We start from the raw sequence: 55,929 nt of genomic DNA on the forward strand, positions 1-55,929 counted from the left end.
GGCAGCCACGGTCGGTCGCCGATCACTCGCCCCTTCCTCGGCCGCGTGAGCGAGACCGTCGTCCGCCGAGCGTCGGTCTCGACGACGGTCGTCCCCGAGACGGCCGCGGCGATCCGAGAGCGGGATCTCCCGGGAGAGATCCTGGTCCCGCTCGACGGCTCCGAACAGGCCGAGGCCGCGCTCGCGTACGCCCTCGAGACGTTCCCCGACGCCTCCCACACCGCCTTCCACGCGCTGGATCTCCCGTTCGATCGGCCGCGATCGCAGGTCGAGGGGACGTACCTGGAAGCGGTCCTCGAGGACCGCGAGACTCGAGCCGAGGAAATCCTCGAGTCGGCGGCGACGCTGGCCGACGAACGCGGGGCGACGCTCGAGACCGAAACCGCGCCCGGAGCGCCCGCAGCGGCGATCACCGAGCGCGTCGAGTCGGGCGGCTACGATCAGCTCGTCATGGGGAGCCACGGCCGCTCGCTCGCGGCCCGACTGTTCACGGGGTCGGTCGCCGAGCGGGTCGCCCGCCGCTCACCGCGAACGGTCACGCTGGTTCGCGGGGCGCCCGCCTGATCCGCGCTCTCGCGGCCGACAGAGAACGATTTCGAGTCGCGCGTCTCGCTAGTCACTCGTTGGCCGTCTCGATCAGCTCGAACAGCGGATCGAAGTCCTCGGGGAGCCCGTTGCGAACCTTCTCGATGTTGCCAGGTGGGACGTCCTCGGCGACGATCGCGAGCAGCTGCTGAGCGTGGTAGTTCGCATCCGCCCGATCGACGCCCTCGCGTTCGGCGACCCGATCGAGGAACTCGTGATAGTCGAAGCGCTGGCCGTGTTCGGCCTCGTTCAGGTAGCGGTCGATCTCCATCGGGAGCGGACTGGCGAGATCGGTCGCTTCCCCTTCCGGGAGCCGTTCGCCGAGCGTCGTCAGCACCGCCCGGGTCGCCCGGACGGCCTGACCGAACTGTGCGTACTCGAGTCTGTGCTGGACCTGGCCGATGAATTCCTTGTAGTTCATGGGTTGGCGTGCTGGGCCACCTCGAACCGGTGGGCTCCAGGCGACGAGTCGACGGCCGTACACCGCGGAGCGGAATAAAGCTACTCGGCTCCGCAGGATCGATCGTCGCTCCCGTCGCCAGTCGGAACGACCACGACGGGGATCGGCGCCTGGCGCACCAGTCGATCGGCCGTGCTGCCCAGGAGCGCGTCGGCGACGCCGCCCCGGCCCGTTCGGCCGACGACGAGCAGATCGATCCCGTGCTCCTCGGCGTACTCGAGGATCGTCGCCGTCGGACGGCCGCGACGGACCGCACCTCGAACCTCGAGCCCCGACGTTCGGCCGCCGCAGGCGTCGACGATACCGTCGACGAGCTCCGTCCGCGCCCGGTCGAGGTCGGCGACCTCCGCGACGCCGAAGCGCATCGGGTTCGCCGTCGTATCGACCACCGAGAGGACGTGAACGGTCGCCCCCTCGAGTTCGGCGAACCGGAGTGCTCGCTCGAGGACGGCCTCGGCGGCGTCGCTGCCGTCGGTCGGGGCGAGGATCGATCGGATCGGCGCGTCGGAACCGTCGTTCTGGCTCATTCGACCGACGATTGGATCGCCGGACGCCTAACGGTTCGCGTCCGGGTCAGGCCGTCAGCACCGGTCGGTCGACGCTCCTGACGAGCCGTTCGGCGCTGCTCCCGATCTCGCTGCCGGCGCCCAGTCCGCGGTTACCGAGCACGACCAGATCCGCGTCGATCGCCGCGGCGTAGTCGCCGATCTCCGCGTGGGGTCGCCCCCGCCGGAGTTCGGTCGTCACCTCGCGGTCGGTACGGTCCTCGAGGTCCTCGAGCACGCTTTCGGCGCGATCCCGCAGCTCGTCGACCATCGTCCGATCGCCCGACAGCATCGAGTCGCCGTACCGGTACGTGTCGACGACGGAGATCCCGTGGAGGTCGGCGTCGAACGTCGACGCGAGGTCGGTCGCGTAGTCGACCGCGCGGCTCGCCGGATCGCTGCCGTCCGTCGCGACGAGGATCGTCTCGTACATGGCGTGGGGTCTCACCACCAGTCGGGACAAATAGGTTCCACCCTCGAGGAAGTCGCCCTCGCGGTCGAGCGTGGAACACATCAAGAGTTATCGGGGTCGGCAACACCGGTGTAGCTATGACGGAGTTTGCAGCCCGGGTCGAGCAGGTGTCGATCAGCGGCATTCGGGAAGTGTTCGAGGCCGCCGGCGAGGACGCGATCAACCTCGGCATCGGCCAGCCGGACTTCCCGACGCCCGAACACGCCCGACGGGGGGCGATCGAGGCGATCGAGGCCGAGCGGACCGACGCCTACACGTCGAACAAGGGAACCCGATCGCTCCGGGAGGCGATCGCCGCGAACTACGACCGGGAGTTCGGACTCGAGGTCGATCCCGGCGATATCATCGCGACCTCCGGCGGCAGCGAGGCGCTGCACCTCGCGCTCGAGGCCCACGTCGACCCCGGCGAGGAGGTCATCTTCCCCGACCCCGGGTTCGTCTCCTACGACGCGCTGACCCACATCGCGGGCGGGACGCCGAAGCCCGTCGGCCTGCGCGACGACCTCACCCTTGACCCGGCGACAGTCGAGGACGCGATCACCGACGAGACCGCGGCCTTCGTCGTCAACAGCCCCGCGAACCCGACGGGTGCGGTCCAGAGCGAGGCAGACATGCGCGAGTTCGCCCGCATCGCGGACGAACACGACGTGCTCTGTCTCTCCGACGAGGTGTACGAACGGATCGTCTTCGAGGGCGAACACCGCTCGCCCCTCGAGTTCGCCAAGACCGACAACGTCGTCGTCGTCAGCGCTTGCTCGAAGACGTACTCGATGACCGGCTGGCGGCTGGGCTGGGTCCTCGGCTCCAACCGTCGGATCGAGCGGATGCTTCGGGTCCACCAGTACGCCCAGGCCTGCGCCTCCGCGCCCGCCCAGTACGCCGCCGAGGCCGCCCTGACGGGACCACAGGATCCCGTCGAGGAGATGGTCGCGGCGTTCGAGGAGCGCCGGGATCTGGTCGTCGACGGCCTCGAGGACGCCGGCCTCGAGGTGCCCACCCCCTCGGGGGCGTTCTACGTCATGCCGAAGGTCCCCGAGGGCTGGTGCGACGAGGTGCTCGAGCGGGACGTGATCGTCGTCCCCGGCGGCGCCTTCGGCGCCAATGGCGAGGGGTACGCCCGCCTCTCCTACGCCACGAGCACAGCGGAGCTGAAGGAGGCCCTCGAGATCATCGACGACGCGACGCGAGCGGTTCGGTAGCGACACGGGTTCCCCCTCCGAGCGTCGCCCCGACGAGGGGCCATCAGCACCTTTCCTCTCGACTCCACTCGCTCGTTGAAGTGAGTCGCTCGAGAAGTTGACCGAGAGGAGAGACGAACGGTCGGACCCGTAAGCCACCTGCTGGAGGCTCCTCAGAGTGTCAGTCCGACCACCAGCACGACCGCGACCGCCACGAACACGAGCGCGACGGTCGTCTTCAGCCCCGACTCGTCCGACGTCCGCCGATCCCAGTCCCGGTAGCGGTCCTCCAGCGGGTCCGGCAGAGCGGTCAGAACCGTCCGCTCCGGATTCCGAACCGCGACGACGATGTCCTCCGCGGCGCGAGCGACCCGTTTGTCGACCCATCGGTAACTCCGTGCGAGGACGTCGGTGATGGCGTCGGTGCCGTAGAAGACGAACGGATCCCGGAGTTCGTCGACGTCCCAACCCCCGGCAACGCGGCCGAATAGCGGTTTCGCGACGACGAACGCGACGAGGCTGCCGCCCGCGAGGACGGCGGCCTTGTAGAGGTGGGCCGCCGAGTAGGGATCGGTGCTCCAGGCGTCGGTCGCCGGCAGGAGCGCGAACAGCGCCGGGTAGAACACGCCCAGCAGGACGCAGGCGACCGCGATCGGCGCCGAAACCGCGAGATCAGCCGGCGACAGGTCGGGGATCGAGACGCGCTCGCCCTCGAGGAAGGCGTAGTAGCCGAACTTCATGAACGAGACGAACGTGCCGACGGCTCCCGCCAGCAGCAGGGCCTCGAGGAGGGTCGCGTCGGCCTGGGCGGCCGCGTCGAGGACCATCCCCTTCGTGACGAACCCGTTGAAGCCGGGGACGCCGGTGATCGAGAGCGCGGCGACGAGGAAGGTCGCGAACAGCAGGGGCGTCGCCCGCCCGAGCGCGCCGACATCGTCGAGTTTGTTCGTTCCCGTGCGGACGACGACGAACCCCGCGACCATGAACAGCAGCCCCTTGTAGAGGACGTTGTTGAACAGGTGGCCGAAGCCACCCGCGACCCCCAGCGCCGAGCCCAGCCCGATCCCGGCGAGCATGTAGCCGACCTGAGCCTGGATGTGGTAGGCGAGCAGTTTCCGCATATCCTTCTGGGCGAGCGCGTAGGCCGCGCCGTAGACGGTCATCGCGGCGCCGACGGACGCGAGGACGAGGTTCCCCTCGGGGAACGCCCGGTAGGCCGCGTACACCGCAACCTTGGTCGTGTACGCCGAGAGGATCACCGACGTCGCGACGTGAGGCGCCGCGTAGGTTCGGGGCAGCCAGACGTGGACCCCGATCAGGGCGGCGTTGACGCCGACCGCGAGGCCGACCGCGATTGCGGACAGTCCCGGGCTGATCCCCGTTCCATCGTACTGCAGCGCGGTCGCCGAGGGACCGGCGGTGACCCAGTGGAGGGCGATGCCGACCAGCAATAGGCCGCCGCCGACGGCGTGGACCAGCGCGTAGCGATACCCCGCCCGAACCGCCTCGCCGCCGTGGTACCACACCAGCAGCGTGCTCGCGACGGCCATCAGCTCCCAGCCGAGCGCGAGCGCGAGCCAGTCGCCGACGAAGACGGTCCACAGCGAGACTCCGGCGTACGCCAGCGCGAGCAGGAGGTGACGGGTGTCGGTACCGACGACGAACGCGTATCCGACCGCCAGCGCGCCGAACGCAGAGAGTGCTAGCCCGACGAGCCGTGAGGCGTCGTCGACGCTTACGAGCACGAGTTCGAGCCCGAGGAACGGCACCGTCGGCCCGGTTCCGTCGGGGACGAGCAGCGTCCACGCGGCGACGAGGCCGAGCCCGACGACTCCGAGGGCGTGTGCGAGCCGTCGCGAGCAGAACGGCACCAGCGCTGCGACGAGGACGACGATCGCCAGCGGCTGGACCGAAAGCAGGGCGTCGGGACCGCTCCCGATCACGGGGGGCTCACCCCCGCGCTCTCGGCGGCCATGCGGGCGGCCTCGAGGACGAACAGCCAGTCGGCGGCGATCCCGACCGCGACGACGAGCCCGCCCACCGCGAGGATCGGACCCAACAGGAGCCACGTCGTCTCGGCGCCCGTCGGGGTGCGGCGCTCCCACTCGGTCCCGACGGCGAGGCCACCGTCACCCTGCGCCCGGCCGGTGGCCGTCGATGCGTCCGTCGGCTCGGATTCGGCCCCGCCGTCGGCTCGAGCGCCACCCATCGGTTCCTCGACGATCGGTTTCGGGTCGGGGTCCGCGTCCTCGAAGAACGCGGCGTAGACGATCGGCCAGAAGTAGGCGACGTTGAGCCCGCCCGAGACGACGAACAGCGCGAGCACGAGCCCGTTGTCCGCCTCGGCGCTGCCCAGCAGGAGGTGCCACTTGCTGACGAAGCCGGCGAACAGCGGGATGCTCGCCAGGCTGGCGGCCCCGACGGCGAAGGCGACCATCGTCAGGGGCATCCGGCGACCGATGCCGGCCATCTCGCTTACCTTTTTCGTCCCGCACTCGACGGCCAGCGCGCCGGCACAGAAGAAGAGGGTGAGCTTCCCGACGGCGTGGACCGGCAGGTGGACCAGCCCGCCGACGACCGCCGACGGGACCGTCGGGGGGAGCCCGATCATCGCGATCCCCAGCAGCGCGAACGTCGCCCCCAGCAGCGGCGCCTCGTTCGCGAGGCCCGCGTACTCCTCGAGCGAGCGGGCCTCGAAGCGGAGCGCGAAGATGCCGGCGACGAGACAGAGCGCTCCCTTGACGATCCCGTGGCCGAACAGCTGCAGGATCGAACCGAAGATCGCGTCCTCGTTGGCGATCACAAAGCCCGCGACGACGAGGCCGGCCTGGGAAATCGTCGAGTACGCGAGGACGTCCTTGATCCCTCGGTGGACCGCTGCCAGCAGGTTGCCGAGCAGCATCGTCCCAAGCGAGACCGCCAGGATCCCGTCGACGAGGATCGGGTTGGCCGCGAGGAAGTCGGTCGTGTAGACGGTAAAGAGGATCCGCGAGAAGGCGTAGACGGCTGCGGCGGGGATCACGCCCGAGATCAGCGCGCTCAGGGCGTCGGGGGCGACGCCGTGGGCGTCGACGAGCCAGGTGTGAAACGGGAAGAGGCCGATGCTGATCCCGAGCCCGACGGCCATCAGGAGAAACGAGGCGACCACCAGCGGGTCGGCGTAGCCGACTGCGGGGAGCCGCTCGGCCAGCAGCGCCATGTTCGCCGTTCCCGTCGCGACGACCGCGACGGCGACCCCCGCCAGGTAGACGCCGACGCCGAGGGACCACAGCACGACGTACCGACGGGTCACGTCGCTGTCCCACCCGGTTCCCGTCGCGTCGACGAGGGCGACCGTCGAGAGCCCGAGCAACAGCAAGAAAAGGGACAGCACGAACAGATCGCCCGTCAACGTGACGCCGATCACGCCCGCGACGATCGCCAGATATCCCCCGTAGAAGATATTTCCACGAGGCCCCGCCGTCCGTGTATACGCGAGCGCGCCGAGTGCGACCAGCGAGTCCAGCAGGACGATCACGCCCGAGAAGCCGTCGGCCTGTAGCTCCGTGGCGTAGCCGAGGCGAGCCGACGAGAGCCGGTACTGGATCGGTTCGCCGGTGACGAGCGTGACCGCCAGCACGACCGAGAGGACGAACGTCACCGATAGCGACGCCGCGGCGATCGGCCACCCGACCTCGTCGAGCCGGCCGTTTGCGAGCACGGAGAACACCGCGGCTCCGAGCGGGACGCCGACCACGGCACCGACGAGCCACTGGAGTTCGATCATCGGGTACACCGGACGGGATGCCGACGCGGGTCGTCCTCGGCCGAACGGGCCCGCCAGAATCGAGTGCGGGTAAGGGGCTCGATGGTTTCAAAATGGTGATTCTCTCACCGGCAACCGCCGCGGCCGATCTCCACGTTTATAACGGCACGCTGCGTGTCCCCGTACGTCATGCGCGCTGTACGACTCTCGGAACACGGCGGACCGGACGTACTGGAGGTCGAGGAGATCGACCGACCCGAACCAGCGGCCGACGAACTCCTGCTCGAGATCGAGGCTGCCGGGGTCAACCCCGTCGACACCTACTTCCGCGAGGGATCCTACGAGCCCCTCGGACCTCCGTTCACGCCGGGCGTGGACTTCGCGGGCGTCGTCGCCGAAACCGGATCGGGCGTCGAGGGCTTCGAAGAGGGGGATCGTGTCTACGGCACCGGGATCGGCAACGGCTCCTTCCAGGGCGGCTACGCGGAGTACGCGACGGTGCCGACCGACCGCGTCGTTCACCTGCCCGACGGCGTCGACGCCCGCGAGGCGGGGGCGGCGGGCGTCGTCGGCGTCACCGCCTGGCGCGCGCTGATCGACCACGCCGACCTCGAGCCGGCCGAGAGCTGCCTCGTCCACGGCGGTTCCGGCGGCGTCGGTCACGTCGCCGTCCAGATCGGCGACGCCGTCAGCGCCCGGGTCGTGACGACCGCCTCCGAGCAACACCACGACACGCTCGAGGGGCTGGGCGCCGACACCGCCCTCGACTACTCGCGCGACGACCTCGCCGATGCCGTCCTCGAGGCGAGCGACGGCGGCGTCGACGCGATCCTCGACCACCGGCTCGACGACTACCTCCAGTTCGACGCCGAGGTCGCGGCGACGGGCTGTCGGGTCGTCGGCATCGGCGAGAACGACCCCGATCCGGGCTTTACCAGCGTCGGTGCAGCCCGCTCGGCGGACGTCAGCTACCAGTTCATGACGATGTTCAACACGCCGGATCTCCGGGTTCCGCTGCGGGGGGTCGCCGACCTCATGGAGCGCGGTCGCCTCTCGGTCGAGATCGACCGCACGTACGACCTCGAGGAGGCCGCCCAGGCCCAGCGCGACGTGATGGCGGACAGCTTCTTCGGGAAGCTCGTTCTCGAACCGTAGTCCGATCGATTTCGGTGGGGATCCGACCCTACTACTATTACTACTGCATGCGTACGAGTGACATGGACCCGAACCCCAGCGAGCGCGGCGACCGCGAGACGGAGGCGGGGGTGAGTGTGCACCCGGACGCGATCGACGACGTGGCGTATCTCACGCGATCGCACCATCGAACGACCGCGCTCGTCGCGCTGGCGGAGCGGCCGCGAACGCGGGCCGATCTCCGCGAGCTGTCCGGTGTCTCGCGGTCGACGATCGGTCGCACCCTGCGGGCGCTCGAGGATCGCGGCTGGATCGCCCGAACCGATCACTGCTACGAGACGACGCCGCTCGGCACGTTCGTCGCGGCGGGGATGCGGGAGCTGCTCGATCGCGTCGAAACCGAGCGGAAACTCCGGGGGATCTGGGTCTGGTTTCCGGACGAGGTCCGACGACTTCCCCTCGAGTCGTTCTCGGAGGCAGTCGTCACGATCCCCACCGTCGACGACCCGTACCGCCCGGTCAACCGATTCGTCTCCCTGCTCCGGGAGACCGACCGATTCCGGTTCGTCGGCTTCGAGCTGGCGCTGCTCGAGCCCTGTCGGGACGAGCTCTGTGGGCAGGTCGTCGACGGGATGACGGCGGAGGTCATCGACCCGCCGTCGGTCGTCAGCTACATCCGAACGACCTACCCCGAGCAGTCGGAGCGAACCCTGGCGAGTGGCAACCTCACCGTGTTGCTCCACGAGGAGCTGCCCGAGTACGGACTCAGCCTCTTCGACGATCGGGTCGGGATCTGTGGCTACCACCCCGACAGCGGGACCGTCCGGGCGTTCGTCGACACCGACGACCCGGCGATCCGCGAGTGGGCCGTCTCGACCTACGAGGGGTACCGTCGGGAGGCGCGTCCGCTCGCGGTCGAAACGCCCGCCGAGTAGCGACGACCGCGCGTTCGCGGTCCGTACGAACCGGGGCCAGTGAATCAGGTAAGGACCGGACCGGTCCCGTTCGCAACGGTCGACAACCGGTCACCGGCTGCAACGGAGCCGGCCGACGATCGATCGCCACTAGTTACGTACATGACACGTGCGAGCGTATCCGAACGGGATGAGCGATCGATCGTCAGTCACGACCGCCGTCGATCGCGTGTCCGTTCTCGAGTGGCAACGCGCTCGAGTCCGGGCCGATCGGCGACGGTCGCGAACCGACCGTTCAACCGTCGCGACCGACGAGCGGGAGCTGCGACGCGAGGTCGCGGCCGTCTACCGGATCGTCGCCAACACACCCGACGAGGGTGCCGGTCTGCAGTTCCCGACGGGCCGCGAGCTGGCGTCCCGGCTCGGCTATCCGCCGGCGGAGATCGGTCGGCTCCCGGCCGCAGCCCTCGACTCCTTTACCGGCGTCGGCTACCACCTCGATCTGGCCGACCTCGACGTCGGTGACGTCGTCCTCGAGTTCGGCTGTGGCTCCGGAACGGACGCGCTCGTCGCCGCCGTGCGGGTCGGCGACAGCGGCCGCGTGATCGGCGTCGATCCCGTCCCCGAGCAGCTGGCGAACGCGCGCCGGTGTCGCGAGGACGTCGGCGCCGCGAACGTCTCGCTCTGGCGGGCGACGGCCGAGGCGATCCCACTCGAGGACGGGACGGTCGACGTCGTCCTGTCGAACGGTGCGCTCTCGCTCTCGCCGAGGCCGGAGCGAGCCCTCGCGGAGGCGGGCCGCGTCCTCCGTCCGGGGGGTCGGCTGGCGGTCTCCGAACTCGTCGGCGAGCGTCGACTCCCCGAGCGAATCAGGACCGATCCCGCGCTGTGGGCCGCGGGCATCGGCGGCGCGATCCGGAGCGACGACTACGCCGGCCTGCTCGAGACCGCCGGGTTCGACGACGTGACGGTCAGGGAGAACCCCTGGTACGAGTTCGTCTCGGATCGGGCTCGAGGCGTCTGCCAGCAGTACGGCGTCGGGAGCGTCTCCGTTCGCGCCCGCCGCCGACGGTGAGGCCCCTCAGACCAGTTCCGAGACAGCCTCCATCGTCGTCTCCTTGTCCGCCTCGCTCATCCCGTCGACGAACCCGATCCGGACGGCGTCGACGCCGTCGATCTCGGCGTAGTCGGCGACCCACTCGCGGACCTCTGCGGGGGTGCCGGCGGGCGCCAGCTCGTCGAGCACCTCGTCGGGGAGCCGCGCGGCCATCGCCTCCGTATCCCGGTCCTGCCAGGCCTCGCGGATATCCGCGACGACGTCGGGGTAACCCTGTTCGGCCACGGAGTCGCCGTAGTAGGGGCCGTACGCGCCGAGCATGAACGCGATCGTTTTGCGCGCTCGCGACCTCGCGCGCTCGCGATCCTCGGCGGCGATCCCGCGGACGATCGGACTCACGCGCAGCTCGTCGGGATCCCTGTCGGCGAGTTCCGTGCCCCGGTGGAGGTCCTCGAGCCGATCCTCGAGGCCGGACTTCGTGAACAGCTGTGGCGCCCAGCCGTCGCCGAACCGCCCGGCCATCTCGGTCGCCGTCGAACCGAGGGTGGCGAGGTCGATCGGCGGCGGGTTCTCGGGGACGTCTCGCTCGTAGTTGAGTCCGGCGATATCGAATATTTCGCCCTCGTAAGCGGGGGTTCCCTCGTCGTACACCGCCCGAACGATCTCGATCGCCTCCCGCGTGCGCCGCAGCGGTCGCTCGAAGGACTCGCCGTGCCAGCGCTCGGTGATCGCGGGCGAACTCGGGCCGAGCCCGAGCCGGTATCGCCCGTCCGAGGCGTCATGCAGGGCCAGCGCGGTCTGGGCGAGCATCGCCGGCGACCGTCCGAACGGCGAGATGACGTCGTTCGAGATTCCGAGTTCGTCGGTTCGGTCGGCGATCAGCGTCAGCGCCGGGACGATGTTCCAGCCCGTCGTCTCGCCCGTCGTGATCCGGTCGAAGCCCAGCTCCTCGGCCCGAACGGCCCGGTCGGCGACGTCCTGGGGTCGGTCGTAGTCGCCGAGTCGAACCAGCAGATCCAGCTGTTCGTTCACGCCGCTCGCCTCCGTTGTCGTCTCATACGTGTCACCGTCGACCGCGGTACGGATTGGCTTAACGGATCCCGCGAGGCGTTCGGTTTGCAGGGAGCCGCGGTGGGTGTAGCCCTCGAGTACTTATCCCCGATGTCGTGGTAGCGCGGCCCCTATGGGAGCCAGACCGAACGTCCTCCTGATCCACTGTCACGACCTCGGCCGGTACCTGGGCTGTTACGGTGTCGACGTCGAGACGCCGGCGATCGACCGGCTCGCGGCCGACGGCGCGCTGTTCGAGAACCACTTCGTGACGGCGCCGCAGTGTACGCCAAGCCGGGGTAGTCTCATGACCGGGCGCTACCCGCACGTCAACGGACTCATGGGGCTGGCCCACACCCACTGGGAGCTCGACGAGGGCGAGCAGATTATCTCCCACTACCTCGGCGACGCGGGCTACGAGACCCACCTGTTCGGCCTCCAGCACGTCTCCCAGGACACCGACACGCTCGGCTACGACCACATCCACTCGGAGGGGAACCTCTACCCCGGCGTCTCGCCGTCGGTCCACCAGGCAAACCGGGCGCGCAACGTCTCCGCGGTCGTCGCCTCCTTCCTCGAGCGAGGGGGGTTCGATGACCCCTTCTTCGCGTCGGTCGGCTTCTTCGAGTGCCACCGCGTCGAGGAGAAGACGGGTCGGTTCGGCTTCGACGCCGACCACTACGACGCCGACGATCCCGACGACGTGCGACCGCTGCCGTACCTGCCCGACCGGCGGGGCATTCGCCAGGATCTCGCCGAGATGCGGGGGATGGTGGCTGCCATCGACGACGGCGTCGGGACGATTCTGACGGCCCTCGAGGAGGTGGAACTGATCGACGAGACGCTCGTGATCTTCACGACCGAACACGGCCTGGCATTCCCACGGGCGAAAGGGAGCTGTTACGACGCCGGCCTCGAGGCCGCGCTGGTGCTGTCCTATCCGGGCGTGATCGACGGCGGAGAGCGATACGGGGAACTGCTCAGTAATGTCGACGTGTTGCCGACGATCCTCGAGCTGATCGACCTGGAGGTCCCGGACGACCTGAACGGGCGGAGCGTCCTCCCGCTCGTGACCGACGGCGAGTACGAGCCCCACGAACGGCTCTTCGCGGAGATGACCTGGCACGACGAGTATAACCCGGTTCGGGCAGTCCGGACGGAGCGGTACAAGTACGTCCGGAACTTCTGGCAGCTCCCCCAGGTGTACCTCGCCCGGGACGTCTTCGCCAGCGAGGCCGGCCGCGAGGTCCGCGAGGCCTACACGGCGCCGTTTCGTCCCTACGAGGAGCTGTACGACCTCCGGGCGACCCCACAGGAAGACGAGAACGTCGCGCTCGAGCCCCGATACCAGGACGTCCGCACGGAGCTCTCGAGGCGGCTCCACGAGTGGATGGTCGAGACCGACGACCCGCTGCTCGAGGGGCCGATCGCGCCGGGCAACTACGACGACGAGATCGACTCGTGGCCCCACGAGTGACGGCGGACTCGAGTCCGCCGTCCCCTCGACCAGCTGCGGCTCGAGCACGTCGTCCTCCGCGTCACCTTTGCCCGCGCCACCGGCAAGCCGATCCCGCGTGCGCTCGAGCGACGCGACACGGACGAAGGTCCGGCCGTCACTGGAGAATCCGGTCGCACAGCTCGCGGGCCGCCTCGCAGTGGGCGACCGCGTCCTCGTGGTCGGGATCGTCGGCCGCCGAGAGCAACCGCTGGACCTGTTGGATGCGCTTTCTGGCCGTCTCTGGATCGACGTCCGCTGCGGCAGCGTCCCGGGCGACGGCCTCGGCCTCGCCGAGCCAGCGGTTCGTCTGCGGATCGATCGGCAGCTCGGCCGTCGCCTCGAGGTGGTCGCGAAGCGCCGCGAGCTGGTCCTCGAGGGAGTCCTCGGAATCGGTCACGTTCGGGCGGACGGGCTCGAGCGCCGTGACCGTTATCCCCGCATGAACTCCGGAGCCCGGGACCGTCGCGAAGGCGGGGACAACGTTGATGTCGACAGTGGATAATGTGGCCGTATGACACATGACTGTTCGTTTCTCGAGGACCTCCCTCTCGCGGACGACCAGCACTCCGTCGCCGGCGGACAGCGCGACAGCCACGCCGCCGACTGGGGCGCCGAGCAGCTGGGAGCGGGCGTCCGACCCGACGCCGTCGTCTGGCCCGAAAGCACTGACGACGTTTCGGCAGTTCTCGCAGCGGCGACCGACCGCGGCGTTCCCGTGACGCCGTACGCGGCGGGAACGGGACTCGAGGGCAACGCCGTCCCCGCTCGCGGAGGAATCAGCCTCGACCTCACTCGGATGGACGACGTTCGCGACTACCGACCCGACGACTTCCAGATCGACGTCGGGCCGGGGATCATCGGTTCCGCGGTCGACGAGTACGTCGCGAGCGACGGCCTCTTCTTCCCGCCGCTGCCGTCGTCGGGCAACATCTCGACGATCGGCGGGATGATCGCGACCGACGCCAGCGGGATGCAGACCGTCAAGTACGGCGAGGTCGCCGACTGGGTACTCGGGCTCGAGGCCGTGCTTGCCGACGGAACCGTGGTGCAGACGGGATCGCGGGCGATCAAGACCTCGAGCGGCTACAACCTCACCGAGTTGCTCGTCGGCAACGAGGGCACCCTCGCGGTCGTCACCGAGGCGACGCTCGAACTCGCTGGCCGCTCCGCACAGATCCGCGGCGGCCGAGCGATCTTCGAGACGCTCGAAGACGCGACCGCGGCCGTCTCCGAGGCCGTCCGAACCGAGGTCGACGTTGCGCGGATCGAGCTCGTCGACGGGCTGAGCGCGCGGATGGCAAACGCCTATCTCGGCACCGACCTCCCCGACGCGCCGATGGTCTTCCTCGAGTTCCACACCAACCACGGTATCGAGGAGGAGATCGAACTCTGCCGGACGATCTTCGAGGAGCGAGACGTCGCTCGCTTCGAGCTGAGCGCCGACGACGCCGAGATGGACGACCTCTGGCGGGCCCGTCGAGAGCTGGCCTACGCCGTGGCGACGTACGACGCCGACCTCGAGCCGCTCCACCCCGGTGACGTGACGGTCCCGATCAGTTCCTACCCCGAGATCGTCCGCGAGACCAGGCGCCTCGCCGACGAACACGACCTGCTGATCCCCTGCTTCGGCCATGCGGGCGACGGCAACCTTCACTACTCCGTGCTCGTCGACCGGGACGATCCCGACCACGTCGCCCTCGGGGAGGCCGTCTACGCCGAAATCGTCGACCGCGCGCTCGAGCTGGGCGGGACGGCGACGGGTGAGCACGGTATCGGGCAGGGAAAGCGAGAGTTCCTTGAGGCCGAGCACGGGTCAGGCGCGGTCGACGTGATGAAACGGGTCAAGCGCGCGCTCGATCCGACGGGGACGCTGAACCCGGAAAAGATCTTTCCGGAAACCGCGACGGAAGTTCGGGTTTGTGAGAACGACGACCTGGAGGGCGACGGGTGAACGCGAAGGCGGTTACGGTGGCTCGGTCACTGCTGCCGTAGTCTCCGTTTGCGTCGACGTTGCTGGCAAGGTAAACGAGAACGTCGTCTCCTCGCCGGGATCCGATTCGACCCAGATTTCGCCGTTATGGCGTTCGATGATCCGGCTACAGAGGGCGAGCCCGATTCCCGTTCCCGTCCCTTCCTCGTGACTGTGGAGTCGCTCGAACACCTCGAAGATGCGGTCCTGCTCCTCCGTGGGGATTCCGAGGCCGCTATCACGAACGGAGACGATCCACGCCTCGCCATCACGTTCGGCAAAGACGTCGATCCGTGGGGGCGCGTCTCCGCTGTACTCGATCGCGTTAGCGATGAGATTCTGGAAGACCTGCCGGAGTTGGCTCGCATCACCTTCGACGTGAGGGAGCTCCTCGCTGTTGATGACGGCGTCGGTTTCGTCGATCTGTAGCTCGAGGTTTTGGCACGCCTCAGCGTAGATCTCGTCGAGATCAACCGGCTCGAGCGTTTCTCCCTGCGTTTCCACGCGCGAGTATTCGAGCAACCCGTCGATCATCTCTTTCATTCGCTCCGAGCCGTCGACCGCGTACTCGAGGAACTCTTCGCCCTCTTCGTCGAACTCATCGCCGTACCGACTTTCGAGGAGTTGCAGGTAGCTCGAAACCATTCGCAGGGGCTCTTGCAGGTCGTGAGAGGCGGCGTACGCGAACTGTTCGAGTCGTTCGTTCGATTCTTCGAGGCGCTCTTGCGTTCGCTGAAGCTTCCGGTTTTGGAGTTCGAGTTCTCGGGCGCGCGTTTTGGCCTGCGCATCGTACACTCCAACACCGAAGCCGGCGACGCTACCGAACCCGGTAAGAATAGGGAGCGAACGCTCCGGGTTGGTAAGACCAGTGTCCGGCTGGAGATGATACAACGTTAGAATACCGAGCATTATCCCGAGTCCGGTGAGGCATCTCCCCGCGACAGCGGGGTAACACGTCGAGTGGATATCCATTTGTGGCAACCGATACCCGCCCCAAAGGAGGACGATTCCCGATCCGCCGATAAACGAAGAGATAACCAGAATAGTCGTAACTGAAGTTCCCAGAACCGCCTGTGGAACCGCCCACCCAACAGCGAGGGCGACGTAAAGCACCCCGAGGGCGAGCAGGACGCGTCTACTCCCCGGTACGGAAAGTACCCGGGACCAGCGGCTCATTTCATCTACTGCTGCTTCCCGCTCTTTCTCATTGCTCTCCGGTAATTCCCCCACCATTACGGATGGATAGGACCGTTAGGATGATACGGGTTAATATTTTTCTGGTACCACTCCTCGTTGACCTACGGGCGTTCGACGCGCTCGCCCGGGCGGAAAATCGAGGCCGTCACGGCCACCGGTTGATACGGACTACGGTACGAGGTTTCGGCGAGCTGCAGTTGGTTCGCGGTTTCTCCGATAGCACGGCACGGCAAACCGTGTCGGTCGTGGACGAGCACGTTCGGTCCCTCGCGAGCGAGCACGTCCTCGAGTCGCGCGCCGACGGCGCGGAGACGGACGACCGCTGGCGCGCTCGACGCGATGCACCGAGTCAGCGCGCACCCGATCCCACGGGGACCGTGAATCCGAAACGGATCGTCCTGATGCCGGGGGAGGGGTGAACGGGTGAGCACTCCGTTCCCGAAGATACTTGTCGGTCAGCTATCCTGTTGCGGTATGGTCGCTCGTACCCCGAGTCGTCGCGCCCTGCTGGGATCGATCGGTGCAGCAACGACGGCGCTCGCCGGATGTGTCGCCGACGACGACGATCCGCAGGTCGGGCTCGGCGAAGTACAACTCGTCAACTACCTCGAGGACGACGTGACGGCGACGGTCACGATTCACCGGGCCGAGGAGCTGGAGTACGAGGTCGACCACGAGCTCGAGGGGTATCGAGCGCGAGAGGTCGGCGCCGACGTGTCCGATGAGACGAGCATTCGCGAGTCCTGGATGGGTGACCGCGTCCACTACACGGTAGACGTCCGAACGGACGTCGGCTCGCTCGAAACGACGTACTCGACGAGCGACGTCGAGGAACTCGTCGACGACTGGGGCGAAAGCGAGTGTTTCACCCTGTTGCTGCGGATCGATTCGGATCGGATCAGCACCGCGCTCGGAACGAGCGAGACGTGTCCGTCAGACGAGTGACGGCCCAGCCGACGTCGGTCAGTCGTGAACCAGCACGTCCAGCACGTCGGGTCCATCCCGCTCGAGAGCCGCCTCGAGCACCCCTTCAATTTCGTCGGGCGTCTCGACGAGGTGGCCGCGGGCGCCGTGGCTCTCGGCGTTCTTCGGGATGTCGACCGGCGGCTCGAAGTCCATCCCGGTAAAGTCGTAGTCGTCCTCCTCGCCGCCCATGATCTTGAGCGTGTTGTCCTTCAGGATTCGGTAGTTGCGGTTGTCCGGGATGACAACGGTGAGATCGAGGTCGTAGCGGGCCGCGCTGTAGACGGCGTTGGGGTAGTACAGATAGGAGCCGTCGCCGATGAAGCCGACCACGTCGCGGGGCTCGGCGCGCTGGCTCTCGGCCAGCGCCGCGCCCACGGAGGCCGGCAGCCCGTAGCCGAGCCCGCCGCCCTTGTTCGAGATGTACTGTTCGGGCGCGAGATTCCACCGGGTGAGCATGGCGTACTTCGAGGTGATCCCCTCGTCGACGACGTAGGCGTCGCCGGCGACCCGTTCCATCGCGTCGACCAGTTCGGCCTTCGAGGCCCGCGGATCGCCCGGCGCTTCGTCCTCGCCCATCTGCGAGACTTGCGCCTCGACCATCTCCTTGACCGCGGCGACGCGCTCGAGGCGTTCCTCGACCACCTCCTCCGGGAGTCGCTTGCGAACGCGCTCGGTAAGTCCCTCGAGGGCGAGTCCGGGATCGCCGATCACCGCGGCGTCGGCCGGCTGGTTCTTCCCGAGCTCCCAGGCGTCGGGGCCGACGTGGATGCACGTCGTCTCGGGGTCGACCAGCGCCTCCTCGTGGCGGGTCAGCGTGGTGTTCGTTGAGCAGCCAACGAACGCCAGGGTGTCGCTGTCCATCAGCATCGCGGCGAGGTCCTCGTCCGGCGGGATGTGGGAGACCCACTGGTCGTGGTCTGTCGGAAAGTCGACCTCGCAGGAGAGGATCTCACCGTGGACGCGGGCCCCCGCAGCTTCGGCGAGGTCGACCGCGGCCGCGACGGCGTCGGCGCCCGAGCGAGCGACCTCGTCGCCGACGACCATCACCGGGTCGTCGGCCTCGGCGAGCAGGTCGGCCGCCAGATCGAGCTGGCCCGGGTCGCCGCTGCCGGCGTTCGGAATCGATCCGAGCCGTTCCGGTTCGGCGTCGGTCTCCTCGAGCGTGACGTCCAGCGGGAGCGCGAGGAAGACGGGCCCGGTCGGCGGCGTCATCGCGACGCGGAACGCCCGCCGGAGCATCGTCGGCAGCGCCTCGACGTCTAAGACCTCGTCGGACCACTTGCAGAACTCCTTGGCCATCTCCGCGAGATCCCCCGAGAGGATCGGTTCCTCGTGGCGGAAGTCCGTGCTGTGGTTGCCCGCCGTGACGACCAGCGGCGCGCCGGTAATCTTGGCGGCGTAAAGGTTGCCGAGCCCGTGGGCCAGCCCCGGCGCGATGTGAAGGTTCGCCACCCCGACGGGCGTGATCGACTCGTCGTGGTGGGCGTGGTAGCGTCTGGTTTGGGCGTAGCCGCCGGCCATCCCGACCGCGACGTCCTCGTGGAGGCCCAGTACGTACTCGAGGTCGCTCTCGCCGATCGCATCGACGATCGGCAGCTCCGTCGTGCCGGGGTTGCCAAAGACGTAGTCGACGCCGTAGGACTCGAGGGCGTCGACGAAGAGGTCGGCCCCGGTGTATCCGTCCGTCATGCTTTCCCGTGGGTCCCGGTGGATCATGAAGCTGTGTCCCCCGGCGACCCGGACCGCGTCGGTCGTCGACTGCGGAGTCCAGCGGGATCTCGGGCGCCTCGACGATGGTTCCCCGCCGGACGGAGTCGAGCCCTTCGATCCGACCACACCACCCTCGAGAGCCACGCAAACTCCCCGCTACCCGCGGTATTTTACGTCGGACCGTCGTCACCCGAACCATGTCCCTCGCGAGACACGGGGCCGGCGTCGGGGCGACGGCTCGAGCGTTCTGGTCGCAGGTCCATCCCGTGTTCATGCTCCCGCCGCTCGCCGCCTCGCTGTTCGGGGCGGTGCTGGCCGAATCGTTCGCGCCGGGAGTCGCGACGCTACACGTCGTCGCGATGTTCGCGGCGGTGTACACGGCCCACGTCAAGGACGGCTACGTCGACTTCTACGTCCGCAGCGAGGACGATGACCACCCGCTGACCGAACGCGGCTGTCGGCTCGGCCTGGCCGTCTCGACGGCGACGTTTGCCCTCTGTACGGTTGCGCTGTTCATGTTGGTCGACTGGATCGCTGCCGCCCTCACGATCCCCGCGTGGGTGATCGCCTACTACCACGCCCCCCAGCTCGACATGAACCCCGTGACGGCGACGACGGGCTACCCGCTCGGGATCGCGCTCTCGCTTCTCGGCGGGTTCTATGTCCAGGTAGGGACGTTCGCGCTGGTTCCGATCGGCTTCGCCGCGGTGTTTCTCGTGTTGCTCTCGGGGATCAAAGTCATCGACGACGCCAAGGACTACGACTACGACCGCTCGATCCGCAAGCGGACCGTCGCGGTCGCCGTCGGCCCGGACCGGGCCTACACCGTCGCCTACGGCCTCATGGTCACGGCCCTGCTTGTCGTCGTCGCCTTCGCCACCGCGCGGGTATTTCCGCCCTCCGCGGTGCTGGCCGCCCTCGCGTTCGCCGCCGTCGCCGTCGTCGCCCACCGCGCACCGCCGAAGCTGGCGACTATGCTGTTGATTCGCGGTTCGTACGTCTTCCTCGCCGTGCTCGTCGCCGCGGTCTGGTTCGAACCGCTGGCCCGGTTCTGGTGACCCCAGCGAGACGGATCCCCGTCCCTTTTATCGCCGACCACGAACTGATCGGACAGTGACCGCGAGACGACTCCCCGACTCGAGCGCACGCGAGGTGTGACACGCCGTGCTCGAGGCGCTCCGAACCGTCCTGCTCGATCCGGCGCTGCTGGCGGTGTATCTCCTCGCCGCGGGAGCGATGATCCTCTCGCCCGGCCCCGACACCGTCTACGTGCTGACCAGAAGCGTCGGCGACGGCCGCGAGAGCGGGCTGGCCTCCGCCGCGGGGATCAGCGTCGGCGTCCTCGTCCACACGCTCGCGGCGGCTGTGGGGCTCGCGGCGATCTTCCGGGCCTCCGAGGTTGCCTTCGCTGCCGTCACCTACGTCGGCGCGGCGTACCTGGTCTACCTCGGCGTTCGGACGATCCGCGAGACGGAGCTCCTGGCGGAGGGTGACGGAACCGCCGTCGAGGAAAACCCCTTCAGAGAGGCCGTCATCGTCAACGTCGCCAACCCGCAGGTCGCGCTGTTCTTCCTCGCGTTCCTCCCGCAGTTCGTCGACGGTGCGAGCCACGTCCCGACGCAGCTGTCCGTCCTCGGCGGGATCTACGCCCTGCTCACGATGGCCTACCTGGGAACGGTCGCGCTCGCCTCGAGCGGCGTCCGGACGCTGTTGACCACCCGACCGCGTCTCGCCACCGGCGTACAGTGGCTCTCGGGGCTCGTGTTGATCGGGCTCGGGCTGCGGCTGTTCGTCGGCGGCGTCGGTTGAGGCGACGCACGGACGCCTATACTAGCGCGAATCCAAGCAGCACAATGCCGCCGACGGCTGCAACCACGCCGACGGCCCTCGCGAGCTGCGGTCCCCACGGGACGGTTCGCTCGAGCGAGAGGACGAGCGCGATGACCGCCATCCAGAGGACGTTCATCGAGCCGGCGACGACCATGAGGGCGAACAGCGCCCAGCAACAGCCGACGCAGAAGCGACTGAACGCCCACCCCATCCGCGCGGCGCCGACGATTCCGGGCCGGTGGTAGGTCAGCAGGAAGCCGAACGGCGACCGGCAGTAGTCCAGACACCGATACTTGTACGGCGACAGCTGGTAGGCGCCGAGCAGCACCAGCACGCCCCCGAACAGGAGCGGGCCGTGATCGGCGGCCAGCGGGGCGATCGGTACCGCAGCGTTGACCGCAAGTGCCACGACGCCGGTGAGCGTCCAGACGAGCGTGTACGTCCCGAGCAGAGCCCCGAGCCGAAGGGCTCGGCCAACACTCGAGGCGTTCTGCAGTGTTCCGTGGTAGAGCCGAAACAGCGGCACCGACGAGGGATACATCATGGCGATCATCATCGTCCCCCACATCAACAGGTAGAGTGCGATCCCACTGAATCCGTGATCGAGCGCCATCGCTTCCGGTACACCTGGTGCCGACATCTCCATCCCCATCTCGCCGCCCGCCATCGGCAGCCACCCACAGAGGATCGCGGCCCAGGCGAGGAGCGCGACGCCGTAGACGGTGATCGCGACGATCGGGAGTCGCCGGACTGTGGATCGCCGCGGGACGGAGTCTCGAGTGGTCATGCTGGCACGGTAGCGTGAGTGCGATCAGTTGTTGGCCATCTCGAACGGCCCGAAGTAGGAGTTGTTGCCGCCGACGTCCCACGAGAAGTCGTCGTCGTGGTCGACGGTTGCGTCGGTCGTCTTGCCGACGCTCGCTCGCTCCTCCGGTGGGACGAACGGGTGGGGGAAGACGGACCCCAGCTGGTCGCCGAAGCCGACGCCCTCGTCGGTCTCGATCGTGACGATATCGCCGGCGCTGAACGAGCGGTGGCCGTCGACCGTCGAGTACGAGAACGGGACTGCAACGCTGTCCTCGACCGTCTCGATCAGCGGGGCGGCGGCCTCGAACAGCCCGCCTGCTTGCCCCGAGAAGATGGCCTCGAGCGCCTCGGCCTGCTCGTCGTCGGCCGCCTCGTCGATCACGAGGACGACGTGCCAGCCGCCCTCGAGGAGGACGCCGTCCTCCCAGACGAGCATTCCCGCCCCTAGCCCGTCGAGCGAGACGTCGCCGTACGTTCCCTCCTCGATGGTCCAGAACCCGGCGAACGTGCACCTGTCGTCGTCGGGGAGCTCGTACCACAGACACTGACACGGTACCGAGCAGTTACACGCCTCGATGAACTCGCCGGCGAGGCGCCACTCCGGCGAATCCTGGGTACTAGCTGTCATGGGACACGATAGATACGCGCGGACCCCTCAGAAAGCTATCCGGTGACGAACTGCCAGCGACTGACGATCGTGCAGTCGGTGAAAGAGTAACGACCGTTCTCGAGCGTGGGCAGCGCGAGTCCGTCGCCAAGACGGCCAGCAATCGGGAACCGACCGTGGTCGAACGGTCAGTCCGCCGCCTCGAGCTCCCGTACCACCGTCGCGGGGTTGCCCTGGACGACGACGCCGTCAGGGACGTTCTCGGTGACGACCGCGCCGGAGCCGACGACGACCTCGTCACCGATCGTTACACCTGGGTTGATCACCGCCCGCCCGCCGATCCAGACGTCGTCGCCGATCGTCACCGGCTCGCCGTACTCGAGCCCCTCGGCGCGCTCGTCGGCCTCGAGGGGGTGCGTCGCCGTATAGATGTGAACGCCCGGCCCGATCAGGCAGTTCCGCCCGATCTCGATCCGGCAAACGTCGAGGAAGATACAGTCGAAGTTCGCGAAAAAGTCCTCGCCGACGTGGATATTGGACCCGTAGTCGCAGCGAAACGACGGCTCGATAGTACAGTTCTCGCCGCGGGAGCCGAGCAGGTCCTCGAGCAGCTCCCGTCGCCGACCGTCCTCCTCGTCGGGCACCGTCCGGTTGTACTCCCGTGTCAGTTCGCGAGCCCGCTTGCGCTCGGCCTCGAGTTCGGGAGCGGTCGGATCGTACAGCTCGCCGGCGAGCATCTTCGCCTTCTCGCTGGTCATCGTGTGGAGTACTCGAGCGAACGCCGAAAGCGCTTTTCGACGGCAACTGATGGGCTCGGCTCGAGTTTGAGGGCCCCTCCGCCACCGAAGTTGCTAATACGTGTCAGAAAGAACGAACGCTATGGACGGACCGACGCTGTACCACCTGTCGAACGGCGTCGTCGGCGGTGTCGTCGCAGCGATGGGGATTTCGATAATTGTCACCGACGGTTCGAGCCTCGGCGCGGGGCTGATGGCGGTCGGCGGTAGCGGGCTGTTTCTCTTCGCCGCATCACAGCTCCTATTCTCGGACGATCCGTCCGACTCGGTTCCGAACAGCGGCGGAATCGGACTGGCCGTCCTCGGCGCGGTACTCGTCTGTCTCGGGGCGCTGTTACAGCTGGCAACGTAGGCTTCCGAACGCGAACCGTCGCTTTCGGATCGCCGTCCGACACGGGCTCACGGACGGCTCGGAGCACAACGGAGGGGCGTGCCAGAAAAGCGCACACCGACCGAACGTTGACAACCGAGCCGCGGAGTGGTCCCGTATGGAACTCGTGGAAGCCACCGCGGACGACCTCGAGGCGCTCGCCGACCGCTGGGAGGACCTCGCGGAAGCGATGGCGGAGCACTCGGAACTGAACGAACTCGACGCGGACCTAACCGAAGAGACCGCCGAAGACGGCTTTCACGCTCATCTCGAGGACGAGGACGTTACCGACTTCCTCGTCGTCCACGGCGGCGAGACGATCGGTTTCGTTACGCTCCGTGAGGGCCACCATCCGTCCCGGCGATACTCGAAGTTTCTCCGATCGTGAACCTCACCATCGACGAGGACTACCGGAGACGGGGTCACGGCGCGGCGGTCCTCGAGCGCGCGAAAGAGATCGCTCGAGAGCGAGGCTGCGATCACCTCAAGGTCTCCTGCGAGTGGGAAAACGAGGGCGCACGCCGGTTCTATCGCAACGTGGACTTCCGGCCGAAGCAGGTCGACTACGCACAGCCGCTCGAGTGAGTTTTGCAGTCGTTGCAGCGGCGACCGGACACCAGAACCGTTATTCGGTCGTCTGTGGCAATCTGTGTATGAGTGAGGAACTCTCGTTCGATGGTCGGACACTCGCTGGCGTTGCGAACGACGAAGACGGAGAAGTGGGTGCAGATACCGTCTTTCATTTCGAGCAGACCGGTGAACGACTCTATGCACACTACTCCGGCGGCGATATCGTCGATGGCCATCTGGTCGGGACGTTCGATGGGAAACGGTGGGACATCAGATACGCGCAGATAAACACGGACAACGAAACCGCAACTGGCCACTCCGTCGGTGACGTCGAACTCCTCGACGACGGGCGTCTCAGAGTCGAGGACGAGTGGGAATGGGAATCGAAACCCGGTTCCGGGGAGTCAGTTCACGAAGAAATCGATCGGTAGGATTCGCCTCTCCGAGTCGCGTCTCGGCTGACCGCTACTCGCACTGTACTGGTGGCCGCGTTTTGACACGCACTACGATCGACGGCCAGATTCGTTCGGAAACCGTTAGTTGGTGCTCACGATCTTGATCACGTCGCCCTCCTCGAGCTCGTACCCCTCGCCCACCTCACGGCTCGACTTGGCGTCGACAGCGTGGAGGTAGCCGTCGCCGATGTCGGAGTGGACGGCGTAGGCCAGATCCACTGGCGTCGATCCCTGTGGAAGCAGGTGAGCGTCGGGCAGGACGTTCCCGCTGCCGTCAGACCACTTCGCGGCGTCTTCGACGGGGTAGGCGGTAAGGTGCTCGAGCAGGTCGTACACCGCGTAATCCAGCGCGCCCTGGACGCCGGTACCGTCGTACTCGGCCATCGTGTCGGCCAGTCCCTCGAGGGCCTCGCGCTGGGCGTCGCTGACGTCGGCGCCGACCTCGAGGCTCTCGTCGCCGGGGTCGTAGTCGACGAGGCCGTTCTCGGCGGCCCGACGGAGAGCGAGTTCGCCCTCCGCAGTGGTGGGGATCACGGGCTTGTCGAGCTCGAGGAGCTTCTCGACGTTCTCCTGGGGCGCGACGTCGATCTTGTTCGCGGCGACGACGATCGGCTTCGTTCGTTGGCGGATCTCGCGGGCCAGGGCCTCGCGGTGGTCGTCGGTCCACTCGCGGGGGTCCTCGGGGTAGTCGATCTCCCGCAGGGTGCGGGCGACGTCGGTCGGCGAGGCGCCGAACCCGGTGAGCATCTCGGCGAGGGCGTCGTCGATATCGAAGCCGGGCGAGCGCGACTGGCGCTCGATCGACTCCCAGTTGCGGTCGACGATGTCGGCCAGCCAGAGGTCCATCTCCTCCTCGACGAAGTCGATGTCCTCGAGGGGGTCGTGCTCGCCGATGTCGACGGGTTCGCCCTTCTCGTTGGTGCCGCCGGAGGCGTCGATCACGTTGACGATCACATCGGCGTTGGTGAGTTCGTCGAGAAACTGGTTGCCGAGCCCCTTCCCCTCGTGGGCGCCGGGGACGAGTCCAGCGACGTCGATCAGTTCGATCGGGACGTAGCGCTTGCCGTCTTCGCAGTTGTCGGCGTTACAGCGCCCGTCGCGCTCGAGGCAGGGACACGCCGTGCGGACGTAGCTCACGCCCCGGTTGGCGTCGATCGTCGTAAAGGGATAGTTGGCGACGTCGACCTCCGCCATCGTCGCCGCGGTGTAGAACGTGGACTTGCCGGCGTTTGGCTTCCCGGCAAGCGCGATCGAGAGCATGCCTCCCCGTAGCACCGTCCGTTCAAACTGTCTTTCGATTCCGGACCTCCGGCGGCTCTCGAGCGACGCCCTCGAGGGCGGTCCGGACCGCCTTCAGCTGAAGGCTGCAGGCTCTTTGTGACGGCCAGTCAACCCGCGGATATGCAGTACGACGACTTCATCGGCGAAGTCCAGCAGCGAGCACAGCTCGACTCCCGTGAAGCCGCACTGAGCATCTCTCGAGCGACGCTGACGACGCTCTCCGAGCGCGTCGACCCCGGCCAGGCCGAGAACGTAGGCGCACAGCTTCCCGACGAGCTCGCCCGGTTCCTCGAGGAGGTCGATGACGTCGAGCGGTTCGACCACGGTGAGTTCGTCGACCGCGTCGCCGAGCGCGAGGAGATCGGCGGCGGCGACGAGGCCGACGCCGCCTTCCACGCCCGCGTCGTCGTCGACGTTCTCGAGGAGGCCGTCACCGGCGACGCGCTCGAGGACGTGAGAACGCAGCTTCCGACCGACGAGGGGTACGACGACCTCTTCGAGCTCGCCGAGAGCGACAGCAGTCCGGCCTGATCGGGATCGATCGGTTCGCCGTTCTTAGAGTTCGACGGCCATCATCACCTCGTCGGCGTAGTGGCCGTTGAGCTTGTAGTGATTCTCGCGGACCGCCTCGGTCTCCCAGTCGTGGGCCTCGAGGAACGCGATCGCGTCCTCGTTGGTCGAGGGGACGCTCTGATAGACCTTCTCGTAGCCGTTCGTTCCCGCCCACTCGAGGCCGCGAGCAAGCAAGTGTGAGCCGATGCCGTGGCCGTGGTAGCCGTCGAGGACGCCGACGGTGAGTTCAGCGGTGTGGCTCAGTTTCTCGAGTTCCGGCGCGTGGAGGTGGACCCAGCCGACCACGTCGTCGTCGACGGTCGCGACGAAGAACATTCGGGACTCCAGTTCGTTGTGTCTGAGCAGCGCCTCCTCGTGGTCGACCTCGTCGGCGACGCTCTCGGCCTCGATGTACGTTCGCTCCTCGGCAACCTGCCGGATCGCGCCGACGATCCCGGCTAGGTCTTCCTGTCTGGCCGGTCGGATGTGGAACTCGAGCTCTTCGGAGCGGTACTCCTCCTCGGCGCCGGCGTCGATCGTCACCCGGAGGGTTCCGGAGTGCTCCTCGAGTCGACCGTCCCGCTTCAGGATCGCGACGTGGTGGCGGAAGCCGCCCGGCTCGATCCCGAGCGCTTCTTGTGCCTCGAGGGGATCGACGGCCCCATGGCGCTCGACGTACTCGTAGATCCGCTTCCGGTCGTCGTGCCCGAACTCGAGGGGTTCACTGAGTACCATGGTATGGGTAACCACCCCAAAACACTTAACAGTTGGCAGGCCTGCTACGCGGTACGTCGATAGATGGATTTGAACAACGACTCTGGACAAGAAACGAGCGATAGAGCCGCCGATCCGATCGTCCGAGGGACGTCCCGTCCGCGATAGGTGACGATGGTTTGGGTGGAACTTCTCGTCGCCTGCAGCGTGCTCGCAGTGACGGTCGCGATCGGACTGGTCGCCCACGAGTGGTCCCACGCGTTCGTCCTCCGGTTCGGCGCGGTCGACTACACGATCTCGTACCTCCCGAACCGCGAGGGCGGTCTCGTCGGCCTCCTCCGAAGCCGTCCCTGGGCGGTCGTCCAGCCGCGACCGACCGGAACCGAGTCGCCCTGGGTTCTCCGAGCGGCGGCGCTCGCGCCGCTTGCCCTCGCCCTGCCGGCGCTCGGCCTCACCGCGACGGGGTACGCGACCGAGGGGCCGTCCGTCGTCACGGCGGCGACCGTCGGCTGGCTCGCCTGTACGATCCCCAGCCCGCAGGACTTCTCGGTCGCCTTTCACGCCCACCGGGCGCTTCGGGAGTCCCTCGAGGAGTACGATCCGCGGAGCTCTCGGACGAAGTGACCGCTCGAGAAGTATTCGGTAAGCGACGACGGGTCCGGCCGGGGCGGAGCCGTGACCCGATCGCACGACAACGCGATCACACAGCCACGAGTGATCGCCGACGGCGAGTCGAGCATGAGTCATCCACCGGCACTCACGGCCGAGTGCGCTGTCGGTCGGCGTCGACGCCGACGTTCGTTTTCCCACCTATCGATTATTAAACCTACGTGTTGGTGCGATATCCGTTCGAATCGGAGAGACGAGTGGACGCTCTTCTAATTATGGTCGCACGTATTGCGACGATACCTACAAAAGACCGACGAGCGAGGTCGTAACTTGTCACTCGTGGTGACTGCCTCGAATCGGTCGCCGTTCGCTTCGACGATCCAGCGGGTGTCGGCCGGATGGCGTCGCGACGCTGGGCCCCGCGACGTCTCAGGCCGGAACTTCCTCGGGATCGCGGTCCCAGTGGCGGTGCTGGGCGATCGCGTCGACGAACGTCTCGGCGAACGACTCGATGTCGTCGCTGCGGCAGGTGACGACGCCGGCGTCCGAGACGAGTTCGCCCTCGTCGGCGATCTCGGTCTCCGGTAGGTCGACGTCCTCGAATAGCGCCGTTCCCTCGCCGACCGCGGCGATCGGCTTGTAGTGCTTGAACGCCTCCGCGACGAAGTGTTTCGGGTCGCCCTGTCCGCGCATGGCGTCGACGCTCTCCTCGCCGCCGGGGATCACGACCGCGTCGAACGAGACGGAAGCCGCCGCGACGTGGTGTTTGTCCGGCTCGACCGTCTCGCCGTCGGCGCCGGACTTCTCCCCGAGGACTTTCGAGATGACCTTGACTCGAGCGCCCTCCTCCTCTAAGGCCGCCCGGAGCGTCTCGACGTGTTCGTCGTCGAACCCGTCGTCGATCAGCATCGCGATCTTGCGGGTTTCGATCGTATCGGGGGTCCGGTTTTCCATGCTCAGGGAGGGGTCCTCCCGATCGTGGGTCGGCATCTGGTCACCGGGCTCCTCGGGCGGTTCGATGCCGATCCCCTCGGCGACGCGTGTGGCGAACTCGTGGTCGACGTTGTTGAAGAGATCGTAGACCATCCGCTCACGGATCTCCACGCGCCCGACCTTGCCGAGTTCGAAGTGGGCGGCCTCGACGATGTTCTGTTTCTCCGGCTCGGACATGGAGTTCCAGAACAGCCGCGCCTGCGTGAAGTGGTCCTCGAAGCTGTCGCTGCGGTTGCGGATCTTCTGGCCGTCGACCTTCTCGGCGTAGTGTTCGTAGCCGCCCTCCTCGGCGGAGGCCTCCTGGGGGTCGTCGTCGCCGATCGAGTTCGGCTTGTACGACACCTTCCCCTCGTTGATCTCCTGGCGCATGAAGCCGGCGCGCTGGTTGTTGTGTCGCTCGGCGATCGGCCGGTTGATCGGGATCTCGTCCCAGTTGGCGCCGCCGAAGCGGTTGAGCTGGGTGTCCTGGTAGGAGAACAGCCGCCCCTGCAGGAGCGGGTCGTTCGAGAAGTCGATCCCCGGAACGACGTTGCCCGGATGGAACGCGACCTGCTCGACCTCCGCGAAGAAGTTGTCGGGGGTTTCGTTCAGGACCATCTTCCCGATCGGCCGGACCGGGACCTCGGTCTCGGGGACGATCTTTGTCGGGTCGAGGACGTCGAAGTCGAACTCCTCGGCCTGCTCCTCGTCGAAGATCTGGACGCCCAGTTCCCACTCGGGGTCGTACCCCTCCTCGATGACGTCGTAGAGCCCCTTGCGGTTGAAGTCGGAGCTCTTGCCCCAGAGCTTCGTCGTCTCGTCCCAGACGAGCTGGTGGGTGCCGAGCTTGGGCGTCCAGTGGAACTTGACGAACACCGACTCGCCGTCGTCGTTGACCAGCCGGAAGGTGTGGACGCCGAAGCCCTGCATCATGCGGTAGGCTCGTGGCAGCGCCCGGCCCGAGAGCACCCACATGAGCATGTGGGTCGTCTCGGGTTTCAGCGAGGCGAAGTCCCAGAACGTGTCGTGGGCCGCCGACGCCTGGGGAATGCCGTTATCGGGCTCGGGTTTGATCGCGTGGACCAGGTCGGGGAACTCCATCGCGTCCTGGATGAAGAAGGGCGGCATGTTGTTCCCGACGAGGTCCCAGTTTCCCTCCTCGGTGTAGAACTTCGTCGCGAACCCGCGGACGTCCCGGACAGTGTCAGACGAGCCGCGAGAGCCGACGACCGTCGAGAACCGCGTAAAGACGGGCGTCTTCTGGTCGGGATCCTGGAAGAGGCCCGCCTTCGTCAGTTCGGAGATGTCGTCGTACTCGCCGAGGTCGGGATCCTCGTAGGGCTGGAAGTAGCCGTGGGCACCCGTTCCGCGGGCGTGGACGACCCGTTCCGGGATCGACTCGTGGTCGAACTGGGTCATCTTCTCCCGGAAGTGGAAGTCCTCCATGATCGTCGGCCCGCGCTCGCCCGCCTTCAGGGAGTTGTCGGTGTCGCTGATCTTGACGCCGTGGTCGCTCGTCAGGTGCTCGCCCTCCGGGTTCTCCCGGACCTCCTCGAGCTGGTCGTGTTTACTGTTCTCGTCTACCTCGCCGCCGGCGTCGTCGCTCTTTCCCGGTGATCCCGAGCCGTCGGCTCGAGTCGGGTTCGCGGTCGCATCGTCCGTCGTCTTCTCGGCTCGATCCTCCGCTCGGTCGGTGTCGGATGGATTGTTGGCTGTCATCGGTGGATGAAGTGCGCATACTCTCCGAGGAGGCGAGGACTTCGGGCGGCGTTTCCCGCCTCTCTAAGTGATAGCGTACACCACCGCGTTCGACGATGCGGTCCCTAACGCTCATCCCGTCATGTGCTTGCAACCCAACCCGCATCCGAAAAGGGTGGCCCTCGAGGCTGCGAGAAGCGACGCTGTGTCGCTCGGGTTCGGAGAGCGGCAAAATCGTCCCACGAGGCGTCGACGCCTCCGGGCGACGTCGCGTTACTCGAACTCCGGTTCCCGGTCCTCGAGGAACGCCGCCATCCCCTCGCGCTGGTCGGGCGTGCCGAAGAGGCTCGCGAACGCGCGTTGTTCGTAGGCCAGCCCGCTCGAGCGCGACCCCCCGCCGAACTGGTTGACGGACTGCTTGGCGGCCAGCATGGCGTCGGCGGGTTTCGCCGCGAGGCGCTCGGCCAGTTCGGCCACGGTCGACTCGAGTTCGTCGTCGGCGACGACCTCGCCGACGAGACCGAGTTCGGCCGCGCTCTCGGCGTCGAGTCGCTCGCCGAGGAAGATCAGTCGCCGCGCCGCCTCGTCGCCGACCAGCTGTGGCAGACGCTGGGTCCCGCCCCAGCCCGGAATGATTCCAAGGTCGATCTCGGTGTTGCCGATCAGCGCCGACTCGCTCGCGACCCGCAGGTCACAGGCCAGCGCCATCTCGCAGCCCCCGCCGAAGGCGTAGCCGTTGACCGCCGCGATCGTCGGCGCCGGGAACGTCTCGAGGGCGTCGGCGACCGAGTGGCCGAGCTCACCCCAGGCCTGGGCCTCCGGGCTCGAGAGGTCCTGCATGTAACTGATGTCGGCGCCGGCGATGAACGCGTCGTCGCCGGCCCCCGTCAGGATGAGGGCCCGCGCATCCTCGTCTTCGGCCTCGTCGATAGCGTCGCCGATCCCCTCGAGGGTTTCGACGTTCAGGGCGTTGAGAGCATCGGGGCGATCGACGGTCAGCGTCGCGACGGTCTCGTCCTCGTTCCAGCTGAGTCGAACGGTATCTCGGCTCATAGCCTCGGGTTCGACGAACCGTGATAAAAACCCGGCGACAGACGGCTACGATTCGGCCGTCGCGTTCCCGGCGGGTGGCAGCGTCACGGTAAACGTCGACCCCTCGCCGGGCTCTGAGTCGACCCGGATCTCCCCGCCGTGACGTTCGACGATCCGCTGACAGAGCGCGAGCCCGATCCCGGCTCCCGGCTCGTCGTGGCCGTGCAGGCGCTGGAACACGTCGAAGATCCGCTCGCTCTCCTCGGGATCGATCCCGACGCCCTCGTCGCGAACGGCGACCCGCCAGTAGCCGTCGGCCCGCGAGCGCTCGGCCGAGACGTCGATTCTGGGCGGGCCGTCGCCGCTGTATTTGATCGCGTTGCTCAGAAGGTTCTGGAAGAGCTGGCGCAGCTGCCCGGAATCACCCCGAACTCGGGGCAGCGGCGAGGCGGTGATCTCGGCGTCCGACTCCGCGATCTGGACGCGGATGTCGGATCGGACCGCCTCGAGAACGCACTCGAGGTCGACGGTCTCGAACGAGTCCCCGCGGGTGTCGACCCGGGAGTACTCGAGCAGCCCCTCGATCATCTCGCGCATGCGGTCGGCGCCATCGACGGCGTACTCGAGGAACTCCTCGCCGTCGGCGTCGAGCTCGTCGCCGTAGCGGTCCTCGATCAGCCGCAGGTAGCTCGTGACCATCCGCAGGGGCTCCTGGAGGTCGTGACTGGCGGCGTAGGCGAACTGCTCTAAGCGCTCGTTCGAGGCCTCCAGCTCGCCGACGAGCTCCTCGAGTTCGGTCTGGTGGTGGCGGCGCTCGAGTTCGTAGCTGAGCCACTGGGCCGCGAGTTCGACGAACCCCCGTTCGGCGGGCGTCAGCGGCTCCGATCGGGCGTCGTCGTCGGCGAAACAGACCGTCCGGGTGCCGTCGCCCGCCGGGATCTCGCAGCCGACGTAGGTGTCGAACCCCCACCGCCGGTACGCCCGGTCGTCGGCCCACCCCTCGGCGGGCGCGTCGGTGAGGACGAACGGCTCCATCGTCTCGATCGTCTGCCGGCAGTAGGTCTCCGACAGCGGCGCCGTCTTCCCCGGTCGAACCCGGTCGTTCGCCGTGGCGTGAACGACATCGAACTGACCTGCCTCGGTGTCGACGCTGGCGACGAACCCGACCTCGAGGCCGAGCCGTTCGCGACCGAGCTCGAGCAGCTCGGTGACCTTCTCCTCGAACGATCGCTCCGGATCGGCGGTGATCTCGTACAGCTGCCGGAGCGCCCAGTTGCTCTCCCGAAGCTCGCGCTCGGCGGTCTTGCGGTCGGTGATATCCCGGAGGTAGATCGAGAGTCCCGTCTCGGAGGGGTAGACGCTGACCTCGAGCCACGACTCGAGGGCGGGGACGTACTCCTCGAAGGAGGTCGGCTCCTGGCCCTCCATCGCGGTTCGACACTCCGCCTCGAACGTCTCGTCGACGTCCGGAAACACCGTCCAGAACGAGCGGCCCAGCAGCTCCCGGTCCTCGAGTCCGATCAGCTCCGCGGCGCGGTCGTTGACGTGGGTGAACGTCCAGTCGACGTCGAGGCCGATCACCGCGTCGGTGATCCGGCTGTAGATCTCCTCGAACTCGGACTCGAGCCGCCGGCGTTCGACCACGTCCCGGACGATCGACACCATCCCGCCGTCGGCCGTCGAGGAGAGGCTGTGTTCCTTGAGAAATCGCGTTCCGTCGCTTTGCAGCCCGACCGTCTGCCCGGCCCAGACGCCGGTCGTCGAGAGCTGCGGGAACACCTTCCGGTAGATCCGCCTGATCATCCCCGGCGGGTGGACCTCCTCCCAGTGCATCCCGCACATCGCCGCGGGCTCGTAACCGTACAGCTCGGCGTAGGCCTCGTTGACGTACGCGAACTCGCCGCCGGACTCGAGGACGCCGATCCCCTCCCGTGCGGTCTCGATCGCGCGGAGGACCCGTCCGTCCTCGGTCCTCGAGTCGGCGTTCGGCCGCCGTCGCCCCGAGTCCACCTCGAGTGCGGTCTCGAGCACGTCGGCGATACGCTCGAGGAATGCGACGTCGCCGTCCCCGAACGCCCCAGGGTTAGTTGCGTGGGCCTCGAGAACGCCCCACGGTTCGCCGTCGGCGTCGATTCGGATCCCGACGCTGCTTCCCGGCTCGCGTTCGGTCGGCGGATCGACGTCGCTCGTTCGGTGGTCGTCGACGGTAACGGCTCCTCGCTCGAGCACCGTTCCCATCCAGCTCTCGGACGTCGCGGGAACCGTTCCGGCCTCGCCTCCCGCCGGGTGGCGGCCGACGTGGCTGCGGATCGTCGCGCGGCTCCCCCCCGGAAGCCGCTCGAGGACCGCCAGCGATCGAGCGTCGATCACGGTGGCGACGGCACCCGTCGTCTCCTGCAGGATCGTGTCGAGGTCGTCGTCCGCGAGGGCACGCTGTGCGAGATCGGCGACCGCCTCGTACCGACTCGAGTCGGCGGCCGTCGTTTCGTTCCCCCGACGAGTTGATGGCGCCATCTCAGCAGTAATTCTATCGCGCCAAGCATAAACTCTCTGCAATTTTCAACCCTCCATCACGTTTGAAATATTAGGAAATAAAAACTGTGTTGAACGAGTGAATGGGGCGGACGAAACGCCCTTGTGTCGAGACACCGAATGTCACTGTAGTCAGTCATGAAAAGCGTCTACGCGTGTCGGGACTGCGGCACCCAGTTCCGAGGAACCAGACGGGTCTGTTCGCTCTGTGGGACACGGGTCGGCGACACGACCCGCGGCACCTGCAAGGACTGTGGCTCCATCCTGACCGAGTCGGCCGAGCAGTGCTGTTCCCGCTGCGGGTCGACGAACGTCGAGCGCGTCTCCGTCGACGCGGACTGATTCTCGGGGAGGCAATGTGCTCGAGGGGGTGAAGGTGGGCTCGAGAGTGTTGGCTGGCTCGAGAGTCCTTGCTAGGCCGGGTACAGATCGGTGTACTTCTCGATCACCGACCAGAGGTGTTGCTCGTTGGAGATCCGGTGGGTTTCCTGGACTAACTCGGTCCCGTCGTCGGTGTCGGTCAGCTCGAGAGTCCAGTTCGTGTGGTCGCCCTGGTCCATCCCCCGCTTGGCGAACAGGACGAAGCCGTCCTCGTGGGCCAGCGCGATCGAGTCCTCGTTCTCGTAGTCGACGTCCCAGCTCATGTTTGAGGGGTAGGTGTTAGCGTGTTCAGTGTTTTGGGTTGTAGGCAGTCGCTCGAAGCGAGGTATTCCGGTACGATCTTAACCGCGTCGTTGGAACACCATCCGGAGGCATCATGAATCGCTCGAGCTGTCGAATCCAACTGTTGGCACGGGCCTTCGCGGACGCGATCCCGTCCGTCGATGAGAGAGCCACACATAGCAGGTGGAGACCTGGTATCGGCCCATTTGAAGAGGAGAACCAGATCAAAATGATACGGGAGGAGGTTGAACAACGGGCATCTATCGGGGAGTCGATCAAACACGAACAACCCTATCCCAACTCCAATCGCCGCGTCGATTTGCTCTTGGATGACGATGGTGATCTGTTGCCGATTGAGGCGAAGCTCATCCGTTTCAGACGAGATAACGGAAATATCGATCCGAACATGTACAAGAGCGTCTTCAGTCCATTTCCGGAGCGGAGCTCTTCTACGATGCTAACAGACTGCCAGAAATTGGTAGAGTCCGGATTCGGTTTTCCGTGTGGGGTGCTCGGACTCTATTACGAGGCTAACGATGAAATGTATACGAATCTCTGTGCAGAGGGAATCGCCGAGAAATTCACTCTCGACGTAAAGTACTGGTACGACATTCCAATCGAAACGGTTTGCATCGAGCCATTCGATGGTCTTCGTCACCCGCATCATCAGCACGGGGCAGTCATTGCCTGGAAAATCACCGAACCATGACACAGGAAATTGATTTCGTCAGCTGCATCAGACCCAGCGAACGAGTCAGGCGAACTCCACCGTAGCCTCTGTACTTCTGAGTACGACGTTTTGCAGGTGGGCTTTGTAGCGGATTGTGTTAGCCGAACCTGTTACTCGGTGCTGACTTCGATCTTGGAATCAATCTCGAACGTAACTGCTCGAGTGCTTAGTGTCTCGGCGATCTCCCGACGTTGCTCGAGGGTGGGGTCGTCCCGCTCGAGGACCTGGCGAGCTGCACGGACAAAATGTGGAACATCGTCGTAGGCACTCACCACAGCCTTCATCTTGTTACAATCGTAGAACTCGGCCGCTCGTTCGATCGCGTCTCGTCGACAAGCATAGTCGCCATCGGTTCGTATTCGCATGCTCTCGTACACACGACCCCCAATAGTCTAGTTTTTTCGACTCACTGAACGGCCCATTTCGCCCCAAAACCCGCCGAACCTTTCGGATCATCGTAGAAGAACGGTGGTCTAGCTGACGGATCGACTCGAGATATGCACACGGCGGTTCGCGTCTCGTGTGCATATTCGGGGAATAGAATTTGTCGGCGTGCAACCCCTGGGTTGTTGGCCCAATACAGTACAAACTAATCTCTCCGTCAGAGGAAAGCTTGAACGTGTATTCAAAAAATACCAACGGTCGTAATATTTCCCGCTCTATTCCAGACTCGAAAAATGGCTAAAGATCAGTCGGCAGTTCTTCCTCCGACGCGACCATTCTATCAAATAATTCAACAAATTCTCCATCTTTTTTATCATTATCTAATGATTCATCAAATATACACATGGCGGCTCCGTCTGGGGAATAGAGACGAGTTGGTATTGAACGACCCTCGTCATTCATCGAGAAGATTTCATGTTTTCTTACATTTCTTCTAACCATATTCTTTAATATTTCATTTGGAGAAAGGACTTCTGAGAAACTAATTCAATAGTTCTTCTTGCAATGAATTTGTGAGATGGTATATTGGTGTACTCCGGATGATTTTCAATAACCCAACCGAGATAATCATTTCCGTTGGATAGGAATCCTGAACTCATTTCTACAGGATAATGGCGGGTATGAGTGTCTGATTTCTTGAAAGAATTTCTATTATCTAATCTTTCAGGAGTGAATCCTAGAAGATCACCAGCCTTAAAATCTGATTCCATCCTTTCTGGGGGAGGTGATTCAGTCTGAGTATATATATCGTGTAATATCTGCCGATTTTTTATTTTCGTCCCTCGTAATTCTTCAACGTGTTCACGGGTGGTTTCATCATAGTGTAATAATTGTTTTATATCTGCATCTTTTGGAGGATGATCCGCCAAGAAGTCCGAGTCACTAGTCATTATACTCTCAAATATTATAATATGTCTTGCGATCTCTTCGTCTGTTTCAAGCGTTTTTGTTTGTTCTTCAGTCCTATCAACTATAACGTCGTCTCTTTTATAGAGCCTTTCAATTCTTTCTTCTTCTCCAAGCTTTCGAATGGCTTCTGACAGGTCCTTAAGCCGAATATCGGGTGGACAGACAATAACTGGCCGTTTTTGTTCTAGTATATCTAATAAAAGTGGATCTTCTTTAATTGATGATAGATGCCTTGAAGCCTCGATTAAACCAATATTAGTGTCAATGTCTAGTTGGTCAAGTATATCATGGACTGTGATCTCCTTCCCGTACTTTCCGAATCTCACCTCAAAATCACTCTTTGAGAAAATATCATAGATGGTCCTGTTCAGCCCTACGTTATCTATATCCGCCATTTTGTATTTTTTAATAATTTCATCGGCAGTCAGGTTTTCAACCAAGTCACTTGAAGGAATTATTATGTTTTCATCTATTATATTCCTGATTTCTTCACCTAGTGCCCGTTTATTTGAGAACACTTGGCTCCCTTCATCAGTATACATAAAATCATTAGAGGCGGTGACCTGATGAACAAAGGCTGTGCCAGCGAGAATCAGGTCGGCCAATGTTTCAGGACGAGGGTGACCATATTCCTCTAAAGAGCCATGCGCGATGAACGCATGGTCAGCACGAACCGTCGAAAAGAAGATGGGGGATATATTCCCATTGTTACTTCCATGATGAGGGACTTGAAGTAAATTAACATCCTTCAATTCTTCTTCATGTTCGCTTAAAAGATAGGAAAGAGTTTCCGAGGTTGCATCTCCGGTAAGGAGGGCTGTAGTACCCGTTTCTATATCCTTTAGTTTCAATATAGTGTTAACTCTATTGGCTATGTCACTATTTTCCCCATCAGAAATATACTGGCTGATAACTGGGTCAAGATTTGTAAACACGTTATCGGTAGAACCAGCATCGTTCTCCGGGAGAATAGCATCCAAGCCATATCTCTCAAAAGATTCTTGTGGAGTCAATAGTAAGGAGGTTGGAGAATAGAGAAAAGGGATAAGGTGTCCTGAAGCTAGCTCTATTTCACCTCTGTCTTTACTTAGCTTCTGAATGTATGCATTAGCGTTCAATACAGGTGAGAAGGAGTCAAAATCCGTGATTCCAAGCTTTTCTAAACCTTTTTCGTAATCCTGAACTGTTGTAGACGGTGGTGACAACCAGTCGATCTCGAAAGTCTCTTCAAGAGAATTACTTGTCCGATGAGAGGTAATAAAGTGGTTGTAAACCTGTGCTTTCTTTGCTTGTTCATTTGATGACGAAAACTCATATAGTTTATCAAATAATTCGGCTATATCTGAATTGATCTCATTAAGAGGTGGTATACCACCTGATTGATCGATTTGATTGGTCCTATCTTCTGTAGTAAGTAATATATCTACGGGAGGCGACCAAATGCCGTGAAGCGAGACTTCGGTCTCATCTATTAATGTCTCTATAAATTCAGTAGTCAAATTTTTAAAATGATCCTTGTGAAGATGGGATATAACGATATCTATTGGCCGTTCCTTATTCTGGAGAGATATATGGTCATTATTTGATAAATATCCTAGTGTTCTACTGTAGTAACTTTTGAAAGTTGTTTCACCATATGTCGCTTGTCCAAGATCGAAAAAGAGAATCGGCCCCTCCTCTTTTTCAACTATCACCATACTTCCATTACCTTGGTCCGGGAGATGAAGTCTCATTTGTTAGTTAATACATGCTCATACCTTTTATAGATATATCTAATGGCTCAAGATGAAACTCCCTGAGGTTAGACAAGAGAAAGCGATATTTGTAGACGTTATCGGAACAGGGTTAGGCATCCAAATATCTGGTTCAGCGATCGGCGACGGGGCCGACGAACCCGACCTCGGTACTGCCATCAGGCATCCGCCAGGCCATCTCAGCTCCTCGAAGCAGCGTCGGATCGTTACCGGACGTCGACCACTTCTCAAGGGCTTCGGCGGCGATCGCCCACGTATTCTCGAAACTGCTCGACTTTAGCCGAGAGAGAATCGTGTCGATCCGCAGCTGTGCGGTTCGCCCTTCTGGTCGAACTCAAGAACATCTCTCTTAGTCGGTATCCAGAACGGGTCGGAGGGATTTGAACCACGGTCGCAGCAAAGCTGCTCCCTGATTCAAATCCCCCCCTCATCCAATATTCGCGACTCACGGCGTTGTTCGTCGCGAGAATATGGGGTCGGAGGGATTTGAACCCCCGATCGACTGATATCTCCGGCGCGCCTCGGAACTCCAGAGGGTCATCACACGGACACTGATCAGGTGTCCGATCAGTATATCAGTCTGGAGTGTCGTCCCGGGCGCGGTGCCTCTGGAGTCAGTCGCCATGCCTGGCTTGGCCACGACCCCTCGAGTCTACGTTGGGCGATCCACCCTAAAGTGGTTTCGATTCGGGCGCTCCGTCCCCCGATTCAGAGCCAGGGGGCCCGTTCCTCCTCGTCGTCGTCGAAGGGACTGTCCTCGTCCTCGAGCGAATCGTCACTCGAGTCCTCGTCGGCGGACTCCGCGGGCGACTGGTCCTGTCCGCCGTCGGTCGACGCCGACGACCCCGGACTCGAGCTCGAGTTCGAGCCGCCGGGGTTGAACAGCGGCCCGGTGCCGACCGCCGGCGCCGATTCGGCCGAGGGCGACGGCGACGGGGAGGGCGACGGGCTCGAGAACCGCGGCGCGCTCTCGCTCGACTGCGAGGACGAGTCGTCGTCGCGCTCGAGCGGGATGTCGATCGCGAAGACCGCCGCGACCAGCAGCGCCGCCAGCGGTGCCTGGCCGAACGCCATCCCCAGAAGCGACAGGGGCAGCAGGCCCAGCGCGACGGCGCTGCCGAAGCGGAACCGGTCGATGTCCATGTACTCGCGCAGGTACGGGCCGCTGATGGCGACCCCCAGCGCGAAGGCGACGCCGACGACGGCCGCGAGCGTCGCGTTGGCGACCAGTGCGGGGTCGTCCATGACGATGAACGCCGCACCGGAGGGCTCGAGGCTCGCCAGCAGGCCCAGTCCGACGATCACGGCGGGGCTTGGCAGGTACTCGCCGATCGTCGCGCTCGCGGTTTTGGCCGCGATCGCGAGGATGACGACCGCCGCGAACCGCTCGAAGACGGCCTCGTTGAGCACGGTGTCGATCGCCGGCGCCAGTGCGGCCTGCAGCGCCGCCAGCAGGATCAGCGGAACGCCGACCAGCAGGACGATCTTGATCTGCTCGCGGGGCGTCCCGCTCATCTCGGCGAGGATCACGGCGACGGTGGCGCTTCCTCCGAAGATCAGCAGGCCGATCTGCACGGCTCCGAGGGGGTCGTCGAGCGCTCCCGCGAGGATCAACGCCGGGAAGATCCCGTCGATCAGCGGGAGCATCATGACGAGTGCTAACAGCTTCGTATCGCCGCCCACCAGGCTCTCGAGCCGGAGGGCGATCGGGTGTTGGGATGCACTCATCGCTTAGGTTCGATGGCCGTGTCCCGAGGCCGATGGGTGGTGTGAACGAGAGTGCCACGAGGGCGTGGCGAGCCAGTCCATCGAGAGGCCCCGCGCTGTGAGTTTAGCTGTAAAGTTCCCGAAAATTTTGGTGGCGACGGCGGCAGCGCTCGTCTGGCCAACGGGTCGGGAGCTGTTGAAACTCACAGCGTTCATACACGTACGGTCTATTGGCCAGTCAATAAACGTTGCGTGAGAAGCGATTGCACAACTCGGCGTATCTCAGCCAATAACGCCCAGATCCTGACAAAGATGAACTGATCTGAATGTGTGGTGCACGTTCCCGGACTGTGTGGTTCTACACGCCGTGTGGCGATTCCCCGGTCTGAATCACCACTCACCGCCACCGACAGCCGTTGACAACCCCGCCCCGGTCTCGCAACGCTTTTTGCCGACGCTTTCGGACAGTTTACATGGCGAACGACGCTCCCGAGCACGAGCCGTACTCCTCGAAACTCCAGGTACCGGAAGCGCTAACGTTCGACGACGTCCTCCTCCGTCCCAAGGAGAGTCGCGTCGAACCCGACGACGCCGATCTCTCCTCGCACGTCTCTCGCTCCGTGGAGCTCTCGGTCCCCATTCTGTCGGCTGCGATGGACACCGTCACCGAGAGCGGCATGGCCATCGCGATGGCCCGCCACGGCGGCCTCGGCGTCATCCACCGGAACATGAACGTCGACGAGATGGTCGAGGAGATCGGCCGCGTCAAGCGAGCCGACGAACTCGTCATCCCCTACGAGGACGTCGTCACGGCCGACCCCGAGATGACCGTCCGCGAGATCGACGACCAGATGGCCCGCCAGGGCGTCGGCGGCGCCCCCGTGGTCAACACGCGCGGGGAAGTACTGGGCATCATCTCGAGTACGGACATCCGGCCCCACCTCGAGGTCAACGAGGACGACCTCGTCACCGAGGCGATGACCGACGAGGTCATCACGGTTCACGAGGACGTCGACCCACGCGACGCGTTCGACCTGATGTACGAACACAAGATCGAGCGCGTCCCCGTCGTCGACGACGAGAACCTCCTCGTCGGACTGGTGACGATGCAGGGTATCCTCCAGCGCCGCGAGTACAAGGAGGCCGTCCGCGACGAGGACGGCCAGCTGTGCTGTGGGGTCGCCGTCAGCCCCTTCGAGCGCGATCGCGCCGAGGCCGCCGACGAGGCAGACGCCGACATCCTGTTTATCGACACCGCCCACGCGCACAACCGCAACGTCATCGAGGGCGCCCGCGAGATCAGCGAATCCGTCGAGGCCGACGTCGTCGTCGGTAACGTCGGCACCCAGGAGGCCGCCGAGGAACTGGTCGAGTTCGCCGACGGAATCAAGGTCGGTATCGGCCCCGGTTCCATCTGTACCACGCGAGTCGTCTCCGGCGCCGGCATGCCCCAGATCACCGCCGTCGCGCAGGTCGCCGACGTCGCGAGCGAACACGGTGTCCCCGTCATCGCGGACGGCGGCATCCGCTACTCCGGCGACGCGATCAAGGCGATCGCCGCCGGCGCCGACGCCGTCATGCTCGGCTCGTACTTCGCCGGCACCGACGAGGCCCCCGGTCGCGTCGTCACGATGAACGGCAAGAAGTACAAGCAGTACCGCGGCATGGGGAGCGTCGGCGCGATGAAATCCGGCGACGCCGACCGCTACCTCAAGGAAGAGCCGGAGGAGGAAGACGACTACGTCCCCGAGGGCGTCGAGGCCGCGACGCCGTACAAGGGCACGCTCAAGTCCGAGCTCCACCAGCTCGCGGGCGGCATGCAGTCCGGCATGGGCTACGTCGGCGCCGCGACGGTGCCCAAGTTCAAGGAACGCAGCGAGTTCGTCCGGGTCTCCTCGGCCGGTCAGGCCGAGAGCCACGCCCACGACGTCGTCATCACCGACGAGGCGCCGAACTACTCGCCCAACGAGTAACTCGAACTCGATGTAGCTCCCCCGGTCGAACGATTCACTACTCGAGCTCCGACCGTCTGATCTTCCCCGTCGTCGTCTGCGGTAACTCCTCGCGGAACTCGATTGCTCGCGGATACTCGTAGTCGGCCAGTCGGTCCCGAACCAGCTCGCGGATCTCCTCGCGTAGCTCCTCGGACCCCGCCGTCCCCGCGGCGGGCTGGACGACGGCCTTGATGATCTTGCCGCGACGGTCGTCGGCCACCCCGACGACGCCGACCTGCGCGACCGACGGATGCTCGAGGATCGCCTCCTCGACCTCCCGGGGACCGACCCGGTAGCCGCTGGTGATGATGAGGTCGTCGTCGCGCGATTTGAACCAGAGGTACCCTTCCGCGTCGCGCTCGGCGAGGTCGCCGGTCAGGTGCCAGGCCTGGCCCTCGGGCATCCCGTCCGATTCGGACCGCACCCCAGTACGCTGCCCGTCGCCGTCTCCCCGCTCGAGGGTCGCCGCCGCCGTCTTCTCGGGGTCGTTCCAGTACTCCGCGAAGACGACGGGGTCGTCGTCCCGCCGGACCGCGATCTCGCCGACCTCGCCCGCCCCGACGCGCTCGCCGGTCTCGGGGTCGAGCACCGCGACCTCGTGGCCGGGGACCGGTTTCCCCATGCTGCCCGCTTTCGCGGGGAACCACTCCCGGCAGTTCGTCACCAGGAGGTTGGCCTCCGTCTGGCCGTACAGCTCGTTGACCACCGTCCCCTCGAGTTCGGCCTCGGCCCACTCGAGGATCTCCGGGGTGAGCGGCTCGCCGCCCGAACAGATCGCCCGCAGGGAGAGCTCGTAGCGATCGGCTGGGTCGTCGACGTCCATCAGCATCCGGATCGCCGTCGGCGGGAGGAAGGAACCCGTGACGTCGAACTCCGCGAGCAGTTCGAACGCGGTCTCGGGATCGAACGATCCCATCGGGAAGCCGACGACGGGCTGACCGTAGTGCCAGGCCGGAAAGACCAGATCCCCCAGCGCGCCGATCCAGGCCCAGTCGGCGGGCGTCCAGTAGGTGCCCTCGAGGTCGCGCTCGAAGTACATCGAGAAGGCGGGACAGTGGCCAAGCCAGACGCCGTGCGTGTGGAGTACTCCCTTCGGCTTCCCGGTGCTCCCGCTTGTGTACATGACGATCGCGGGCGTGTCGACGTCCGTCTCCGCGACCTCGTGGTCGTCGTCCCGCCAGTCGATCGCCGTCTCGAATCGGGAGACGGACGCGTCGCCGACGGTCCCGCCCTCGATCTCGGGCTCGCCGTCGACCACCAGCACGGCCTCGAGGTCGGGACAGTCGGGCGCGACCTCGCGGATCGTCTCCCACTGGGAGACGTCGACGACCGCGATCCGAGCCTCGCTGTCGGTCAGCCGATAGCGTAACGCGTCGGTGCCGAACAGCACCGACAGCGGCAACGAGACCGCGCCGAGCTTCCAGCACGCGAGGTGGGTCAGGACGTTCGCGGGCTTCTGCGGGACGACGACCGCGACCCGATCGCCGAACGCTAGCCCCAGCGACTCGAGGGCGTTCGCGACGGCGCTCGAGCGCCGATCGAGGTCGTCGAAGCTGTAGCGCTCGCGGCGTCCGTCGGGGAAGGCCTGATGGAGGGCGACTCGGTCGCCATCGTCGTGTTTCCTCACCAGATCGACGGCTGCGTTGAACCCGTCGGGGACGTCCCACGAGAACGACTCGCGCGCCTCCTCGTACGTCTCCCCCTCGAGCGTAACGAAGTACGTCATTCGTGTCGTACGAGAGCGGATATCATGAAAGAACTACCGCCGAACGTACCCCCGTCAGGTCGGTCTCGTCGCGTTCGAACGAGGACCGCTCGAGCCCCGACGGGTTGTGTCACGCACTGACGAAGGGAGCGAGACGATCCACAAACTCGTGGTAATTCGGTTCGGACGATTAGAACCGTCCACGTTTCAACGGGTAGTCGGTCTTCGGGGGCCGATACGTACAGGTCAAGTAGGTAACGGCGCAGCAATCGGTACCTCCTATATCTGTCGAGAGAAGTCTGCTGAATATAGAGGATAAGTTCAGCACGGGAGAGTCGTTTCTTCGCCCATCTTATAGAGGAAGCTACCAGCTCAGCCCCGTACGTAATGAGCGCCTATCTTCGCCCCTGCTTTTAGATTTGGTCTAAATTATGGGAAGACACTTACAATAGCGGAATCAAACAAGTTTGTATGTCGTCTCTGGTTGCTGCCGCTTTCATCGGAATTGGGATTGTTTCTCTTTTCCAGCCAAAATGGCTGATACAAATCGAACGAGAGGTAAAGGCCACTGGAACGGATAACGACCCAAATGAAATCGAGTTTGCCGATTGGTGGTTTATTATTGGCCGAATGACTGGCATCTTCGCAATTTTGTTTGGATTACTGATTTGGTTCAACGTAATATAACACGTCACTATAGTCAGTACCACCCTGTACTGACCGACCACTCCCCATCACAGATCTGTTCTAAGCCTGCTCCCCTCCATGCTTTGCATTTATCAGAGACTGAACGTCCTATTCAGATCTGTCAGAAAATGCCTGCTAAATATAGGTGAAACAGATACCACTGCGGTGCGGTTCAAGCATCGCACCCGCGAGCGACCATCGGGAGCGAGCGGCTTTTTAGCGTAGATTTTTGAGTCGAGTGGGACCGGTGGTCCCACTGACCATGCAAACGGGCGCTTCGCGCCCGTGAGCAGAGAGTGGTGAGCGAGCAGCGCGAGCGAACCCGACGAGAAAAAGGTACGTGGGCACGCGCTACGTAACGATTCGCTCGATCCAGGTTCACGACCCAGACCGAGTACAGAAACCGCGATACTGCACCGACAACCCCCGCTCGAGTCGAGCCGTCGCTACTGGTACATCCGCAGCGGCTGGGCCTGGGAGCTCTCCTCCTGGCTCAGCTGTTGCATCTGGCGGGCGAACTGTTCGCGCTTCTCCCGGATCTCCTCGGCCCGACCGACGAGCTCCTCGATGTCGATCGAGACGTCCGCGATCGGCGCGATCCCCTCCTCGAGCAGGACGCTCGCCGCCTCGGGGTCGGGAAACTGCGGGCTCGAGTCGACGATCAGTCCCAGACTATCGTCGTTGCGCTGTGCGGCGCGGTCGAGCAACGCCCCCGTGGGTCCGCTGATGACGCCGTCCTCCGGCGGCGTCGCGATCCCGTGGTCCTCGAGCGTCTCGAGTTGGCTCCCGGTGGCGACTCCGTACAGCGAGGGGGGCTCCTCGCGTTCGGCGGGAAGCCCGCTGAGGTAGATCGGCCGCACCTCCCGGGCGGCGATCCAGCTCGAGACGCAGTTCGCGACGCTGCCGACGGCTGGTGCACCGATCGGGACGTCGCTCTGCAGCGCGATCAGGTCGTGAGCCTCGCTGGCGTAGAGCCGAACGGGCGGGCGTACCCGCCCGTCGCCGGCCCGGTAGGTCCCCACGCGGGGCAGACCCTCACAGTCGACGCTGGCGTAGTACTCCATCTCGAGCTCCCGAATGAGGTGGTCGGTCGCGATCTTGCCGACGAGGCCGACGCCGGGAAACCCCTCGACGAACGTCGGCTCCTCGAGCGATACCTCGGAGTCCTGTATCTGAATCCCTGCCATGTACTGACAATCGCGTGTGAGCGGCATAAAGACGGTGCCGACGTGGGCGGCGCTTCGAAACCCACAAGCGACGGGCTCTCAAATCCACGGGCAATGGAGCCACTCGAGCGGTACCGGCCGATCGTCGACGACTTCGAGGCGTTTCTCGACGCCTGCGAGCGCCCGCTTGGCAACGCGGTCCGGGTGAACACGATCAAGGCCTCGGTCGACCGGGCGACGACCGTCCTCGAGGAGGAGGGCGTCGGCTACGAGGGGGTCGACTGGAACCCTCGAGTGCTGCGTCTCGAGACCGACTCGCCGGGCTCGACGTGGTCGTCGTTTCACGGGTTCACCCACGGCCAGGAGGAGGTGTCGGCGGTCCCCGCGACCGTGCTCGAGCCCGAACCCGGCGAGCGGGTCTGGGACTGCTGTGCGGCCCCCGGCGGGAAGGCGACCCAGCTCGCGGCGCTGATGGACGATCGGGGCACCGTCGTCGCCAACGACAGCAATCTCGGGCGGATCTCGGCGCTACGCTTCAACGCCGAACGGCTCGGTGCGACGAGCCTTGCGGTCACGAACGACGACGCCCGCAACTACTCCCTCGAGCGGTTCGACTTCGACGAGTTCGACCGCGCGCTCGTCGACGCGCCCTGTTCCTGTGAGGGGACGATCCGGAAGAACCCCGACGCGCTCGACGGCTGGTCGGAGGGCTACCTCGACGAGGTCTCGGGAATCCAGAAGGGCGTTCTCGGGCGGGCCGTCCAGGCCACTCGCGAGGGCGGCACCGTCGTCTACTCGACGTGTACGTTCGCTCCCGAGGAGAACGAGGCCGTCGTCCAGCACGCCCTCGACAGGGAGGACTGCCGGATCGTCGACTTCGACCTCGAGCTCGAGCACTCGCCCGGACTCACCGAGTGGAACGACGAGGAGTACGACGACCATCTCGAGCAAACTGCGCGGATCTACCCCCACCAGAACGACACCGGCGGCTTCTTCGTCGCGAAACTGGAGGTGACGGCCTGATGGGTGACGACGCCGCGGACGGCGCGAGTGAGAGCGACCTCGCACAGAACGACGGCCAGCGCTTTGGCCGGCTGCCGACGACCGCCGCGGAGCGGACCGTCGAGGGCCGAGCCAGCCGCGAGGAGGTCGTCGACTACTTCGCGGACCGCTTTGCGATCCCACCCGAGGCGTTCGACGACTACACGTTCTGGGAGAAAGGGGCGGGCAAGATCTGGATCTACGGCGGCGACGCCCCTTCGCCGATCACCATCGAGGCGATCGGCATGACCTGTCTGCGAACCCGACAGGAGCACTGGAAGCCGACGACGGACTTCGTCCAGCGCTTCGGCCGGGAGGCCGGCGAGTGCGTGATCGAACTCGAGTCCGACGAAGCACGGGCGTTCGCCGCGGGCGAGGACCGAGAGCTCGAGCGCTGGGAGGGCGACTGGGGATATCTGATCGCCGCCCACCGGATCGCGGGCGCGCTCGAGCCGATCGGCGTCGGACTGTACGTCCACGGCGAGTTGCGCTCGATGGTGCCGAAGGGACGCCAGCGGGAGCTTTAAGCCGGTCAAAACACCGGTGCCGTTCCGCTCGCACCGACGAGAATCCGAACCACGATCCCAACCATCACGGAGTACGTGACGTTGACCAGTGTTCCGGCGAGATAGAACAGACTGTTATTTTTCATGTCGTCGCTCCGGACGATACTTTTTGCTGCGAAAATGACCGCGATCGCCGTGTACGCACCGACGAGGACCAGTGTCAACAGGAGAACGTTCTCCGTCTTCCCGACGACGACTCCAATATCGCGATCAGTGTCGGTAACGGTATCGGCGTACTCCGCGTCAGCCCACGAAAGTGTCCTCGTTACTACCGAACCGCTGGTCACGACCACTCCGAGGTAGGCAGCGACGATGATCGCAGCATCGGTCACCGCCGGAGCAATACCGATTCCGGTCATCGGCCGTACGCCTCGAGCGTTCGCCGTAATCGGGTCTCGATCGTCTCGGCGAATGGCCACGATGCGCCCCGAAGTGCGTTCGAAACGGCTTGCTGGCTCACGTCCAGATCGTCGGCAACCGCTTGTTGATTGCCGGTTCGCTCGTACAGTTCGATTACGTCGCGTTGACGGTCGGTCCACGACTCACGGAGATGTAGCAGCAAGTTGATCTCGTCTGCAACTGCGGTATCGAGCGGGACCGTCCGGGTATCAAGGTCGAACCGAAGACCGGTCCGCTCGATGGATTTCAGGAGTTCCGTCGCCCGGTGGAACGCCTCCCCGTCCATCTGCGAGACGTCCTGGTCGTCGACTCCGAACTCGATCTCCCCGGAAGCGACCGCAAGCCGAATGGAGTGTGGACGGAGGTGATCGGTGAGCGCGACGACGATGCTGTAGAGGTGTTCGACCGATGTCAACACAGCGCCGATTTCGTCGATACCTTTCAGAGCGGAAAGCGGCGTAGCGAAAGACTCCTCGTACGACTCCGTGACCGTCTGCCGAGTGTCCCTGAGTTGCTTTCGAAATCCCTCTCGATCGGTAATCTCCCTCGAACCGACTACGTCCCCGAGCAGGACATATTGTGAGGAAGGTGATTTGGAGTTATCGAGTTGCATTCGTGTCTACCCCACACCTATACAACTAAAAAAGGTTGTTTTATCGATTACAACCACTGTGGGTTGTAGGACACCACTGAATCGGCGAGATCAGTCGTTCGTCCAGCGGGACAACCGTCAGCGTTCGACGAGTGTCCCACCCGCGAGCCCCTCCCACTCGACGCGATAGCCGAGTTTCGAGAGCACCGCGCTCGAGTCATCGACGCCGTAGCGTTCGAGGACCGACTCGGCCTCCGAGAGCGAGATACCGGCCTCGAGCTCCTCGGCGAGTTCCTCGAGCACCGACGGGCGAATCAGCGTTCGGCCGACCAGTTCGTGCTCGGGGAAGGCGACGTCGGCCAGGGCGTCCTCGCTGACGCCGCGGTCGGCGGCCAGCTCCTCGAGGGTGCGAACGTCCGCGTCGGGTCGCAGCTCCTCGGGCAGCGCGGCCGCGCTGTCGGCGACGAGCTGGCGCTCGTACTCTCGGAGGACGTCGCGGACGTCCTTCAGCCGAACGCTGCCGGAGTAGGTGATCGCCCGGAAGTCCCGCGCAGCGATCTCCTCGCCGACGCCAAGCGACTCGTCGACGGCGACGACCAGCTCAACGTCCTCGAGTTCCGAGAGCTGGCCGAGCTTCTTTTCGACGTACTCGGGCGTCCAGAAGCCCATGATCTCGAAGAAGACCCGAAAGTCGCCGTGCGAGTAGTCGAACGCGAAGTCGGGGATCATCACCCGCGTTCCGGTCTCGAGCGGTTCGGGTTCGCGGACGAGCTCCCAGTCGAGATCCAGGCTCGAGAAGCGCCCGGCGAAGTCGGCCTCGACGCCGCTATCGAAGGAGACGTCCGCGACGGGGTCGGCGTCGGGCACCCGAACGGGATCGGCGTCGGTGAGCTCGAGGATCCGTTCGGTTCCCCGGTCGTTGATCGTCGCCTCGAGTCGCCACTCGTCCGCTTTCGCGACTGTTCGCAGGAGTCGAGCGAAACGGGTGCCGTACCGGCGCGTGGCTCGGAAGAGGTGCGTGGGGCCGGTGACGACGACCTCGCGGTCGCTCAGGTCGGTTTCGTTCGCGTCGCCCGTCTTGCGGATCTCGTACATCAGCCGAAGTCGCTTGATCGCCGACACCAGCGCCTTCGGGTCGCTCGACCTGACGCGGAGCTCGGTCGCGTCGAACAGCGCAGTCTGGGCCAGCGAGAGGTTGTACTGCGCGACGAGGTCGTCGGGATCCCACCGGGAGTCGACCCCTTCGAGAACCTGTCGTTCCTCGAGGTCGGCGTACAGCGCCCGCTCGAGGGCGTCCGGCGAGAGTCCGAGCCCGTCGGCCGCGCGGGCGAGCGCCGCCTCCCGCTCCGCGCCGGTGACGACGCCGACCGCTTCGGCCGCCTCGAACGTCGCCCGTCGGGCGCGCTCCGGATCGATCTCGGCGTCGGTCCCGAACGTCGCCTCGCGCTCGAGCAGGGCCGAGAAGCCCCGGACGAGCTTGAAGTGGTCGGCGTCGGGCTCGAGATCGGTAAGAGCGCCCTCGAGCTCCCCGCGGGACTCGCCAACGTGGCCCTGGTAGGTACCGATGACGCGGGCGGCGAGGGGCCGGTGCTCGCGGCTCGCGAACTGCGGGTGGTATCCCCCGCCGGCCCTCGAGACGCGCAGCAGGTCCTTTGTCAGCATCTATCTCGAGTCGGTGTGCCGAACGCAAAAGTGATCCGCACCGGGGAAATCGTGCGCTCAGTCGTCGGCGGCCGGCGCGTCGCCCACAGTTGGATCGGGAACGTCGGCGACGTCGGTACCGCTGCTCGAGGTGGCGACCGTGACGGCGACGATCGCGGCGATGCAGATCGGCCAGACGAACAGCGAATAGTGCTCGGGCGTGATCCACCCTACGCCGAACGTCGCCACCAGGCCGGTGACGATTCCGGCCAGGACGGCTTCGCCGGTCGTCCGCTCCCAGAACAGCATGAACAGCAACGGGAGCCCGAACGTCGCGCCGAGCCCGACGTAGGCGAACTCGATGATCTCGAAGATCGTTCCGGGCTGGACGAACGCGAGCGCGACGCCGCCCAGCGCCAGGACGCCGACGGTCCCTCGTCCGAGCAGGATGAGTTGGGCCGGGCTCGCGCTCGGATCGATCTTCTCCTCGTAGAACCGCGTGAAGTCGGAGGAGGCGACCAGCAGCATCGAGTCCGACGTCGAGAGGATCGCGGAGACGATCGCCGCGAGCAGGACGCCCGCGATCAGCTCCGGGAAGAAGTCGACGATGGCCATCATCGCGACGTTCTCGGGGTTATCAACGGAGCCGTAGAGGACGCGGCCGGCGGCGCCGATCAGCAGCGGCACCGTCAGTCGGAGCGACTGGAAGGAGACGGAGATGACCGATGCGGGGCTGAGCAGCCGCTCCGAGCGGATCGCCTGGAGCCGCATCAGCGAGTGGGGCTGCCCGATGGTCCCGAACGCGAACGTCACCAGCCCGAGCGCCGAGAGCAGGAACGCCTGTCCGGCCAGCCCGGCGGACATCTCGAGCAGCGCCGCGTCCTCGACGGCCGCCGCCTCCGTGACGAACGCCGACCAGCCGCCGATCTCGGCGATCATCAACACCGGGAGCGTCACCGCGGCGACGAAGATGAGGATCCCCTGGAAGACGTCGGTCCAGATCGAGGCGTTGAACCCGCCGAGCATCGTGTACAGGCCGACGATGACGCCGCCGACGGTGATCGCAATCGCGTAATCGATACCGATCCCGGTGTCCATCGCCTCACCGACGGCGATGATCTGGGCGCCGACGTAGGCGCCCATAAACAGCAGGATCGAAACCGTCGCGACCACCCGAACGTACGTGCTGAGCCTGGCGTCCTCGACCGCGAGCGAGAGGTGGTCGGCGATCGTGATGCTTCCCAGCTCCTCGGACTGGCGGCGAAACCGTGAGCCGACGTAGCGGTACATGAAGACGATGATGAAGATCATCGTGATCGAGAACCACAGGCCGTGGATCCCGGTCAGAAAGCCCATCCCGACCCAGGCGAAAAAGGTCCAGCCGCTGGCGACGGAGGACACTTCGGAGATCGCAACCGGCCAGGCCCCCACGTCCCGATCCGCGAGAAGGTACTCGGAAAGCCGGTTCGTCTCGGTCGTCACGAAGAAGTACGCCCCGATCGCCAGCAGGATGAGCAGGTATACGCCGAAGGTGAGCTGGATCGTCGAGACCATCTCACCGCCTCCCCAGAACCGAGACGTAGCCGTCGTTGGTCGTTCGATCGATCCAGTACAGCACGAGCGTCGCGATCGGAAGCGCCACCATCACGAACAGCGCGATGGCGGTCCCCGTCGGTACTCCCAGCAGCATGGGTGAAGCTGGCACACAGCGACGGTATATAGCTACCGACTCGAGTGCAGTCCGGCGGTTTCGTCTCGAGTCGCGATCGCCACGGACTCCGGGAGCGAGCGCCCTCGCCTGAGGGTACAGGCCGGCTCGTTATGCCCGTGCCAGTCCCACTGCGGGACGATGACTGGGAAACACACGTGGGCGATTCCGGAGGGGTACATCCCCGAGGAGAGCACCGGCCCCGAACCCGAGATGGAAAGCCACGAGACCGTCTGTGTCCTGAACACGAACGACGAGGCGGCGTCGATCGAACTCACGCTGTACTTCACCGACCGCGAGCCCGTCGGCCCCTACGAGCTGACCGTCCCCGCCGAGCGAACCCGACACTTCCGGTTCAACGACCTCGAGGATCCCGAACCGGTGCCGAAGGGCGAGGACTTCGCGAGCGTGCTCGAGTCCGACGTCCCCGTCGTCTGCCAGCACACCCGGCTGGACTCGCGTCAGGCCGAGAACGCCCTGCTCACGACCATCGCGCATCCGGGTGAGTGACGATGGCGCCGGTGTCGGACGAAGAGATCGCAGGCGAAGCGACCGACGCCGAGGAGTGGACGAACTGGTCGGGGAGCGTCTCGTTCGAACCCGATCGAATCCTCGAGCCCGAGAGCGAGTCCGAACTCCAGGAGATCGTCCGCCGCTGTGTCGAGGCGGACCGAACCGTCCGCGTCGCCGGGGCGGGCCACTCCTGGACGCCCGTCGTCGAAACCGAGGACGTCGTCGTCTCCCTGACGAACATGACCGGCGTCGTCGACCACGACCCCGAGGCGAAGACGGCGACGCTGTACGCCGGGACGACCCTCGAGGAGGCCGGGACCGAACTCCACGATCGGAACCTCGCGCTGCCGAACCTCGGCGACGTGACGATGCAGACCGTCGCGGGAGCGTTCGGTACCGGCACGCACGGGACGGGTCCCGAATTCGAAAACCTCGCGGGCTCGCTCGTCGGCGGACGAATGGTCACCGGAACGGGCGAGATCCGCGAATTTAGTGCCGAGGACGATCCCGACCTGCTGCGGGCCGCGCGGGTGTCGCTCGGCACGCTCGGTATTTTCACCGAACTGAAGCTGGATCTGCAGACGACCTACAAGCTCCAGCGCCGCGAGTACTGTACGAGCTGGCGCGAGTGTCGGGACCACCTTCCCGACCTGATCGAGGAGAACCGCAACTTCGACTGCTACTGGTATCCCCGCTCGGACGAGGTGAAACTGCGCCTGCTCAACGCGCCCGGCGGGGGGACCGACCACGAGGATCTCTCGTACGCGACGCTCGTCGAGGACCAGACCGGCTGGTGGCAGGAGACGATCCCCGAGCACGACGACATCGGCCGCGAGTTCGACGAGATGGAGTACGCCGTCCCGATCGAGGACGGGTTCGACTGTCTCGAGGAGGTGCGCGAGCGAGTCCGCGAGAACTGGCGGGCCGACGTCGGCTGGCGGCTGCTCGTTCGTACCGTCGCGGCCGACGACGCCATGCTCTCGACGGAGTACGACCGCGACGTAATGACCATTTCGTGTATTCAGAACGCCGAACTCGAGCACTGGCCGTACTTCGAGGACATCGAGCCGATATTCAACGAGTACGACGGCCGCCCCCACTGGGGGAAGAAACACACCCTGCGGGCGCCCGAGCTCGGCGAGCTGTACCCCGAGTGGGAGCGCTTCCAGGAGATCCGCAGCGAGCTGGATCCCGAGGGCGTGTTCGTGACCGAGTATCTCGAGGAGCTGCTGGGAGCGACGACGACGGACGACGAACGAAGCGACGAGACGCGAACGACCGAGCGAGTCGAGGGAGAACCATGACCGACGAGGACAACAATGCAACCGATCCGATCGGGGAGAGGCGCTGGGAGCTCCCCGGCGGCCACGTGCCAGTCGACAGCACCGGCTCCGAGCCGGAGATGGTCAGCCACGAGAAGCTGTGTCTGCTCAACGCCGGCGACGAGATGGCGACGCTCGAGGTGACCCTCCACTACGCGGACGGCAACGAGGCGGGCCCGTACCCGCTGAGCGTCGCGCCTCGGCGAGTGCGCCACGTCCGGATCAACGACCTGATCGATCCGTACGCGCCGCCGCTGGGCGAGGACTACGGGATCGTCGTCGAGTCGAACGTCCCGGTCGTCGTCCAGTGGAGCCGCCAGGACACCCGCCAGGCCGAGAACGCGGGCCTCTCGACGCTCGCGTACGGAGAGTGACCGAAGCGGGATCGTCGACTCCTGACGACATCGGTTTTCCCACCGTACCACCCCGCCCGAGGCGCTCACCACTCGTGGAGTAGAACTACGGGTGAACCTCGAGACGAGATGCTGCGGATGTGCGTCTCACGTGATGGTTACCATACTACACGGCTGTCGTGCGTTCGACACAACTCCGTGGATACGAAACGACGACCACTCCGCAGCGACGGATCGAATCGTCCGTGTAGACGGGACGGTCCTTGTCTTGCCTACTCGCTGGAGTCCGGTCAGCGACTGCACGAACGTCACTAGTTGCCTACAATGTCTCGCCCATCGTACTACCCATCGCTACAATGGCAAACGAAACAGCAACAGCCAGCAACGCGATACAGGCAGCGCCACTCGTATCCATCGAGGAGACGTTCGAGAAGGCAGCGGTCGAAGCTGCGGAGCTCGGCGACACGACGTTCTACCGAATCACGGTCGAACCGGGATGGGTGTGGTCCGACCACTACGGACCCGTGATCGGAGCGGAGATCTGTTCGGAACACCACCATCTGTGCATGCTCTCCGGCGAGATGACGGTCGAGATGGACGACGGCACCCGTAAGACGCTTCGAGCGGGCGACGTCTCGGTGATACCGCCGGGACACGACGCGTGGACCGAAGGGGGCGAGCAGGCCGTCTTCCTCGACATCGACCAGGGACGGTGAGAGCGCGATGGGAACAGAGAGAGTGACCGCTGAGGAGCCGAACCGTGCCGTCGGTTCGCCGGACGGCACCGAGGTCGCGAGGAGCGGGTCAGAGGAGTATCGCTTCCGTTCGGCTGGCGAGCAGTGTGCGGCTACGCTGTATCGTCCCGCCGCCGCTACAGCGGGCAACGTACCCTGCGTGGTGATGGGAAACGGCTTCAGCCTGACCCGCCGCGACGGACTGCCTCGCTTCGCAGAACGGTTCGCGGACGCCGGTTTCGCGGCGTTGACCGTCGACTTCCGTCACCTTGGGGACAGCGACGGCGAGCCTCGCCAACTCGTAGACTATCAGCGCCAGCGCGCCGACCTCACTGCCGCCGTCGTCTTCGCACGCACGCTCGACGGAATCGACGCCGACCGGATCGCGGTCTGGGGGTTCTCCTTCAGCGGCGGGCACGTCGTCCACGTCGCCGCGCGCGACGAGCGACTGGCGGCGGCGGTCGCGATGTTCCCGATGCTCGACGGCCTACGAGCGGCGCTCAAGTACGGCGTCCGAAGAAACGCGCGGTACACCGCCGCGATGGTACGCGCGGTGGTAGGGCGTCGACCGATTCGAATGCCCGTCACCGGACCGCCTGGCTCGTCGGCGATGTTGAACCAGCCCGAGGCGGCACCCGGTTTCGAGGCCGTGTGCGCTGCGGACTCGGGCTGGCGCAACGAGTTTCTCGCGAGGCCAAGCCACCCCCTCCCGAAAGTGCGACCGGTGCGCGACGCCCGTCAGGTCCGCTGTGCGTCGTTGTTCTGCCTCGCTACCGAGGACAGCATGGTACCCCGCAAGTCGATCGAGCGGGCCGCCGACCATGCCCCTCGCGGTGAGCTGCGCAGCTACTCCGTTGGGCACTTCGGCGGGTTCCTCGAGGGGTTCGAGGACGTGGTCGACGATCAGGTCGAGTTCCTCGACACCCATCTGCGGGAGGAGCACTGATCCGAGAGCAGGGTTCCGCGAAAATCGACCCTGCGGGGGTCGGTTCGACCCCCGGAGCCGAAAGGCACGACAGCGATCACTCTCGCCGCCGCCGCGACGTCCGCTCTTCGGCCGTTTCGCTCGCGACGACCTCGTACAGCAGCGCGCGCCCGCCGTCGGCTTTCGGCCGCAGAATCCGTCCGAGCCGCTGAGTGAACTCTCGCTCGCTGCCGCTGCCCGAGAGGACGACGGCGACGTTCGCGTCGGGGACGTCGACCCCCTCGTCGAGGACGTTCGAGGTTGCGATGCGCGTATAAGTGCCGTTGCGGAAGCGTTCGAGGATCTCCCGTCGTTCGGCGGCCCCGGTTTGGTGGGTGATCGTCGGGATCAGGAACCGCTCGCTGACGTCGTACGCGAGGTCGTTGAACGCCGTGAAGACGATGATCCGCTCGCCGCGGTGGTCCTCGAGAATCCCCTCGAGGGCGTCGATCTTCGCCTCGCTTCCGTAGGTGATCTCGCGGGCGCGCTGGCGCGCGAGCAGTGCTTCGCGGGCCTCGGGGTCCGAACCGGATCGCTTGACGAGCTCCTGATAGTCCGAGCCGCTCGAGAACTGGATGTTCGACGTCGCGAGGTAGTCCGCGAACACCTCCTGGTTGCGGTCGTACTCCTCGCGCTCCTCGGGAGTCAGCGAGACCTCGAAGCGTTTCACGTCGTACGGTGCGAGGTGGTCGCCCGCCAGCTCGTCGGGCGAGATCCGGTAGACCAGCGGGCCGACGACGTCCTCGATAATCTCGTGGGCGCCGTCGGGTCGCTCGAACGTCGCGGTCAGCCCCAGCCGTGCGGGTGCGGCGAGCAGTCGGGCGATCTCGCGGTAGCCCTCGCCGCCGAGGTGGTGGACCTCGTCGAAGACCACCAGCCCGAACCGATCGCCCACCGAGTCGGCCTTGAGGTACGCCGAGTCGTACGTCGAGACGGTGATCGGACCGAGTCGTTGTTCGCCCCCGCCGAAGCGCCCGATCTCGAGATCGAACTCGCGCTCGAGTTCGCGCTGCCACTGCTCGAGTAAATCG

Annotated in this window: 54 protein-coding genes, 1 tRNA gene and 1 pseudogene (1 of these 56 only partly in view); 26 read left to right on the forward strand and 30 right to left on the reverse strand. The window is 65.1% G+C overall.

From position 1 onward, the window contains the following. Positions 1-564, forward strand: a 564-nt coding sequence (locus tag C491_RS19250) for a universal stress protein (RefSeq protein WP_005559418.1), incomplete at its 5' end; no start/stop codon positions are given. A gap of 52 nt (positions 565-616) precedes the next feature. Here C491_RS19250 and C491_RS19255 read toward each other — a convergent pair. From C491_RS19255 to C491_RS19265, 3 genes are all read right to left on the reverse strand, one after another. After that, on the reverse strand, positions 617-1,006 hold the full coding sequence (locus tag C491_RS19255) for a DUF2267 domain-containing protein (protein ID WP_005559419.1): 390 nt from the start codon (positions 1,004-1,006) through the stop codon (positions 617-619). An 80-nt stretch (positions 1,007-1,086) separates the two neighbouring features. Beyond that, positions 1,087-1,572, reverse strand: a complete 486-nt coding sequence (locus C491_RS19260; RefSeq protein ID WP_005559422.1) for a universal stress protein — start codon at positions 1,570-1,572, stop codon at positions 1,087-1,089. A 46-nt stretch (positions 1,573-1,618) separates the two neighbouring features. Beyond that, complete coding sequence (locus C491_RS19265) at positions 1,619-2,023, reverse strand: universal stress protein (RefSeq protein ID WP_049892398.1); 405 nt, start codon at positions 2,021-2,023, stop codon at positions 1,619-1,621. 116 nt (positions 2,024-2,139) lie between these two features. Between C491_RS19265 and C491_RS19270 the strand changes: the two genes are divergently transcribed. Continuing rightward, entirely contained in the window at positions 2,140-3,261 is a 1,122-nt protein-coding gene (locus C491_RS19270) for a pyridoxal phosphate-dependent aminotransferase (protein WP_005559426.1), read from the forward strand. A 152-nt stretch (positions 3,262-3,413) separates the two neighbouring features. Here C491_RS19270 and C491_RS19275 read toward each other — a convergent pair whose 3' ends face one another. Both C491_RS19275 and C491_RS19280 read right to left on the reverse strand, forming a co-directional pair. Beyond that, entirely contained in the window at positions 3,414-5,183 is a 1,770-nt protein-coding gene (locus C491_RS19275; protein WP_005559428.1) for a Na(+)/H(+) antiporter subunit D, read from the reverse strand. Continuing rightward, the gene (locus C491_RS19280; RefSeq protein ID WP_049892379.1) at positions 5,180-7,006 is read right to left on the reverse strand and encodes a proton-conducting transporter transmembrane domain-containing protein; all 1,827 of its coding nucleotides are present in this window, start codon (positions 7,004-7,006) and stop codon (positions 5,180-5,182) included. The genes C491_RS19275 and C491_RS19280 overlap by 4 nt, the downstream gene beginning before the upstream one ends. 168 nt (positions 7,007-7,174) lie before the next feature. Between C491_RS19280 and C491_RS19285 the strand changes: the two genes are divergently transcribed. From C491_RS19285 to C491_RS19295, 3 genes are all read left to right on the forward strand, one after another. After that, positions 7,175-8,140: an NADPH:quinone reductase gene (locus tag C491_RS19285; RefSeq protein WP_005559432.1), complete on the forward strand. Its 966-nt coding sequence runs from the start codon at positions 7,175-7,177 to the stop codon at positions 8,138-8,140. 62 nt (positions 8,141-8,202) lie between these two features. Then, positions 8,203-9,054: a helix-turn-helix transcriptional regulator gene (locus tag C491_RS19290; protein ID WP_005559434.1), complete on the forward strand. Its 852-nt coding sequence runs from the start codon at positions 8,203-8,205 to the stop codon at positions 9,052-9,054. A gap of 169 nt (positions 9,055-9,223) precedes the next feature. Further along, positions 9,224-10,108: a methyltransferase domain-containing protein gene (locus C491_RS19295; protein ID WP_005559437.1), complete on the forward strand. Its 885-nt coding sequence runs from the start codon at positions 9,224-9,226 to the stop codon at positions 10,106-10,108. A 6-nt stretch (positions 10,109-10,114) separates the two neighbouring features. Here the strand turns inward: C491_RS19295 and C491_RS19300 are convergent, their stop codons facing one another. Beyond that, positions 10,115-11,122: a TIGR04024 family LLM class F420-dependent oxidoreductase gene (locus C491_RS19300; RefSeq protein ID WP_005559439.1), complete on the reverse strand. Its 1,008-nt coding sequence runs from the start codon at positions 11,120-11,122 to the stop codon at positions 10,115-10,117. Positions 11,123-11,273: 151 nt separating this feature from the next. Here C491_RS19300 and C491_RS19305 point away from each other — a divergent pair, with 151 nt between their 5' ends. Further along, positions 11,274-12,617 (forward strand): sulfatase family protein, encoded by a 1,344-nt coding sequence (locus C491_RS19305; RefSeq protein WP_005559441.1) that lies wholly within the window; start codon positions 11,274-11,276, stop codon positions 12,615-12,617. A gap of 136 nt (positions 12,618-12,753) precedes the next feature. Here C491_RS19305 and C491_RS19310 read toward each other — a convergent pair whose 3' ends face one another. Continuing rightward, a complete protein-coding gene (locus tag C491_RS19310; RefSeq protein WP_005559443.1) occupies positions 12,754-13,035 on the reverse strand; it encodes a hypothetical protein in 282 nt (93 codons plus the stop codon). A 114-nt stretch (positions 13,036-13,149) separates the two neighbouring features. Between C491_RS19310 and C491_RS19315 the strand changes: the two genes are divergently transcribed. Then, complete coding sequence (locus tag C491_RS19315) at positions 13,150-14,589, forward strand: FAD-binding oxidoreductase (RefSeq protein WP_005559445.1); 1,440 nt, start codon at positions 13,150-13,152, stop codon at positions 14,587-14,589. A 12-nt stretch (positions 14,590-14,601) separates the two neighbouring features. On the opposite strand, the gene C491_RS19320 is transcribed toward C491_RS19315, so the two are convergent. Continuing rightward, positions 14,602-15,402 carry a sensor histidine kinase gene (locus C491_RS19320; RefSeq protein ID WP_005559447.1) on the reverse strand — a complete coding sequence of 267 codons (801 nt, stop codon included), beginning with the start codon at positions 15,400-15,402 and terminating at the stop codon, positions 14,602-14,604. 638 nt (positions 15,403-16,040) lie between these two features. Here C491_RS19320 and C491_RS19325 point away from each other — a divergent pair. Together C491_RS19325 and C491_RS19330 are read left to right on the forward strand one after the other, a co-directional pair. Beyond that, entirely contained in the window at positions 16,041-16,223 is a 183-nt protein-coding gene (locus C491_RS19325) for a hypothetical protein (RefSeq protein ID WP_005559448.1), read from the forward strand. 55 nt (positions 16,224-16,278) lie between these two features. Next, the gene (locus C491_RS19330) at positions 16,279-16,749 is read left to right on the forward strand and encodes a hypothetical protein (protein WP_005559450.1); all 471 of its coding nucleotides are present in this window, start codon (positions 16,279-16,281) and stop codon (positions 16,747-16,749) included. An 18-nt stretch (positions 16,750-16,767) separates the two neighbouring features. On the opposite strand, the gene C491_RS19335 is transcribed toward C491_RS19330, so the two are convergent. Beyond that, positions 16,768-18,459 (reverse strand): thiamine pyrophosphate-binding protein, encoded by a 1,692-nt coding sequence (locus C491_RS19335; RefSeq protein ID WP_005559452.1) that lies wholly within the window; start codon positions 18,457-18,459, stop codon positions 16,768-16,770. A 218-nt stretch (positions 18,460-18,677) separates the two neighbouring features. Here C491_RS19335 and C491_RS19340 point away from each other — a divergent pair, with 218 nt between their 5' ends. Together C491_RS19340 and C491_RS19345 are read left to right on the forward strand one after the other, a co-directional pair. After that, complete coding sequence (locus tag C491_RS19340; protein WP_005559454.1) at positions 18,678-19,538, forward strand: UbiA family prenyltransferase; 861 nt, start codon at positions 18,678-18,680, stop codon at positions 19,536-19,538. 106 nt (positions 19,539-19,644) lie between these two features. Beyond that, entirely contained in the window at positions 19,645-20,289 is a 645-nt protein-coding gene (locus C491_RS19345) for a LysE family translocator (protein ID WP_005559456.1), read from the forward strand. 16 nt (positions 20,290-20,305) lie between these two features. Here the strand turns inward: C491_RS19345 and C491_RS19350 are convergent, their stop codons facing one another. From C491_RS19350 to C491_RS19360, 3 genes are all read right to left on the reverse strand, one after another. After that, on the reverse strand, positions 20,306-21,097 hold the full coding sequence (locus C491_RS19350; RefSeq protein ID WP_005559458.1) for a DUF2182 domain-containing protein: 792 nt from the start codon (positions 21,095-21,097) through the stop codon (positions 20,306-20,308). Between the two features lie 24 nt (positions 21,098-21,121). Further along, complete coding sequence (locus C491_RS19355; protein ID WP_005559460.1) at positions 21,122-21,745, reverse strand: DUF1326 domain-containing protein; 624 nt, start codon at positions 21,743-21,745, stop codon at positions 21,122-21,124. A gap of 167 nt (positions 21,746-21,912) precedes the next feature. Further along, positions 21,913-22,482 (reverse strand): sugar O-acetyltransferase, encoded by a 570-nt coding sequence (locus C491_RS19360; protein WP_005559462.1) that lies wholly within the window; start codon positions 22,480-22,482, stop codon positions 21,913-21,915. Positions 22,483-22,603: 121 nt separating this feature from the next. On the opposite strand from C491_RS19360, the gene C491_RS19365 reads away from it, so the two are divergent. The 3 genes and pseudogenes from C491_RS19365 (at position 22,604) to C491_RS19375 (ending at position 23,892) form a co-directional block, all read left to right on the forward strand. Further along, positions 22,604-22,873, forward strand: a complete 270-nt coding sequence (locus tag C491_RS19365) for a hypothetical protein (RefSeq protein WP_005559464.1) — start codon at positions 22,604-22,606, stop codon at positions 22,871-22,873. Between the two features lie 136 nt (positions 22,874-23,009). Beyond that, positions 23,010-23,476: pseudogene (locus tag C491_RS24305) on the forward strand (GNAT family N-acetyltransferase). Between the two features lie 68 nt (positions 23,477-23,544). Next, entirely contained in the window at positions 23,545-23,892 is a 348-nt protein-coding gene (locus C491_RS19375; protein ID WP_005559466.1) for a hypothetical protein, read from the forward strand. Between the two features lie 105 nt (positions 23,893-23,997). Here the strand turns inward: C491_RS19375 and C491_RS19380 are convergent, their stop codons facing one another. Next, on the reverse strand, positions 23,998-25,176 hold the full coding sequence (locus C491_RS19380; RefSeq protein WP_005559467.1) for a redox-regulated ATPase YchF: 1,179 nt from the start codon (positions 25,174-25,176) through the stop codon (positions 23,998-24,000). A gap of 141 nt (positions 25,177-25,317) precedes the next feature. On the opposite strand from C491_RS19380, the gene C491_RS19385 reads away from it, so the two are divergent. Continuing rightward, complete coding sequence (locus C491_RS19385) at positions 25,318-25,728, forward strand: DUF2267 domain-containing protein (RefSeq protein ID WP_005559469.1); 411 nt, start codon at positions 25,318-25,320, stop codon at positions 25,726-25,728. A 24-nt stretch (positions 25,729-25,752) separates the two neighbouring features. Here C491_RS19385 and C491_RS19390 read toward each other — a convergent pair whose 3' ends face one another. Then, entirely contained in the window at positions 25,753-26,484 is a 732-nt protein-coding gene (locus C491_RS19390; protein ID WP_005559471.1) for a GNAT family N-acetyltransferase, read from the reverse strand. Positions 26,485-26,637: 153 nt separating this feature from the next. Between C491_RS19390 and C491_RS19395 the strand changes: the two genes are divergently transcribed. Further along, positions 26,638-27,087: a hypothetical protein gene (locus C491_RS19395; protein WP_049892381.1), complete on the forward strand. Its 450-nt coding sequence runs from the start codon at positions 26,638-26,640 to the stop codon at positions 27,085-27,087. Between the two features lie 414 nt (positions 27,088-27,501). On the opposite strand, the gene C491_RS19400 is transcribed toward C491_RS19395, so the two are convergent. The 3 genes from C491_RS19400 to C491_RS19410 form a co-directional block, all read right to left on the reverse strand. Continuing rightward, positions 27,502-29,763, reverse strand: coding sequence for a catalase (locus C491_RS19400; protein ID WP_005559476.1), 2,262 nt, complete (start codon positions 29,761-29,763; stop codon positions 27,502-27,504). Between the two features lie 252 nt (positions 29,764-30,015). Further along, on the reverse strand, positions 30,016-30,795 hold the full coding sequence (locus tag C491_RS19405) for an enoyl-CoA hydratase/isomerase family protein (RefSeq protein ID WP_005559478.1): 780 nt from the start codon (positions 30,793-30,795) through the stop codon (positions 30,016-30,018). A 45-nt stretch (positions 30,796-30,840) separates the two neighbouring features. After that, complete coding sequence (locus tag C491_RS19410; RefSeq protein WP_005559479.1) at positions 30,841-33,288, reverse strand: ATP-binding protein; 2,448 nt, start codon at positions 33,286-33,288, stop codon at positions 30,841-30,843. 156 nt (positions 33,289-33,444) lie between these two features. Here C491_RS19410 and C491_RS19415 point away from each other — a divergent pair, with 156 nt between their 5' ends. Further along, a complete protein-coding gene (locus C491_RS19415) occupies positions 33,445-33,648 on the forward strand; it encodes a hypothetical protein (RefSeq protein WP_005559481.1) in 204 nt (67 codons plus the stop codon). A 71-nt stretch (positions 33,649-33,719) separates the two neighbouring features. Here the strand turns inward: C491_RS19415 and C491_RS19420 are convergent, their stop codons facing one another. Beyond that, positions 33,720-33,950, reverse strand: coding sequence for a hypothetical protein (locus tag C491_RS19420; RefSeq protein ID WP_005559483.1), 231 nt, complete (start codon positions 33,948-33,950; stop codon positions 33,720-33,722). 143 nt (positions 33,951-34,093) lie between these two features. Between C491_RS19420 and C491_RS19425 the strand changes: the two genes are divergently transcribed. Next, complete coding sequence (locus tag C491_RS19425; RefSeq protein ID WP_206537580.1) at positions 34,094-34,678, forward strand: transcriptional regulator; 585 nt, start codon at positions 34,094-34,096, stop codon at positions 34,676-34,678. Positions 34,679-34,809: 131 nt separating this feature from the next. Here C491_RS19425 and C491_RS23890 read toward each other — a convergent pair whose 3' ends face one another. From C491_RS23890 to C491_RS19435, 4 genes are all read right to left on the reverse strand, one after another. After that, entirely contained in the window at positions 34,810-35,064 is a 255-nt protein-coding gene (locus tag C491_RS23890) for a DUF7692 domain-containing protein (protein WP_049892410.1), read from the reverse strand. Between the two features lie 525 nt (positions 35,065-35,589). Then, positions 35,590-37,749 carry a hypothetical protein gene (locus C491_RS22780; protein WP_152421389.1) on the reverse strand — a complete coding sequence of 720 codons (2,160 nt, stop codon included), beginning with the start codon at positions 37,747-37,749 and terminating at the stop codon, positions 35,590-35,592. 528 nt (positions 37,750-38,277) lie between these two features. Beyond that, positions 38,278-38,452, reverse strand: a tRNA-Trp gene (locus tag C491_RS22785). 62 nt (positions 38,453-38,514) lie between these two features. Further along, positions 38,515-39,534 carry a DUF5794 domain-containing protein gene (locus tag C491_RS19435; protein WP_005559489.1) on the reverse strand — a complete coding sequence of 340 codons (1,020 nt, stop codon included), beginning with the start codon at positions 39,532-39,534 and terminating at the stop codon, positions 38,515-38,517. A gap of 452 nt (positions 39,535-39,986) precedes the next feature. Here C491_RS19435 and guaB point away from each other — a divergent pair, with 452 nt between their 5' ends. Continuing rightward, entirely contained in the window at positions 39,987-41,486 is a 1,500-nt protein-coding gene (gene guaB / locus C491_RS19440; RefSeq protein ID WP_005559492.1) for an IMP dehydrogenase, read from the forward strand. A gap of 37 nt (positions 41,487-41,523) precedes the next feature. Here the strand turns inward: guaB and C491_RS19445 are convergent, their stop codons facing one another. Together C491_RS19445 and C491_RS19455 are read right to left on the reverse strand one after the other, a co-directional pair. Further along, entirely contained in the window at positions 41,524-43,233 is a 1,710-nt protein-coding gene (locus tag C491_RS19445) for an AMP-binding protein (RefSeq protein ID WP_005559494.1), read from the reverse strand. Between the two features lie 1,112 nt (positions 43,234-44,345). Beyond that, the gene (locus C491_RS19455) at positions 44,346-45,086 is read right to left on the reverse strand and encodes a proteasome assembly chaperone family protein (RefSeq protein ID WP_005559498.1); all 741 of its coding nucleotides are present in this window, start codon (positions 45,084-45,086) and stop codon (positions 44,346-44,348) included. A gap of 93 nt (positions 45,087-45,179) precedes the next feature. Between C491_RS19455 and C491_RS19460 the strand changes: the two genes are divergently transcribed. Next, positions 45,180-46,088, forward strand: coding sequence for an RsmB/NOP family class I SAM-dependent RNA methyltransferase (locus C491_RS19460; protein WP_005559501.1), 909 nt, complete (start codon positions 45,180-45,182; stop codon positions 46,086-46,088). Further along, positions 46,088-46,633, forward strand: a complete 546-nt coding sequence (locus tag C491_RS19465; protein ID WP_005559503.1) for a DUF7122 family protein — start codon at positions 46,088-46,090, stop codon at positions 46,631-46,633. The genes C491_RS19460 and C491_RS19465 overlap by 1 nt, the downstream gene beginning before the upstream one ends. Positions 46,634-46,638: 5 nt before the next feature. On the opposite strand, the gene C491_RS19470 is transcribed toward C491_RS19465, so the two are convergent. The 5 genes from C491_RS19470 to C491_RS24075 all read right to left on the reverse strand — a co-directional run bounded on the left by C491_RS19470 (position 46,639) and on the right by C491_RS24075 (position 50,994). After that, a complete protein-coding gene (locus tag C491_RS19470; RefSeq protein WP_005559505.1) occupies positions 46,639-47,031 on the reverse strand; it encodes a hypothetical protein in 393 nt (130 codons plus the stop codon). Beyond that, entirely contained in the window at positions 47,028-47,684 is a 657-nt protein-coding gene (locus C491_RS19475; RefSeq protein WP_049892384.1) for a SatD family protein, read from the reverse strand. The genes C491_RS19470 and C491_RS19475 overlap by 4 nt, the downstream gene beginning before the upstream one ends. A gap of 117 nt (positions 47,685-47,801) precedes the next feature. Then, positions 47,802-49,325: a DUF790 family protein gene (locus tag C491_RS19480; protein WP_005559509.1), complete on the reverse strand. Its 1,524-nt coding sequence runs from the start codon at positions 49,323-49,325 to the stop codon at positions 47,802-47,804. 57 nt (positions 49,326-49,382) lie between these two features. Further along, a complete protein-coding gene (locus tag C491_RS19485; RefSeq protein WP_005559512.1) occupies positions 49,383-50,858 on the reverse strand; it encodes a sodium/proline symporter in 1,476 nt (491 codons plus the stop codon). 1 nt (position 50,859) lies between these two features. After that, on the reverse strand, positions 50,860-50,994 hold the full coding sequence (locus tag C491_RS24075; RefSeq protein ID WP_275040027.1) for a hypothetical protein: 135 nt from the start codon (positions 50,992-50,994) through the stop codon (positions 50,860-50,862). A gap of 159 nt (positions 50,995-51,153) precedes the next feature. Between C491_RS24075 and C491_RS19490 the strand changes: the two genes are divergently transcribed. From C491_RS19490 to C491_RS19510, 5 genes are all read left to right on the forward strand, one after another. Then, on the forward strand, positions 51,154-51,522 hold the full coding sequence (locus C491_RS19490; RefSeq protein ID WP_005559514.1) for a sensory rhodopsin transducer: 369 nt from the start codon (positions 51,154-51,156) through the stop codon (positions 51,520-51,522). Positions 51,523-51,524: 2 nt separating this feature from the next. Further along, positions 51,525-52,829, forward strand: coding sequence for a D-arabinono-1,4-lactone oxidase (locus C491_RS19495; RefSeq protein WP_049892387.1), 1,305 nt, complete (start codon positions 51,525-51,527; stop codon positions 52,827-52,829). Beyond that, positions 52,826-53,221 carry a sensory rhodopsin transducer gene (locus C491_RS19500; protein ID WP_005559518.1) on the forward strand — a complete coding sequence of 132 codons (396 nt, stop codon included), beginning with the start codon at positions 52,826-52,828 and terminating at the stop codon, positions 53,219-53,221. The genes C491_RS19495 and C491_RS19500 overlap by 4 nt, the downstream gene beginning before the upstream one ends. A 335-nt stretch (positions 53,222-53,556) precedes the next feature. Continuing rightward, complete coding sequence (locus tag C491_RS19505; RefSeq protein ID WP_005559520.1) at positions 53,557-53,916, forward strand: cupin domain-containing protein; 360 nt, start codon at positions 53,557-53,559, stop codon at positions 53,914-53,916. Positions 53,917-53,923: 7 nt separating this feature from the next. Continuing rightward, complete coding sequence (locus tag C491_RS19510) at positions 53,924-54,880, forward strand: alpha/beta hydrolase (RefSeq protein WP_005559522.1); 957 nt, start codon at positions 53,924-53,926, stop codon at positions 54,878-54,880. 76 nt (positions 54,881-54,956) lie between these two features. Here the strand turns inward: C491_RS19510 and C491_RS19515 are convergent, their stop codons facing one another. Beyond that, positions 54,957-55,929 carry the 3' portion of a DEAD/DEAH box helicase gene (locus tag C491_RS19515; protein WP_005559523.1) on the reverse strand. It continues 488 nt past the right edge of the window, so 973 of the gene's 1,461 nt are visible here — the last part of the coding sequence; its start codon lies off the right edge, out of view; its stop codon occupies positions 54,957-54,959.

The sequence above is a fragment of the Natronococcus amylolyticus DSM 10524 genome (assembly GCF_000337675.1).
Taxonomy (GTDB): Archaea; Halobacteriota; Halobacteria; order Halobacteriales; family Natrialbaceae; genus Natronococcus; species Natronococcus amylolyticus.

What these genes read in the sequence shown, in the direction of transcription:
- C491_RS19255 (WP_005559419.1), bottom strand. Translation starts at nt 1,006, where the DNA reads ATGAACTACAAGGAATTCATCGGCCAGGTCCAGCACAGACTCGAGTAC.
- C491_RS19260 (WP_005559422.1), bottom strand. Translation starts at nt 1,572, where the DNA reads ATGAGCCAGAACGACGGTTCCGACGCGCCGATCCGATCGATCCTCGCC.
- C491_RS19265 (WP_049892398.1), bottom strand. Translation starts at nt 2,023, where the DNA reads ATGTACGAGACGATCCTCGTCGCGACGGACGGCAGCGATCCGGCGAGC.
- C491_RS19270 (WP_005559426.1), top strand. Translation starts at nt 2,140, where the DNA reads ATGACGGAGTTTGCAGCCCGGGTCGAGCAGGTGTCGATCAGCGGCATT.
- C491_RS19280 (WP_049892379.1), bottom strand. Translation starts at nt 7,006, where the DNA reads ATGATCGAACTCCAGTGGCTCGTCGGTGCCGTGGTCGGCGTCCCGCTC.
- C491_RS19285 (WP_005559432.1), top strand. Translation starts at nt 7,175, where the DNA reads ATGCGCGCTGTACGACTCTCGGAACACGGCGGACCGGACGTACTGGAG.
- C491_RS19290 (WP_005559434.1), top strand. Translation starts at nt 8,203, where the DNA reads ATGGACCCGAACCCCAGCGAGCGCGGCGACCGCGAGACGGAGGCGGGG.
- C491_RS19295 (WP_005559437.1), top strand. Translation starts at nt 9,224, where the DNA reads ATGAGCGATCGATCGTCAGTCACGACCGCCGTCGATCGCGTGTCCGTT.
- C491_RS19305 (WP_005559441.1), top strand. Translation starts at nt 11,274, where the DNA reads ATGGGAGCCAGACCGAACGTCCTCCTGATCCACTGTCACGACCTCGGC.
- C491_RS19315 (WP_005559445.1), top strand. Translation starts at nt 13,150, where the DNA reads ATGACACATGACTGTTCGTTTCTCGAGGACCTCCCTCTCGCGGACGAC.
- C491_RS19330 (WP_005559450.1), top strand. Translation starts at nt 16,279, where the DNA reads ATGGTCGCTCGTACCCCGAGTCGTCGCGCCCTGCTGGGATCGATCGGT.
- C491_RS19335 (WP_005559452.1), bottom strand. Translation starts at nt 18,459, where the DNA reads ATGACGGACGGATACACCGGGGCCGACCTCTTCGTCGACGCCCTCGAG.
- C491_RS19340 (WP_005559454.1), top strand. Translation starts at nt 18,678, where the DNA reads ATGTCCCTCGCGAGACACGGGGCCGGCGTCGGGGCGACGGCTCGAGCG.
- C491_RS19350 (WP_005559458.1), bottom strand. Translation starts at nt 21,097, where the DNA reads ATGACCACTCGAGACTCCGTCCCGCGGCGATCCACAGTCCGGCGACTC.
- C491_RS19355 (WP_005559460.1), bottom strand. Translation starts at nt 21,745, where the DNA reads ATGACAGCTAGTACCCAGGATTCGCCGGAGTGGCGCCTCGCCGGCGAG.
- C491_RS19360 (WP_005559462.1), bottom strand. Translation starts at nt 22,482, where the DNA reads ATGACCAGCGAGAAGGCGAAGATGCTCGCCGGCGAGCTGTACGATCCG.
- C491_RS19365 (WP_005559464.1), top strand. Translation starts at nt 22,604, where the DNA reads ATGGACGGACCGACGCTGTACCACCTGTCGAACGGCGTCGTCGGCGGT.
- C491_RS19375 (WP_005559466.1), top strand. Translation starts at nt 23,545, where the DNA reads ATGAGTGAGGAACTCTCGTTCGATGGTCGGACACTCGCTGGCGTTGCG.
- C491_RS19380 (WP_005559467.1), bottom strand. Translation starts at nt 25,176, where the DNA reads ATGCTCTCGATCGCGCTTGCCGGGAAGCCAAACGCCGGCAAGTCCACG.
- C491_RS19385 (WP_005559469.1), top strand. Translation starts at nt 25,318, where the DNA reads ATGCAGTACGACGACTTCATCGGCGAAGTCCAGCAGCGAGCACAGCTC.
- C491_RS19390 (WP_005559471.1), bottom strand. Translation starts at nt 26,484, where the DNA reads ATGGTACTCAGTGAACCCCTCGAGTTCGGGCACGACGACCGGAAGCGG.
- C491_RS19395 (WP_049892381.1), top strand. Translation starts at nt 26,638, where the DNA reads ATGGTTTGGGTGGAACTTCTCGTCGCCTGCAGCGTGCTCGCAGTGACG.
- C491_RS19400 (WP_005559476.1), bottom strand. Translation starts at nt 29,763, where the DNA reads ATGACAGCCAACAATCCATCCGACACCGACCGAGCGGAGGATCGAGCC.
- C491_RS19405 (WP_005559478.1), bottom strand. Translation starts at nt 30,795, where the DNA reads ATGAGCCGAGATACCGTTCGACTCAGCTGGAACGAGGACGAGACCGTC.
- C491_RS19410 (WP_005559479.1), bottom strand. Translation starts at nt 33,288, where the DNA reads ATGGCGCCATCAACTCGTCGGGGGAACGAAACGACGGCCGCCGACTCG.
- C491_RS19415 (WP_005559481.1), top strand. Translation starts at nt 33,445, where the DNA reads ATGAAAAGCGTCTACGCGTGTCGGGACTGCGGCACCCAGTTCCGAGGA.
- C491_RS19420 (WP_005559483.1), bottom strand. Translation starts at nt 33,950, where the DNA reads ATGAGCTGGGACGTCGACTACGAGAACGAGGACTCGATCGCGCTGGCC.
- C491_RS23890 (WP_049892410.1), bottom strand. Translation starts at nt 35,064, where the DNA reads ATGCGAATACGAACCGATGGCGACTATGCTTGTCGACGAGACGCGATC.
- C491_RS22780 (WP_152421389.1), bottom strand. Translation starts at nt 37,749, where the DNA reads ATGGTGATAGTTGAAAAAGAGGAGGGGCCGATTCTCTTTTTCGATCTT.
- C491_RS19435 (WP_005559489.1), bottom strand. Translation starts at nt 39,534, where the DNA reads ATGAGTGCATCCCAACACCCGATCGCCCTCCGGCTCGAGAGCCTGGTG.
- guaB (WP_005559492.1), top strand. Translation starts at nt 39,987, where the DNA reads ATGGCGAACGACGCTCCCGAGCACGAGCCGTACTCCTCGAAACTCCAG.
- C491_RS19445 (WP_005559494.1), bottom strand. Translation starts at nt 43,233, where the DNA reads ATGACGTACTTCGTTACGCTCGAGGGGGAGACGTACGAGGAGGCGCGC.
- C491_RS19455 (WP_005559498.1), bottom strand. Translation starts at nt 45,086, where the DNA reads ATGGCAGGGATTCAGATACAGGACTCCGAGGTATCGCTCGAGGAGCCG.
- C491_RS19460 (WP_005559501.1), top strand. Translation starts at nt 45,180, where the DNA reads ATGGAGCCACTCGAGCGGTACCGGCCGATCGTCGACGACTTCGAGGCG.
- C491_RS19465 (WP_005559503.1), top strand. Translation starts at nt 46,088, where the DNA reads ATGGGTGACGACGCCGCGGACGGCGCGAGTGAGAGCGACCTCGCACAG.
- C491_RS19470 (WP_005559505.1), bottom strand. Translation starts at nt 47,031, where the DNA reads ATGACCGGAATCGGTATTGCTCCGGCGGTGACCGATGCTGCGATCATC.
- C491_RS19475 (WP_049892384.1), bottom strand. Translation starts at nt 47,684, where the DNA reads ATGCAACTCGATAACTCCAAATCACCTTCCTCACAATATGTCCTGCTC.
- C491_RS19480 (WP_005559509.1), bottom strand. Translation starts at nt 49,325, where the DNA reads ATGCTGACAAAGGACCTGCTGCGCGTCTCGAGGGCCGGCGGGGGATAC.
- C491_RS19485 (WP_005559512.1), bottom strand. Translation starts at nt 50,858, where the DNA reads ATGGTCTCGACGATCCAGCTCACCTTCGGCGTATACCTGCTCATCCTG.
- C491_RS24075 (WP_275040027.1), bottom strand. Translation starts at nt 50,994, where the DNA reads ATGCTGCTGGGAGTACCGACGGGGACCGCCATCGCGCTGTTCGTGATG.
- C491_RS19490 (WP_005559514.1), top strand. Translation starts at nt 51,154, where the DNA reads ATGACTGGGAAACACACGTGGGCGATTCCGGAGGGGTACATCCCCGAG.
- C491_RS19495 (WP_049892387.1), top strand. Translation starts at nt 51,525, where the DNA reads ATGGCGCCGGTGTCGGACGAAGAGATCGCAGGCGAAGCGACCGACGCC.
- C491_RS19500 (WP_005559518.1), top strand. Translation starts at nt 52,826, where the DNA reads ATGACCGACGAGGACAACAATGCAACCGATCCGATCGGGGAGAGGCGC.
- C491_RS19505 (WP_005559520.1), top strand. Translation starts at nt 53,557, where the DNA reads ATGGCAAACGAAACAGCAACAGCCAGCAACGCGATACAGGCAGCGCCA.
- C491_RS19510 (WP_005559522.1), top strand. Translation starts at nt 53,924, where the DNA reads ATGGGAACAGAGAGAGTGACCGCTGAGGAGCCGAACCGTGCCGTCGGT.